Origin of the sequence: Rhodococcus sp. FH8, assembly GCF_019266085.1 — a bacterium.
GTDB lineage: Bacteria > Actinomycetota > Actinomycetes > Mycobacteriales > Mycobacteriaceae > Rhodococcus_F > Rhodococcus_F qingshengii.
In genome coordinates this window covers 1-57,671 of sequence record NZ_LPNQ01000055.1, presented here as the reverse complement: position 1 = coordinate 57,671, position 57,671 = coordinate 1, and the positions used below count along the sequence as shown (strand labels likewise).

The 57,671-nt window shown below is 61.8% G+C and carries 52 protein-coding genes and 2 pseudogenes (1 of these 54 running past the window's edge); 32 read left to right on the top strand and 22 right to left on the bottom strand.

The window, feature by feature from the left end; translation table 11 throughout:
• A protein-coding gene (locus tag ATN38_RS02265) for an MFS transporter (protein ID WP_218747525.1) crosses the window boundary here: on the bottom strand, window positions 1–967 show its 5' portion. The gene continues 203 nt to the left of window position 1, outside the view; only the first 967 of its 1,170 coding nucleotides appear in the window; the start codon lies at window positions 965–967; the stop codon falls past the left edge of the window.
• Between the two features lie 162 nt (window positions 968–1,129).
• Here ATN38_RS02265 and ATN38_RS02260 point away from each other — a divergent pair, with 162 nt between their 5' ends.
• A complete protein-coding gene (locus ATN38_RS02260) occupies window positions 1,130–1,825 on the top strand; it encodes a FadR/GntR family transcriptional regulator (RefSeq protein WP_030537479.1) in 696 nt (231 codons plus the stop codon).
• On the opposite strand, the gene ATN38_RS02255 is transcribed toward ATN38_RS02260, so the two are convergent.
• Together ATN38_RS02255 and ATN38_RS02250 are read right to left on the bottom strand one after the other, a co-directional pair.
• Complete coding sequence (locus ATN38_RS02255; protein WP_233272407.1) at window positions 1,794–2,753, bottom strand: DUF1648 domain-containing protein; 960 nt, start codon at window positions 2,751–2,753, stop codon at window positions 1,794–1,796. The two genes, ATN38_RS02260 and ATN38_RS02255, sit on opposite strands and share 32 nt — an antisense overlap.
• 5 nt (window positions 2,754–2,758) lie before the next feature.
• Window positions 2,759–3,253, bottom strand: coding sequence for an SdpI family protein (locus tag ATN38_RS02250; protein ID WP_024487923.1), 495 nt, complete (start codon window positions 3,251–3,253; stop codon window positions 2,759–2,761).
• 101 nt (window positions 3,254–3,354) lie between these two features.
• Between ATN38_RS02250 and leuS the strand changes: the two genes are divergently transcribed.
• The 3 genes from leuS (at window position 3,355) to ATN38_RS02235 (ending at window position 8,554) form a co-directional block, all read left to right on the top strand.
• Window positions 3,355–6,201, top strand: coding sequence for a leucine--tRNA ligase (gene leuS, locus ATN38_RS02245; RefSeq protein ID WP_218747523.1), 2,847 nt, complete (start codon window positions 3,355–3,357; stop codon window positions 6,199–6,201).
• Between the two features lie 424 nt (window positions 6,202–6,625).
• Window positions 6,626–8,131, top strand: coding sequence for an MFS transporter (locus ATN38_RS02240; protein WP_256931535.1), 1,506 nt, complete (start codon window positions 6,626–6,628; stop codon window positions 8,129–8,131).
• Window positions 8,132–8,194: 63 nt separating this feature from the next.
• Window positions 8,195–8,554, top strand: coding sequence for a hypothetical protein (locus ATN38_RS02235; RefSeq protein WP_256931533.1), 360 nt, complete (start codon window positions 8,195–8,197; stop codon window positions 8,552–8,554).
• Window positions 8,555–9,302: 748 nt separating this feature from the next.
• Here ATN38_RS02235 and ATN38_RS02230 read toward each other — a convergent pair.
• Window positions 9,303–9,488 carry a hypothetical protein gene (locus ATN38_RS02230; protein WP_042451762.1) on the bottom strand — a complete coding sequence of 62 codons (186 nt, stop codon included), beginning with the start codon at window positions 9,486–9,488 and terminating at the stop codon, window positions 9,303–9,305.
• A complete protein-coding gene (locus ATN38_RS02225) occupies window positions 9,485–9,703 on the bottom strand; it encodes an antitoxin VbhA family protein (RefSeq protein ID WP_042451760.1) in 219 nt (72 codons plus the stop codon). The genes ATN38_RS02230 and ATN38_RS02225 overlap by 4 nt, the downstream gene beginning before the upstream one ends.
• Window positions 9,704–9,935: 232 nt before the next feature.
• On the opposite strand from ATN38_RS02225, the gene ATN38_RS02220 reads away from it, so the two are divergent.
• Complete coding sequence (locus ATN38_RS02220; protein ID WP_218747522.1) at window positions 9,936–11,069, top strand: hypothetical protein; 1,134 nt, start codon at window positions 9,936–9,938, stop codon at window positions 11,067–11,069.
• A 923-nt stretch (window positions 11,070–11,992) separates the two neighbouring features.
• Here ATN38_RS02220 and ATN38_RS33340 read toward each other — a convergent pair.
• On the bottom strand, window positions 11,993–12,163 hold the full coding sequence (locus ATN38_RS33340) for a helix-turn-helix domain-containing protein (protein ID WP_372454400.1): 171 nt from the start codon (window positions 12,161–12,163) through the stop codon (window positions 11,993–11,995).
• Window positions 12,164–12,208: 45 nt separating this feature from the next.
• Window positions 12,209–12,414 (bottom strand): annotated as a pseudogene (locus tag ATN38_RS33335) (recombinase family protein); the annotation flags it as partial.
• Between the two features lie 455 nt (window positions 12,415–12,869).
• Between ATN38_RS33335 and ATN38_RS02210 the strand changes: the two are divergent.
• From ATN38_RS02210 to ATN38_RS02190, 5 genes are all read left to right on the top strand, one after another.
• Entirely contained in the window at window positions 12,870–13,529 is a 660-nt protein-coding gene (locus ATN38_RS02210) for a DNA-binding response regulator (RefSeq protein WP_283377601.1), read from the top strand.
• Complete coding sequence (locus ATN38_RS02205) at window positions 13,526–14,728, top strand: sensor histidine kinase (RefSeq protein WP_042451752.1); 1,203 nt, start codon at window positions 13,526–13,528, stop codon at window positions 14,726–14,728. Before ATN38_RS02210 ends, ATN38_RS02205 begins: the two co-directional genes overlap by 4 nt.
• Window positions 14,725–15,759, top strand: coding sequence for a hypothetical protein (locus ATN38_RS02200; protein ID WP_218747521.1), 1,035 nt, complete (start codon window positions 14,725–14,727; stop codon window positions 15,757–15,759). The genes ATN38_RS02205 and ATN38_RS02200 overlap by 4 nt, the downstream gene beginning before the upstream one ends.
• 219 nt (window positions 15,760–15,978) lie before the next feature.
• Window positions 15,979–16,548: a hypothetical protein gene (locus tag ATN38_RS02195; protein ID WP_042451748.1), complete on the top strand. Its 570-nt coding sequence runs from the start codon at window positions 15,979–15,981 to the stop codon at window positions 16,546–16,548.
• 174 nt (window positions 16,549–16,722) lie between these two features.
• The gene (locus ATN38_RS02190) at window positions 16,723–19,224 is read left to right on the top strand and encodes a cutinase family protein (protein WP_218747520.1); all 2,502 of its coding nucleotides are present in this window, start codon (window positions 16,723–16,725) and stop codon (window positions 19,222–19,224) included.
• A 405-nt stretch (window positions 19,225–19,629) separates the two neighbouring features.
• On the opposite strand, the gene ATN38_RS32575 is transcribed toward ATN38_RS02190, so the two are convergent.
• The 4 genes from ATN38_RS32575 to ATN38_RS33330 all read right to left on the bottom strand — a co-directional run bounded on the left by ATN38_RS32575 (window position 19,630) and on the right by ATN38_RS33330 (window position 21,894).
• The gene (locus tag ATN38_RS32575; protein ID WP_230793346.1) at window positions 19,630–19,902 is read right to left on the bottom strand and encodes a transposase; all 273 of its coding nucleotides are present in this window, start codon (window positions 19,900–19,902) and stop codon (window positions 19,630–19,632) included.
• A 54-nt stretch (window positions 19,903–19,956) separates the two neighbouring features.
• Window positions 19,957–20,598 (bottom strand): hypothetical protein, encoded by a 642-nt coding sequence (locus ATN38_RS32570; protein ID WP_256931549.1) that lies wholly within the window; start codon window positions 20,596–20,598, stop codon window positions 19,957–19,959.
• Entirely contained in the window at window positions 20,484–20,930 is a 447-nt protein-coding gene (locus tag ATN38_RS32565) for a transposase family protein (RefSeq protein ID WP_230793347.1), read from the bottom strand. Before ATN38_RS32565 ends, ATN38_RS32570 begins: the two co-directional genes overlap by 115 nt.
• A gap of 301 nt (window positions 20,931–21,231) precedes the next feature.
• A complete protein-coding gene (locus ATN38_RS33330; RefSeq protein WP_372454398.1) occupies window positions 21,232–21,894 on the bottom strand; it encodes a Pycsar system effector family protein in 663 nt (220 codons plus the stop codon).
• Between ATN38_RS33330 and ATN38_RS33325 the strand changes: the two are divergent.
• The 9 genes and pseudogenes from ATN38_RS33325 (at window position 21,783) to ATN38_RS02140 (ending at window position 31,293) form a co-directional block, all read left to right on the top strand.
• Window positions 21,783–22,129 (top strand): annotated as a pseudogene (locus ATN38_RS33325) (DUF3024 domain-containing protein). The gene ATN38_RS33330 and the pseudogene ATN38_RS33325 sit on opposite strands and share 112 nt — an antisense overlap.
• Before the next feature lie 833 nt (window positions 22,130–22,962).
• Window positions 22,963–24,000: a hypothetical protein gene (locus tag ATN38_RS02175; RefSeq protein WP_161121361.1), complete on the top strand. Its 1,038-nt coding sequence runs from the start codon at window positions 22,963–22,965 to the stop codon at window positions 23,998–24,000.
• A 1,466-nt stretch (window positions 24,001–25,466) separates the two neighbouring features.
• Window positions 25,467–25,706: a recombinase family protein gene (locus ATN38_RS02170; protein ID WP_052417017.1), complete on the top strand. Its 240-nt coding sequence runs from the start codon at window positions 25,467–25,469 to the stop codon at window positions 25,704–25,706.
• A 600-nt stretch (window positions 25,707–26,306) separates the two neighbouring features.
• Window positions 26,307–26,987: a hypothetical protein gene (locus tag ATN38_RS02165; protein WP_161121360.1), complete on the top strand. Its 681-nt coding sequence runs from the start codon at window positions 26,307–26,309 to the stop codon at window positions 26,985–26,987.
• A gap of 65 nt (window positions 26,988–27,052) precedes the next feature.
• Entirely contained in the window at window positions 27,053–27,427 is a 375-nt protein-coding gene (locus tag ATN38_RS02160) for a nuclear transport factor 2 family protein (RefSeq protein ID WP_003942502.1), read from the top strand.
• Window position 27,428: 1 nt separating this feature from the next.
• A complete protein-coding gene (locus ATN38_RS02155) occupies window positions 27,429–28,385 on the top strand; it encodes an alpha/beta fold hydrolase (RefSeq protein ID WP_058037570.1) in 957 nt (318 codons plus the stop codon).
• Between the two features lie 33 nt (window positions 28,386–28,418).
• Entirely contained in the window at window positions 28,419–29,375 is a 957-nt protein-coding gene (locus ATN38_RS02150) for an SMP-30/gluconolactonase/LRE family protein (RefSeq protein ID WP_007729077.1), read from the top strand.
• Between the two features lie 68 nt (window positions 29,376–29,443).
• Window positions 29,444–30,502 carry a Dyp-type peroxidase gene (locus ATN38_RS02145; RefSeq protein WP_042447536.1) on the top strand — a complete coding sequence of 353 codons (1,059 nt, stop codon included), beginning with the start codon at window positions 29,444–29,446 and terminating at the stop codon, window positions 30,500–30,502.
• The gene (locus tag ATN38_RS02140) at window positions 30,499–31,293 is read left to right on the top strand and encodes a family 1 encapsulin nanocompartment shell protein (protein WP_003942478.1); all 795 of its coding nucleotides are present in this window, start codon (window positions 30,499–30,501) and stop codon (window positions 31,291–31,293) included. Before ATN38_RS02145 ends, ATN38_RS02140 begins: the two co-directional genes overlap by 4 nt.
• Here the strand turns inward: ATN38_RS02140 and ATN38_RS02135 are convergent.
• From ATN38_RS02135 to ATN38_RS02125, 3 genes are read right to left on the bottom strand one after another with little or no spacing between them, the layout of a single operon-like run.
• Entirely contained in the window at window positions 31,282–31,608 is a 327-nt protein-coding gene (locus tag ATN38_RS02135; RefSeq protein WP_030537467.1) for a hypothetical protein, read from the bottom strand. The genes ATN38_RS02140 and ATN38_RS02135 overlap by 12 nt on opposite strands.
• Window positions 31,605–32,429: a DUF692 domain-containing protein gene (locus tag ATN38_RS02130; protein WP_003942544.1), complete on the bottom strand. Its 825-nt coding sequence runs from the start codon at window positions 32,427–32,429 to the stop codon at window positions 31,605–31,607. The genes ATN38_RS02135 and ATN38_RS02130 overlap by 4 nt, the downstream gene beginning before the upstream one ends.
• A gap of 46 nt (window positions 32,430–32,475) precedes the next feature.
• Window positions 32,476–32,946, bottom strand: coding sequence for an Lrp/AsnC family transcriptional regulator (locus tag ATN38_RS02125; RefSeq protein WP_020971454.1), 471 nt, complete (start codon window positions 32,944–32,946; stop codon window positions 32,476–32,478).
• Between the two features lie 154 nt (window positions 32,947–33,100).
• Between ATN38_RS02125 and pdhA the strand changes: the two genes are divergently transcribed.
• Genes pdhA through ATN38_RS02100 form a run of 5 tightly spaced genes read left to right on the top strand, consistent with a single transcriptional unit; the run spans window position 33,101 to window position 38,965 of the window.
• Complete coding sequence (gene pdhA / locus ATN38_RS02120) at window positions 33,101–34,228, top strand: pyruvate dehydrogenase (acetyl-transferring) E1 component subunit alpha (protein WP_047272646.1); 1,128 nt, start codon at window positions 33,101–33,103, stop codon at window positions 34,226–34,228.
• A gap of 2 nt (window positions 34,229–34,230) precedes the next feature.
• The gene (locus ATN38_RS02115) at window positions 34,231–35,235 is read left to right on the top strand and encodes an alpha-ketoacid dehydrogenase subunit beta (RefSeq protein ID WP_218747519.1); all 1,005 of its coding nucleotides are present in this window, start codon (window positions 34,231–34,233) and stop codon (window positions 35,233–35,235) included.
• The gene (locus tag ATN38_RS02110) at window positions 35,232–36,455 is read left to right on the top strand and encodes a dihydrolipoamide acetyltransferase family protein (protein ID WP_218747518.1); all 1,224 of its coding nucleotides are present in this window, start codon (window positions 35,232–35,234) and stop codon (window positions 36,453–36,455) included. The genes ATN38_RS02115 and ATN38_RS02110 overlap by 4 nt, the downstream gene beginning before the upstream one ends.
• Window positions 36,455–37,834 (top strand): dihydrolipoyl dehydrogenase, encoded by a 1,380-nt coding sequence (gene lpdA, locus ATN38_RS02105; protein ID WP_042924318.1) that lies wholly within the window; start codon window positions 36,455–36,457, stop codon window positions 37,832–37,834. Before ATN38_RS02110 ends, lpdA begins: the two co-directional genes overlap by 1 nt.
• A 24-nt stretch (window positions 37,835–37,858) precedes the next feature.
• A complete protein-coding gene (locus tag ATN38_RS02100) occupies window positions 37,859–38,965 on the top strand; it encodes a Glu/Leu/Phe/Val dehydrogenase dimerization domain-containing protein (RefSeq protein WP_218747517.1) in 1,107 nt (368 codons plus the stop codon).
• Here ATN38_RS02100 and ATN38_RS02095 read toward each other — a convergent pair.
• From ATN38_RS02095 to ATN38_RS02085, 3 genes are all read right to left on the bottom strand, one after another.
• Window positions 38,894–39,802, bottom strand: coding sequence for a TIGR04222 domain-containing membrane protein (locus ATN38_RS02095; protein WP_151098516.1), 909 nt, complete (start codon window positions 39,800–39,802; stop codon window positions 38,894–38,896). The genes ATN38_RS02100 and ATN38_RS02095 overlap by 72 nt on opposite strands.
• The gene (locus ATN38_RS02090) at window positions 39,799–40,707 is read right to left on the bottom strand and encodes a TIGR04222 domain-containing membrane protein (protein ID WP_218747516.1); all 909 of its coding nucleotides are present in this window, start codon (window positions 40,705–40,707) and stop codon (window positions 39,799–39,801) included. Before ATN38_RS02090 ends, ATN38_RS02095 begins: the two co-directional genes overlap by 4 nt.
• A gap of 138 nt (window positions 40,708–40,845) precedes the next feature.
• A complete protein-coding gene (locus ATN38_RS02085) occupies window positions 40,846–41,523 on the bottom strand; it encodes an SDR family oxidoreductase (protein WP_007729052.1) in 678 nt (225 codons plus the stop codon).
• Between the two features lie 77 nt (window positions 41,524–41,600).
• On the opposite strand from ATN38_RS02085, the gene ATN38_RS02080 reads away from it, so the two are divergent.
• The 4 genes from ATN38_RS02080 (at window position 41,601) to ATN38_RS02065 (ending at window position 45,843) form a co-directional block, all read left to right on the top strand.
• Window positions 41,601–42,527: a metal ABC transporter substrate-binding protein gene (locus ATN38_RS02080; RefSeq protein WP_218747515.1), complete on the top strand. Its 927-nt coding sequence runs from the start codon at window positions 41,601–41,603 to the stop codon at window positions 42,525–42,527.
• Window positions 42,524–43,255, top strand: coding sequence for a metal ABC transporter ATP-binding protein (locus ATN38_RS02075; protein ID WP_003942501.1), 732 nt, complete (start codon window positions 42,524–42,526; stop codon window positions 43,253–43,255). Before ATN38_RS02080 ends, ATN38_RS02075 begins: the two co-directional genes overlap by 4 nt.
• 3 nt (window positions 43,256–43,258) lie before the next feature.
• Window positions 43,259–44,167, top strand: a complete 909-nt coding sequence (locus ATN38_RS02070) for a metal ABC transporter permease (protein WP_218747513.1) — start codon at window positions 43,259–43,261, stop codon at window positions 44,165–44,167.
• A gap of 119 nt (window positions 44,168–44,286) precedes the next feature.
• Window positions 44,287–45,843 carry a GGDEF domain-containing protein gene (locus ATN38_RS02065; RefSeq protein WP_063315366.1) on the top strand — a complete coding sequence of 519 codons (1,557 nt, stop codon included), beginning with the start codon at window positions 44,287–44,289 and terminating at the stop codon, window positions 45,841–45,843.
• Here ATN38_RS02065 and ATN38_RS02060 read toward each other — a convergent pair.
• Both ATN38_RS02060 and ATN38_RS02055 read right to left on the bottom strand, forming a co-directional pair.
• A complete protein-coding gene (locus ATN38_RS02060; RefSeq protein ID WP_172403480.1) occupies window positions 45,832–46,584 on the bottom strand; it encodes a cyclase family protein in 753 nt (250 codons plus the stop codon). The genes ATN38_RS02065 and ATN38_RS02060 overlap by 12 nt on opposite strands.
• A 144-nt stretch (window positions 46,585–46,728) precedes the next feature.
• Window positions 46,729–47,139 (bottom strand): TIGR03668 family PPOX class F420-dependent oxidoreductase, encoded by a 411-nt coding sequence (locus tag ATN38_RS02055; RefSeq protein WP_230359309.1) that lies wholly within the window; start codon window positions 47,137–47,139, stop codon window positions 46,729–46,731.
• Window positions 47,140–47,199: 60 nt separating this feature from the next.
• Between ATN38_RS02055 and ATN38_RS02050 the strand changes: the two genes are divergently transcribed.
• Window positions 47,200–48,201 carry a PHP domain-containing protein gene (locus ATN38_RS02050; RefSeq protein ID WP_003942580.1) on the top strand — a complete coding sequence of 334 codons (1,002 nt, stop codon included), beginning with the start codon at window positions 47,200–47,202 and terminating at the stop codon, window positions 48,199–48,201.
• 49 nt (window positions 48,202–48,250) lie between these two features.
• On the opposite strand, the gene ATN38_RS02045 is transcribed toward ATN38_RS02050, so the two are convergent.
• The 3 genes from ATN38_RS02045 to ATN38_RS02035 form a co-directional block, all read right to left on the bottom strand.
• Window positions 48,251–49,612, bottom strand: coding sequence for an HNH endonuclease signature motif containing protein (locus ATN38_RS02045; protein ID WP_218747512.1), 1,362 nt, complete (start codon window positions 49,610–49,612; stop codon window positions 48,251–48,253).
• Window positions 49,613–49,731: 119 nt separating this feature from the next.
• On the bottom strand, window positions 49,732–50,643 hold the full coding sequence (locus ATN38_RS02040; protein WP_046379693.1) for a cation transporter: 912 nt from the start codon (window positions 50,641–50,643) through the stop codon (window positions 49,732–49,734).
• 72 nt (window positions 50,644–50,715) lie between these two features.
• Window positions 50,716–51,414 (bottom strand): haloacid dehalogenase type II, encoded by a 699-nt coding sequence (locus tag ATN38_RS02035; protein WP_069146768.1) that lies wholly within the window; start codon window positions 51,412–51,414, stop codon window positions 50,716–50,718.
• Between the two features lie 110 nt (window positions 51,415–51,524).
• Between ATN38_RS02035 and ATN38_RS02030 the strand changes: the two genes are divergently transcribed.
• The 3 genes from ATN38_RS02030 to ATN38_RS02020 form a co-directional block, all read left to right on the top strand.
• On the top strand, window positions 51,525–52,862 hold the full coding sequence (locus tag ATN38_RS02030; protein ID WP_019746148.1) for an amylo-alpha-1,6-glucosidase: 1,338 nt from the start codon (window positions 51,525–51,527) through the stop codon (window positions 52,860–52,862).
• Window positions 52,863–52,969: 107 nt separating this feature from the next.
• Entirely contained in the window at window positions 52,970–53,665 is a 696-nt protein-coding gene (locus tag ATN38_RS02025; protein ID WP_372588554.1) for a glycoside hydrolase family 25 protein, read from the top strand.
• A 978-nt stretch (window positions 53,666–54,643) separates the two neighbouring features.
• Window positions 54,644–57,671: isopeptide-forming domain-containing fimbrial protein (locus tag ATN38_RS02020; protein ID WP_256931531.1), on the top strand; the 3,028-nt coding region annotated here is incomplete at its 3' end.

The following is a 57,671-nucleotide window of genomic DNA, read 5'->3' as shown; positions in this document are numbered from 1 at the left end:
CGTGGCTCTCGCGGGCGTGGATTCGGGCGGCGGCGTTGACGCGCTTCATGCCGCCGGCAAACGCCAGACCGTGCCCGGCGCCGACCACGACGGTGATGACGCCAAGCAGTGCCAGGCTCGGGACGAGGTCGACCACGAGGAGGCCGATCATTCCCAGAGCGAGGATTCCCAGGCCGGCGGTGACGGACGTGCGCGGGTCCATGCGGCTTCCGCCGAGTTGCGCGACCACCGAGCAGATCATCACCAGTGCGGCCGCCCCGCCGCCGAGTAGAAGGTTGTCGATGTTCAGCAGGCTGGTCATCCACGACGGGACCACCGACTGGAAGAGCCCGACCGCGCCCCACGACAGCGCGACGGCGAGCGAGCTGAGCCAGAAAGTCTCGCGAATAGTGGCGGGAACATGTGGCATTTGGAAGAACCGCTTCGGGCGTGTGACGTCCCCGATCCGCGGAAGTAGCAGCAACACGATCAGTGCCGGGATGAACGCGACGAGGAAGATCAGATACGGCAACCGCAGCGGTTGTGGAAGGTACTGGGCGATTGCACCGGACACGAGTGGTCCGAGCGCACCGCCCAACGCGCCCGTCACCGTCGATACGAGCGCTGCTCGTCGGTGATCGAACTTCGGTTCCTGCTCCACCAATGCGGCGCTGCCCGCCGCACTGGCCGCGCCCACCGCGATTCCCTGGGCAATCCGGCCGACGAACAACCACACCGTCGCGTCGGCAAATGCCAGAACGAGCGTGCCGACGACGCTCAGAGCGAGTGCAGTAAGGAGCACGGTGCGTCGGCCGAGGGCGTCGGACAGCGGTCCGAAGAACAGCAATGCCGGAACGAGGCCGGCGACGTAGACGCCGTAGATCAGCGTCTGGATGGTGGGCGTGAATCCGAACTCGGTCCGGTACAGCCCGTAGACGGAGGTGGGCATGTTCGCGCCCAAGAGGATCACGGTGAGGACGTAGCCCACGCCGTAGAAGTGTCGATTGGTGCGGCGTGTGCGTTCTTCGGTGGCGACAGCTGTGGCGGACGTGGGAAGCCCCTCCTGAAGACAGAGTGCGAAAATACATGGGTCGTCCTACGTATCGTAGGTGAGTGGAATGATCGCCGCTAATGCTGTGAGGATGAGCTGATGACCGTTGTTCGCAAAGAGTCCGCGTACGAGCAATCCCTCGACTGGATGCGCACGCAGATCTCCGACGGCGTCTGGACAGTGGGCAATCGTGTTCCGACCGAGCCGGAGCTGATGAGTGTTCTCGGCGTCGGCCGGAACACCGTGCGCGAAGCGATCAAGACATTGACCTCGACGGGAGTTCTCGAGATCCGTCGCGGATCAGGGACCTTCGTGCGCGCTCGGACCGACATCGGCGGACTGCTCGGCAAACACGCGTCCGTCGACGAGATGAAATACGTCTTCGAAGTGCGTCGTGCGCTCGAGATGGAAGCGGTCCGGTTGGCGTGTGAGCGTCGCAGCGACGACGACGTTCGGATACTTCGTGAACTGGCCGCCAAGCGTGATGTCCCAGCGGAGAACTTCGTCGACGTCGATCTCGCGTTTCACATTGCCGTTGTCGATGCCGCCCACAATCCCGTGCTGAAAGATCTGTTTGCCGGAATCCTCGAAACAGTTCGAGCCACCTACGAGGTGACCGAAGGGGTGCATCCGCCGTCGCTGACGTCTTCGCATCATCAGGGAGTTGCCGAAGCCATCGCCGAACGCGATGTCACCAAAGCCAGGGCTGCGGCGTGTGGGTATCTCGAGAAGACTCAGGAAGCGATCGGTTCAGGCTCGGCGGTTACCGAGTCCGGGCGTCGGCCAATCGATTGAGTGACCCCGCGATGTCTTCGGCTTCGGGTGTCGTGATCGTGAGTCGGTCGCCACAAGCGAACGTGATGACCACCGCTGGTCCGGTGCGGGTGACGACGCCGTAGTTACGACGACCCTTGGTCTTGAGTCCCCAGCCGCCGAAGTCCGCGAACGGTTTGATCTCCGCGACGTCGGCTCCGACAACTTCCTCGATGCCGTAGGTCATCGCAGCCATCCCCATGTTGATCACCCGGATTTCCCGTTCGTCGACGATCACCCGGAAGCGAACCAGGCTGACGACGAGCAGTCCGAGTGCCCCGAAGATGAACAACGGCCAGAGTGACCGCATCGCCAACGCCATGATGACTCCGGGCGCCAGAGTGATCGCAGTGAGGATCACCGACCCCTTGGTGCTGAATCCGACGTCGTCGGAGATGGGGAGAGCGCAGCGGCTTCGCGGCAACCCGGCCGAGGGTTCGATCGTGGCAAGAGTGCGGACGCGGTAGTCACGCAGGAAGGAGGCGCCGATCCACCCCAGCACCCCGCCGACTGCAAAGCCGACACCGAGAGACCACAGCGGGAGTGACGTCGTGGACGGATCGGCGACATCGAGTTGGGTGTAGAGCAAAGCGAAGTTCACTGTCGTGACGAGCCCGACCATGCTCAGCCCGACAACCAACATGAAGCGACGCATCATCAACATCGCGGGAGCAAGAGCAGCAATCGCGCTGAGACCGCCACCGAAGAGCAGTGTCAAAAGTGCAATGGTCCATGCGTTGGCCGACGGGGTGGAGAAGCCGTCCGGCGAGGTGGTGGTCCAGTGAGTCGCGATCTGCTCCGGGAGGCGAGGCTCCCAAATTTTTGTCAGGACGAAGCCGAAGACCGCACACAACAGCGGAACGACTAGCCCGAATACGACCCCGGCCGGGTCGACCACGCGATGTTTCACGTGAATCAATGAGCCGGCTGGCAAGCATCCTTGAGCGCGCAGGCACCGCAGGAAGCGGTGCCGCAAGCGGCAGCGTTCGCCTTAGCCTCGGGGGTCTCCGCCACCGGCTCGTCGGCGGCAGGCTCGGAGTGGCCGCCGCAGTTGCAGTCGTTACCGCATCCGCTCTGTTGTGGGAGTGCGGCGGCTGCGCGGGTGCCGATGCCTCCACCGAAACCGGCAGTGAGGACGGCGACGACGACGGCGATGATCGCGACCGCGACGCCGAAGACTCCGCCGATGGTCAGTGCTGCGACTCCGCCGATGACCAACATTCCAGCGGCCGCGAGCATGGTCGGACCGGCCACCTTGTTGGCGAGGGCGAACGACTCCTCGCTCCGCAGGGAATCCTCGGTGCGGACACCGGCCCAGCGGTTGCGCGGGAGTTTGCCGATCAGACCGGCGACACCAACTCCACCGACGGCGACAGCGAGCACGAATAGCACCACAGCGACAACGATCACCCATACAGGATAGGCGCGAGTGGAGTTGATGGTATGCCCGGGTCGTGCAGGCTCTACCCTGGTTATCGGTATTTCCGTCAGCCAAGTAGATAGCGACCACAGTGACCGAGTCTCCGCAGTCCCCCGATTCACCAGCCGACGCAACTCCGCAGCACCGCTACACCGCGGAGCTCGCCGGCCAGATCGAGCAGCACTGGCAGGACCGCTGGAGTGAGGAAGGCACGTTCAACGCGCCCAATCCGGTCGGTCCGCTCTCCTCGCCCGACGGTGTTCCCGCCGACAAGCTCTTTGTTCAGGACATGTTCCCGTACCCCTCGGGTTCGGGCCTGCATGTCGGTCACCCGCTCGGATACATCGCTACGGACGTCTTCGCGCGCTTCCATCGCATGCAGGGCCGCAATGTCCTGCACACCCTCGGTTACGACGCCTTCGGTCTCCCGGCCGAGCAGTACGCCGTGCAGACGGGTACCCACCCACGGACCACCACCGAGTCCAACATCGCCAACATGAAGCGCCAGCTGCGACGCCTGGGTCTGGGCCACGACGAGCGTCGTAGTCTCGCGACGACGGATGTCGACTTCTACCACTGGACGCAGTGGATCTTCCTGCAGATCCATGGCGCCTGGTACGACAAGGAAGCCGGCAAGGCGCGTCGTATCTCCGAGTTGGAAGCCGAGTTCGATTCCGGTGAGCGCGCTCTGGAAGACGGACGCGAGTGGGCTTCGTTGGACGTGGCCGCGAAGGCCAAGGTTCTGGACTCGTACCGCCTTGTCTACCAGTCGGATTCGATGGTCAACTGGTGCCCCGGTTTGGGTACCGTCCTGGCCAACGAGGAAGTCACCGCCGACGGTCGTAGTGACCGCGGAAACTTCCCAGTCTTCCGTAAGCATCTCCAGCAGTGGATGATGCGCATCACCGCGTACTCCGATCGCCTGGTCGACGACCTCGAGTACCTGGATTGGCCGGACAAGGTCAAGGCCATGCAGCGCAACTGGATCGGACGCTCGTACGGTGCCGAAGTTACCTTTGCTGCAGGCGAGTACGGCGTCGATGTGTTCACTACCCGTCCGGACACGCTGTTCGGCGCCACCTACGTGACGCTGGCTCCTGAGCACGACTTGGTGGACAAGCTCGTCGCGGACGAGTGGCCCGAAGGTGTCGACGCGCGCTGGACTGGCGGTGCCACGACTCCAGCGGAAGCTGTTGCTGCATACCGTAAGTCGATTGCCGCCAAGACCGACCTGGAGCGCCAGGAAAACAAGGAGAAGACGGGCGTCTTCCTCGGTTCCTACGCCGTCAATCCGGTCAACGGACACAAGGTTCCGATCTTCATCGCCGACTACGTTCTGACGGGTTACGGCACCGGTGCGATCATGGCAGTTCCGGGACACGATCACCGTGACTGGGAGTTCGCGAACGCGTTCGGTCTGGATATTCTCGAAGTTATTGCCGGTGGCAATGTTTCGGAGGCTGCGTACTCCGGTGACGGCCCGCTGGTGAACTCCGACTACCTCGACGGGCTGGACGTTGCCGAGGCCAAGGCGACCGTCATCAGTCGCCTCGAGGAGAGCGGGCAGGGCAAGGGCACCATCCAGTACAAGCTGCGCGACTGGCTTTTCGCGCGTCAGCGTTACTGGGGCGAGCCCTTCCCGATCGTCTACGACGCGGACGGCAACGCACACGCTCTGCCGGATTCGGCTCTGCCCGTGGTGCTTCCGGAGGTCGAGGACTACGCACCCGTGTCCTTCGATCCGGACGACGCCAGCTCCGAGCCCTCTCCCCCGCTGAACAAGGCGACCGACTGGGTCAACGTCGAGCTCGATCTCGGTGACGGTCTGCAGACCTACCACCGCGACACCAACGTCATGCCGCAGTGGGCAGGTAGCTCGTGGTACCAGCTGCGCTACATCGATCCCACCAACCAGGACGCCTTCTGCGATCCGCAGAACGAGGCGTACTGGACGGGTCCGCGTCCGGAACTGCACGGCCCCAACGATCCCGGTGGAGTCGACCTGTACGTCGGCGGCGTCGAGCATGCGGTGCTGCACCTGCTGTACTCGCGCTTCTGGCACAAGGTTCTGTTCGACCTGGGCTACGTGTCCTCGAGCGAGCCGTACCGTCGCCTCTACAACCAGGGCTACATCCAGGCATTCGCGTACACCGATGCCCGCGGCGTCTACGTGCCGGCAGAAGAGGTCGTCGAGCGTGACGGCAAGTTCTTCTTCGAGGGCGCCGAGGTCAACCGCGAGTACGGCAAGATGGGCAAGAGCCTGAAGAATGCCGTTGCGCCGGACGAGATCTGCGCCGAGTTCGGTGCAGACACCCTGCGTGTGTACGAGATGTCGATGGGTCCGCTGGACACCTCGCGTCCGTGGGCTACCAAGGACGTCGTCGGTGCTGCGCGATTCCTGCAGCGAGTGTGGCGCGTCGTCATCGACGAGGAGACCGGCAAGCCCCGTGTCACCGACGAAGCGCCCGGTGAGGAGACTTTGCGTGCGCTCAACAAGGCGATTTCCGGTGTCATCGAGGATTACACGGCGCTGCGCGACAACACGGCCGCCGCGAAGCTGATCGAGTACAACAACCACCTCACCAAGGCGTTCCCGGGCGGTGCGCCGCGTGCTGCTGTCGAGCCGCTGGTGCTGATGCTCGCTCCCCTGGCGCCGCACCTCGCGGAAGAGCTGTGGTCGCGTCTGGGTCACACGGAATCCCTTGCGCACGGACCCTTCCCCGCTGTCGAGGAGAAGTGGCTCGTCGAGGATACCGTCGAGTACCCGATCCAGGTCAACGGCAAGGTTCGTAGCCGCATCAGCGTCCCGGCGGATGCCGATCGCAAGGCTGTCGAAGAGATTGCGCTGGCCGATGAGAAGATCGTCGCTCTGGTCGAGGGCAACGCACCCCGCAAGGTGATCGTTGTGCCGGGCAAGATGGTCAACATAGTTCTGTAGGGCCTTCGGCCCCTGTGCGCCGTTTTGGTAGTAACCGCTACCGAAACGGCGCACAGTCGTTTCTGGGGATGATTCCCGACGTTGACACCGAGGGGGGAACCTCAAAGGCGGGATCGTCAAGTACGGGGTGGTCGGTATTTCGTAATGGGAATGGCTCCACGTTCAAGTTCGAACCGAAAATCGTTGCCGTTGCTCATAATCCAAGGCCAGGTTCGAGTTTGTGACGCCAATCAGTCGTTGTCCTGAATGTCCCGCTCCACGGAACATTTGGTAGCGCGTGTTCGATGTGAGGGCTGTGATGCACGTAACACGTTGCCGAGAGCGGTAGCTGTCGTTCCACTGCACTTCCCCGCAAGGCCCCCGTCGGCGGTATTCGACAGGGGGTCAATCGAATTTGTAGGTGTCCCGAAAGGATCTTCCAGCCATGGCGTCTCACGTCCACAGCTCCGGTTCGTCTCCTAGTGCGCCCGAACCGACATCGATACCGGAGCGTTGGACTCCGCGACTGGTGTTCTCTCTGGCGTCGATCGTTCTACTTCTCGAGATGCTCGCGGTGAGCTACATGATGATTTCCACTGCGCTGCCGGCCATCTCGGCGCATTATCAAACGCCGCAGGGAGCTTGGCTGCTCACGTCGTTCTTGCTGCTGGGGGCGGTCGCGTCTCCTCTGCTCGGAAAGCTCGCCGACATGTACGGCAAGCGAAAAGTCCTGCTCTTGGCGGTCGCCGGCGCAGCGGTCGGATCCTTCATTTCGGCGGTTGCGCCGAGCTATGCCGTCCTGATTCTGGGCCGGTCATTGACGGGTCTTCTCGTTCCCTGCCTCTTCCTGAGCTACTCCCTCATTCGAGATGTCTTCCCGCCGAAAACTGTTGCGCTGGCAGTCAGTATCGCGACTTCCGGTATGGGTCTGATCGCGATTCCGGCCCCGTTCGTCTCCGGTTGGTTGATCGACAACCACGGGTTCCGGAGCATCTTCTGGTTCTTTGTCGTCGGGCTGGTTCTCCTCGGCGGCATGATCTTCGCTTCGACGGCGGAATCGACTGTCCGACTTCGCTCTTCGCTGGACCTGATCGGCGCGGTACTGCTCGGATCGGGCATCGCCGGAATTCTGATCGGCGTCAGCTTCGGACCGACCTGGGGCTGGAAGAACGGTTCGACACTGGCCTACCTGATCGGCGGCGTCGCACTGTTGGTGGCTTGGGTTGCCTCCGCCCGAGCCATCCGAGAGCCCCTGATCGACCTGCGCTACTTCGGCAAGCGTTCGGTGATGCTCACTGCCGTCGGTGCCGGGTTCTGCTACGGCGCGTCGGGAGTCTTCACGATTTTGCTGCCGATGATGGTGATGACCCCCGCAGTTCTCGGCCTGGGATACGGATTCGGCGTGACGGCAGAGGGATTCGCGATCTTCCAGGCGCCCCTTGGCGGCATGGTGGTGGTCGGTGGTTTGATCGTGGGCTTCCTCGTGGGGCGCAACATCCGGCCCCGTCTGCTGATGATCATCGGAATGATCCTCATGGCAGTCGGATTCACGTTGACGGCAACCATTCACGACAACAAGCCTCTGCTCATCATCTTTGCCGGAATCTTCGGTGTCGGTATGGGTATGGGCTACGCCTCCATCCCGAACCTGCTCATCGAGGCAGTGCCGCCGCAGTTGCAGGCAACCACGGCGAGCATGGTTGCGGTCTTCCAGAGCATCTTCCCCGCAGTGCTTCCCGTCATCGCCTTCACGGTCTTGAACTCGCACATCGCGATGGCGATGGAGGGCGCTGTCTTCTACACCGACGAGGGCATGCGTATCGCGTTCCTGATCGGTGCTGCTGCAGCAGTTCTCGGCGCGATCGCAGCCGTGTTCCTGCCGCGAAACATCGTCCAGATCGGCGCAGAAGACGGTGTGCAGCAGGAGACGTCCCTTCTCCCTGCTCACTGATCGGAAATGCTGCGCGTGTAGATCCGGGCTGACAGGATTGGGTGTACCGACGAAAGGACTCCCATGACGTTCGCGGATCTGGACGGCGATGAACTGTGGAGTTACCTGACGGAGCGTTCAGGATTGCCCGGCCCGCGCGCGAACCTTGGGCTCATGCTCGAGTTCGCGCGCGGCGCCGATGACGACGACATCCTGCTGGCGGCGGAGTCCGAGGACGAATACATCCGCTGCTGTGGGATCGTCGGGCTCGGATTCATTCTTGTTCGTTCACGCGACAAGGCTGTTCTGAACAGTCTGACGGAGGCAACCACCAGTGCGTCGTGGCGTGCACGTGAAGCTGCCGCGATGGCCGTTCACGCGATAGGTGACACGGATCCGGAATTATCGGCGGTGCAGGGAAAGCCAGGCGAGCGGTACGCGTGAAGTCGCCGAGTTCACCGCCTTCGGCGGACTCCGCCGAAACCTGCGGCCGGGTGTCGGTGAGCGCTTTGTCCAGCAATACTTCCAGGCGGTCTGCTCGGGTGGTGGATTACTTGTAGAAGCGTGCGTGAACGAATTTTGTTCGCAGTGACCGGTTTTCGGTGAACTGCGTGACGTCGAGTTCGTACCCGGCGTGGCGGGCGAGTTCGGAGAAGAACACGAATTGTGTTCTGGTGTTCCTTCTCTGAAGCTGTGGATGGTGTTGATTTCTCCCCAGTGTTCGGCGAGGCCGGATAGGGATTCTTCGCGGTCTCGGCCGCGCAGGCGATCGTGTTGGCGAGTCGACGAAATTGGAGGTTGGCGGCATCGGCAATGGCCGGGGCTGGGTAGTAGCCGTAGTTCACCATGGGCGCGAGGATCGCTGGCGGGTAATAGACGAAGGCGGGTCCGGCCTTTTGCGCATCTCGCTGAGCGGGCCCGTGCGTTCTTATACGGCCCAGCCGTACACGTCCTGAAAGAGTGCTCGGTGGATGGCTTTGAGTTAGTTGTGTCGAATGAACCGCGAATGGGGTCGAGTTTGCGGCGACCAGGCGCACAGACGCGGCGCGCTCTTCGAACAGTCTGAGTTTGTCGGGATCGGTGGTTCCGTAAGGTCGGTTGCGCCGGTCAGATTGTTGCGTAGAACAGTTGTTCCGGCGATGTAATAGTCATCCCAGGAACGAAACCATGGAGTTTTCCGCGGGAAGGGACGTCAGTACCCCAGTTCGCGGCGAAACGCGGCGACTTCTCCTTCCGGGGTGCGAGTTTTGGAAGCGACCCGGCGAGCGGCCGCTTCATCGGCCGGGGTGAAAGTTCCGCCGGCCAGGCGAATTCCCGCTGCGGCGAACTTGACGGAATCTTCGATGTCGCGAGAGGCGGATTTGCGTGCTGCGGTCATGGGCGCTGCTCCTTGCGTTCGTTCAATGCTGCGGCGAGGGCAAGTTCGACGGCTTCGTCGCCGGTGATTTCTCCGCGTAGTTGTCGGCGTCCGATGGCGATGTCCGCGGCGGTGGGCTCCATGTCCGCCATGCGGTGACCGGCTGTGGCGGCGGCGATCGCGCGGTCGATCTGGGCTTCCGTCAGGCGTGGTTGCGGGTTGGATGCGGTGCTCACCGGTGCTCCTTCGCCGTCGCAGGGGACAGTGCGGTCACACAGAAGGGATCTATTCCCTATATAACCTGATCATTGCTATTTTCCTGCGGCATCCGGGACTCACGGAGGCAGTCGGAACCGGTTCCCTGGCTGTTCTGGCGGAGCTCGTACGGGCGATGTCAGTGGAGCAAGGCAGAATGCCATGAGAAGAACGTGAATATGCATTCGCATGGGCGGGTGGAAGGAGTCGCACGTGGGTGACCTGTCGCCGATCGAGCCGGACGGGCTGGGCATCGAGGACTCGATGGAGCTGATGGTCATCGACGACGAGCTCGGTACCGCGCTTGTCGGTACCGAAGATGCCATTGCGGCCTTTGCGCTCGAGTGGGACACAGCGCTCTCACCTGTCCCGATCGACTCCGGCACAATGTTGCCGAAGATGGCCAGTCAGGCATTTGGGGGCCGCGCGGTCGGAGCCGCATACGCGGTTGGCAAGCGATACCACGAGCTGTTCGCTCGGCCGAAATCCGGGGCAACCGTCACTTATCACAAGATGGTGCGTAATCCACAAAGCGGCAAGATCATCTCCAACGCGCGGATCGCGAACCCTGGCGCGATGGTGGCGGGGGTAGGACCGCAGATGGTTGCGATCGCCGCGTTAGAAGCGGCGATCAGCGCCCAGTTCGACCAGGTCCATGAGCACCTGGACGTGATCGAAGACAAGGTGGACGAGCTACTCCGATTGGCCGAGGCTCATCGGATCGGGGACGTGTACGGACAGCACCGTCTCCTCTCGGCCAAAGTGCGGGACTTGGCGTCGGGGCATGCATTGACCAACACAGATTGGTCATCGATCGCCTCGCTGGGGGCAGATTTGGAAGTCGGGATTGAGAGACTTCGGGTCCATGCCGTCAAACAGTTGGAAACGCTGGACGGACGCGCTGGCCCAGGCAAGCGATCCGAGCAGCTTGAGCAGCTGTTGAACAAGAACAGACTCGGAGAGACCCTGCAACTGCTGGTCGTAGCCCAAAAATCACTGTTTCAGTGGCACAAGCTCAGGCTGGAACAGGTGCGAAACACTGAGCCGCAGCACGTGGACCAAACCATCACCAGCGCGCGCACAACCCTCCGCGAGCAGCATGAGGCCGACATACAGCTAGTTGCGCGGATGCGAGAGGTCTTGGAAATTAATGCCGTGCTGCGCCTGAACGAAGCGCATCACAAGATTGCCGCCGCGGTCTTGGCCGGCACCGCGACGCGTTGCGCGAAATTCTGGATCACTTCATCCAGGCTCGGAACCTGCAGATTACGCAGTGGGACAGCCCGGAACACGCGCGGATCGCCGATGTATTGGTCGCGGCAAAGGACCGGACGTCTGAAGTATTGACGTCCGGGCGACGGCAGTTGGCACGAGGTGCCGCCAACGTCGCCGCGTGGGCCGAGCCCGAACCCAAGGAACCCAAGGACTCCTGACAGCGACCATGCGAAACGTACGGGAAGAGCTCAGCTCCTCGATCTAGCTACGTAGGAGTTCCGTGCGGCGAGTCCGCCGGGACAGTCTCATGAACGTCCCGCTCGATGTTCAGGCACGTACTTCCAGCCCAGTTGGCCATCGACCGACGAACATCGATCGTCGCCGGAATCGGAGTCGCGCTGCTCTTCGGAGCACAACCTGCCGTTGCTTATCGCGATCGACGTGGTATTAACGGGGGCCTTACGAGATCCTGTCAGGCCGGCCCGTTTTTTCAGTAGCGCGTTCGGCACGGCCGTCGAGGTAGCTGGGTAGAGTAGCCAGACTTGGTGTTTCACAAGCCGTTTCCGCTGGCCCGGGCGATCCCTAAGGCGCCTTCGAAGGGGCGCGGAACCGGAGCCGTCCCGCGGAGTAGCGGCGTGTCGCCCCCGGAAGCGTAGAGATTTCCCCGACGATTTATCGGCCATCCCAGACCCCAGCCGCTTCCCGCCTCTCGAGCGCACTGCTCCTGTGCGCAGCGCCTGCACCGTAACGCGCCACTATCAGGCGCGATGAACGAAGTAAGCCAGGGAAGGAAATATGCATGATCGGACGCCTACCTGATTTTCCCGAAGAAGTTCTGTTCTGGTACGCATTCTTGCTGCCACTGGCCGCCTGGTGGAATCCACTCTGAGGAGACGAAACGATGATCGGATACTTACCTGACCTGTTTGTCATGCCTCCCGTCTGGGGGTGGACCAGCACAGCCTGGAACGCATTTGCCACATGGTGGAATCAGTTCTGACTTCGCTTAATCACCATCGACTCCGGCGAATTATCGACGTCGAACATGCCATGAATCAAACCATCCGTTGGTTTTCACTGTGATACCAAGGGACAGTAGTGCGGGGAACAATCAACATCGCCGCGATCTGCGCGTCCGTCTTCTCCCCCGCGTCGTAGAGTCGCTGGGCGAGTGCGATTTGATCGTCGTTGAGCTTCGACGGACGGCCGCCCCATCTGCCGCGCACCCGCGCAACGGCCAAGCCGTCCCGAGTGTTGGCCACGATCAATTCACGGTGGAGTTCCTCAAGGACGGACAGCATTCCGAACATCGCTCGCCCTTCCGCTGTGGCGGTGTCGATGCCCTGCTCGAGACTTTCAATCCGATCTCGCGCTCGCGTAACTCGGCGCCGAGAGTGATCAGATGTAACGCCGATCGCCCCAACCGATCCAGTCGGGTGATCACCAACGTGTCACCGCTACATAGTCGGGTCAGCACCGCATCAAGTTGCGGACGTGAGGCTTTCGCGCCGCCCGCGTGACCGGTGTGAATGTTCACGGCTGTGAATTTTCACGGCGTCGACATCCGCCCGAGTCAGGGCATCGACCTGTGGAGCAGGGTTCTAATCTGCGCTTGGAACCCTTGCGTAACCGAACCGCATCTGTCGGGAACTGCACTAATTTAAAGTTTTCCGACAGATATGGAGTCGTCGGCATCTACCAGAATCAGGCCGGGGAGAGCACATTCGGAGTCTCCCCGTGTATGTGCCGATCAGGGCACTGGACGTTCGCTTGTCTTCTCGCACGCTGCTTTGTACAGACCTCGATGACGATCCGCAAGGATCATGTATCCGGTGATCGAACACTAACGCAGTACCGATGTGCTGAAATATCGATGATGCACAGGGGTAGCTGGGATCGGTTCAGCGCCCTCGACAGAGGACGGCTGATGTGGTGAGAGATTCCGATGTGAAGCAGATCGGCGTGGTCGAAGATCACTCCGCAGTGGTCCTGGGGTTGCAGGCTATGTTGGCCGAACATCCCGATCTGGAAATCGCGGCGTCGGCCCCCACAGTCACAGAGCTGCTGGATCAACAGATTTCGTTGGATTTCGTGCTGCTAGATCTGAGGTTGGCGGATGGTTCCTCCCCGACTGCGAATATCGACCGACTGCGGGCTGCGAATTTGGAAGCGTTGGTGTTCACCGGCGCGGAAAATCCCTACCTGGTCAGATTGGCTGCGAAGGCGGGTGTGCTGGGTGTTATCCGTAAGTCAGCGCCGACCGAGCAGGTTGTTGACGCCATCGCTGCCGCCGCCGCCGGCCACCCTGTGGCGACCACCGAATGGGCCGCCGCGATCGACGGCGATCCCGACCTACCCGCCGTCGGGCTCAGCTCGCGACAACGAGACGTCCTCACCTTGTACGCGTCCGGAGAGAAAGCCGATCGCGTAGCGCGGATGACCGGGCTGACTCCGAATACAGTCAACGACTACCTCGCACGGATCCGCACAAAATACGCCGACGCCGGCCGGCCGGCGCGAACGAAAACAGACCTCTACAAGCGCGCCGTCGAAGACGGCTGGCTACCTGTGCCGGAGCATCCGATCCGATGACCCATCAGTCGCTTCGCCCTGAACAGAAGGCCGTACGGACGGAAGACACCGACCGGATCTTGCGAATGTTCGCCAGGTTCACCAGCATCGGATACATCGCATACCTGGTGATCTTGTCGCCATCGATCACCGAACTCGCTCCGCGAATGGCTCCGTGGTGGACGCCGATCATGGTCGTTGCCGTGTTCGGGTCCGGACTCATCCCCGGCGCGCTGTCGTTTCGAACCGAGACGCAGGCGATGCGCGCCGCCGCTGCCTTAGCGGCGACGGTGTTTCTTATCGCGGTGGCCACCTGGCCGGCAGCATGGAACGGACCGGACCTCCCCGCCAATGATGGCGTGTGGCTGGCCGCGTTCCCCGGTCTGGCAAGCCTCGCCGCTGTACTTGTCTGGTCGACACCGGCCGCATTCGTTCACCTGGCGATCGGGTGCACGGGTGTACAGCTGATCAACCTCGTAGCCCGCGACGGCGCGCAATCAGGGATGTTGGTCCCGGAGATCGCCTTCGCGATCATGTTCTGCACCTTGTTCGTCGGCGGCGCCGCGATGGCACTACGCACCGGGCGGGTACTCGATGCCACCACCGACGAGACATACGCCGCGGCAGCTGACGCTGCCGCCCAACGTGCTCGTATCGTCGAGCGTGAACGTTTCGACGCGCTCATCCATGACAGCGTGCTCTCAACGCTTCTGGCTGCCTCACATGGGCAGCCGCATTCACTTCTCCGCGACCTCTCCGAAACAACGCTGGCGGAACTCGACGATCTCCGTATCGGAAGCGAACCAGCACAACCGTTCTCACTCGAACACGCACTTGTCCATCTGAGGACCGCGGCCACCGACGCCGACGCCCAGGCCAGGTTCGAAGTCATTGACACCGATACCGAGCCGCTGCCGTTCCTGCCTGCCGAGTGTGTTCGCGCGCTGGGGTCGGCATTGTCCGAGGCCCTGCGCAACTCTCGCCTGCACGCCGGACCTGATGCACTGCGAACGGTCACCACGGCAGTGACCAGGACCGGCGTCCGAATCGAGGTCGCTGACAACGGGTCCGGCTTCGTTGCTTCCGACGTCGCGCCGCACCGACTCGGCATCACCGTCAGCATCCTCGGCCGCATGCGCGCCGTCCCCGGCGGATCGGCACACGTGGATACCAGCCCCGGCGTCGGCACGACAGTACATCTAGGGTGGGAATCCGAATGACTCACCACTACAACGATGTTCACGATGTTCGAGAGTTGCTCGGTCTGCGCACCATCGCAGCGAAAACCGTCCTCACCGCGTTCGTGGCGACGTTCGCTCTGGTCGCCTGGTCCACGAATCCACCCGGAGGTGGATGGTTCGAGTTCGCAGCCTGGATCGTCGTCAGTATCGGCGCAGTGGGCCTCATCGGGGTTCCGGGCGATCCGCTTGCGGCTCCGGCTACCGCATACCTGACGCTGTCCGGGCCGATCGCTGTCAATCTGATCTTTGTCGTCGTCCCCGTTCCGATCGACGGGCTCCTGCAGTTGTGGCCCCTGGCGGCGTCGACGGCGATCTACACCTACATGTGTGTCCGAGGCCGCACCGTGTGGGCGTGGATCGGTATGGCTGCCGTCCTTGCCAGCTGCATGCTCTGGGCGGAGCGGACCGGTCAAAGCGCCGCTTACGGGCTGTCGATGTCGGCGATCAACCTCGCACCGCTATTGATGGCGACCTTCTTCGCCTGGACCATCCGGCCCGCCGCCCGCGAGATCTTTGCCCTCCGCCGACAAGCGACGTTGCGCATCGCCGCCGAAGCAGCCGACACCGCCGTTCTCGACGAACGCGACGCCCAACTCACACGCCTGGACGACCTTGCCCGACCCCTCCTCGAACGCATCACCGACGCCGACCCACTGACCGGCCAGGAACGCCTCGACTGCCAGCTCCTCGAAGCGCACCTACGCGACACCTTGCGAGCTCCGACCCTCGCCGTCCCCCACATCGCCGTCGAGGCGCGCGCGGCCCGTACACGCGGAGTCGAGGTCATCCTGCTCGACGACCACGCCCTCGACACCGCATCCGAAGAAGTACGAGACCGCGTCATCGCCGCCGCCGCAGACGCACTCATCACCGCGCATTCCGGCTCACTGACGATCCGGATACTTCCGCCCGATCGTGACGTTCTCGCCACCATTCTCCACAGCACCCGCGACGACATCGTCCGAGTCGAATACGACCCGGACGGTCAACCGCTCGCCCCACGTATCTGATCAGGTCTGCTTGCTTATAGAGGCTGTGCCACCATTTTTGGGGTCTGTGCGCCATCGATCCATTCGACTACTTTTGACCCATTCCAGGTGGATCGACTGGTCGGTTTCAGCTGGTGCAAATGATATGCCGCTCCCTCACACGCTGACACCTAGCTCCCGCTGACAAACACACCTCGAGAAGCGCACGTCGGCCAACACTCCTCCCGAAAGGACTTCCCCATGCGCAAAGTTTGCGCTGTCGCAGGATTCACCGCTCTACTCGTCGCCGCAGGAACCGGGGCCGCAGCAGCGGATCCCTTCCTCACCGGACCCGAATCCGATATTTACACCATCACCACCACCGAAAACGCAGCGACCATCACGCTCACCGCACCCGCCTACCAGGTGTGCAACGCAGGTCTGATCCTCCCCGGCACACCCGAAGACCTGAATGCGCAGGCCGAAGGCAACTTGCCTGTAAACCCGACATCAGGTCCGGGATGGACTGGAGCGTACGAGTTCCTCGCACATGACCCGGCACTGTTCGAGACCCCGAGATTCGCGGGAGTACGCGACCTGGGATTCACCAGCCCAAGAGTCAACACGATCCCGCTGTCCACCGGCACGTACACGATCATCGGACAGTGCACGCCCTACGACGAGAACGGCAACTATGCCGGCGACGACGTCACCCACTTCAAGTCGTTCACCATCGGCGGCACCGAAGAACCTGGGGGGCCTACCGACCCGGGAAATCCCCCCACCGGCGGCGGAAACTCCGGCTCCCTCGGATCCTTGTTCGGCTCGTGACCCAACGGATCGACTAGACCGGATCACATCCACGCAGTATGTCTCGAGCCAGTCGATGCGTGTCGATCACTGGACTTCCGTTGTCTTGCACATAGTTCAACGGTTCTGAGGCGCTGACCGGTACGAACGAATTCTTCAGTTTCACGAACGACACCCGACCCGAAGGTACCTTTCATGTTGCGTCGCACAGTTTTCGATCATCGGTTGTCGCGGTTGGTTGCGGCGGTGATTGCGATTCTCGTGGTATCCGGGATCGTGATGCTGTCGGGAGTTGCGGCGCAGGCGGGTGCAGATCCGGTGACCACCACCTCAGCGGAGTCGGCAGGCGCCACCGCCCTCGCTTTAGGAAACTCTCACACATGCGCCCTTACACCAAGTGCCACCGTTAAATGCTGGGGAGACAACCAGTACGGCCAATTGGGCGATGACACTCCTTCGAACCGGAGCACCCCAGCGCAGGTTGCCGGGGTCTCCGGCGCCACAGCCATCACCGCCGGTGACAGTCACACTTGCGCCTTGATGCCTGCCGGCACCGCCAAATGCTGGGGTGGGAACACGAACGGAGCTCTCGGCGCCAACACGGAATGGAACTTTTCAAGTACACCGGTACAGGTTGTAGGGATCTCCGGCGCGACGGCCATCACCGCCGGTAAGTATCACACGTGTGCGCTCACCGCCGGCGGTACCGTCCATTGCTGGGGAGACAACCAGTACGGCAGGTTGGGAGATGGCACTACCGAGAACCGGAGCACCCCAGTGCAAGTTGCCGGGATCTCCGGCGCCACAGCCATCACCGCCGGTGGCCGTCACACTTGCGCCTTGATGTCCGCCGGAACCGCCAAATGCTGGGGCAACAACCAATACGGCCAGGTAGGAGATGGCACCGCCATTGATCGGTGGACGCCGATCAATGTGACAGACATTTCCACAGCCACCTCGATCTATGCAGGCTTCGACAGCACATGCGCACTCGTCGATAGCGGCACCGCGAAATGCTGGGGATACAACGGGACCGGGCAGGTTGGTGATTTCACGACGCAGAATCGGTTGACACCGGTTCAGGTTTTTGGAATTGCAGACGCCACCGCCATCGTCGTCGCCGCTACACATACATGTGCGCTCACCTTCGCCGCCACTGTAAAATGCTGGGGATACAATGATTACGGCCAATTAGGGGACGGCACTTACCAGGACAGCTTCCGTCCACAAACGGTTAATAACATCGCCGGCGCCACCTCGATCGCCACATACAACAGGCATACTTGTGCGCTGATGGCTGCCGGCGCCGCCAAATGCTGGGGATACAACGGGACCGGGCAGGTGGGCGACGGCACCACTACCAATCGACCCGCACCGGTCGACGTGGTCGGCCTGACAGGCATCATCGATCCGGGTGGTCCGCAGGATCCGGAGGAGCCCACTAACTGCAAGAAGTTCCATTTCGTCGGAGTGCGCGGGTCCGGGGAGGACCCGCAGGACAAGTCGATCGACGATTACGAACGGGCCTCGGCGGCGAATTCACCGTTGCCTATAACGAATCCGACCGGTACCGGTCTCGGCTCAACGATCTACTCGACCGAACGGGATGTGACGGATCAACTACGGAAGATGCCCTACATTTCTGCGGATCCTACTGAGGCCAGTTCTATTGCCTACCCTGCCATTCCTGTCAGCCAGTACGTCACCAACTTCGGTAACTACAAGCGTTCGATCGTCATCGGTGCGAATAACTTGCGTGCCAAACTCAAGAACATCGAAACGGAGTGCCCGGGAACGGAAGTTGTGATCGCCGGGTATTCCCAAGGCGCCGATGTCATCAACGCAGCGATGGGCCTCGAGCATCAAGCGAATTCAGCGGGCAAGGTGATGAGTAAGGTCAAGAAGATTGTCATATTCGGCGATCCCTCGCATCTGCCCAACCGCGCCGAGAACATCGGTTCCGGGAACGGGAGCGGAGCTTCCATCGCCTTCGGCCTTTCAGTTTCCGACGCGGTGGCCTACAAGGACTCTCATCCTGGCTTGGTGACCTCGATCTGCACTATCGGTGACGTGGTGTGTGATACCAGCACCGGCAACCTCGCCGATGCTCTACAGCCTGTTACAGGATTGTCGGGCAACCACACCTTGTACCAGTACACAAAGATGAAGTGCCCTGCAATGGGTAATGCGTGGCAGTTGGCAACCGATTGCGCCGCACAGACCGTCGTCTCCGCACTCGGGTACACGCCGATAGCCAATCCTTTCGTCTCGGATCCGCTTCTCGGTAATTTCTCCGTCAACCCGGGCAGTCATATCGTGGCCGCCATCGCCTATGTTCCGGTAACTGCCGGTACCGCTGTCGTGGGCGTCGGGAACAAGATTCGCGGCTGGTTCAAATCCGACCCGATGGACCTCGGGGAGTTCGAACTCGACGATCAAGGCCGCGGCGTCATCTCCTTCCAGGTTCCCGATGTACCTGTCGGGCAGCATCACCTCGAGTTGGTTGCCAGCGATGGCAGCACCTACGTCGTCCCGATCACCGTCACCGACGAGCCCGTCGATCGGCCAGTGACCGTGTTCGACATCGACGGCCACACCCCCGACAGGCCCGCACCCACAAACCCCGGCGGAAACCCCGACAATGGTGGTTCGGGCAGCGCCGGTAGTTCGGGATCGGGCAGCCTCTTCGGAAGCTGACGCACCCACCTGCAGAAGAGCACAACTCACCAGCCCGACACGTAACACTCCTGTGGCCCCGAGATCCGATGACATCTCGGGGCCACACCCTCGCCACGCACCTTTGTGTCGATGCACCATCACCGGCCGCCGCGACCAGCCATAACCATGTTCCCCTCTGCCATCTCCCTGCCCCCACCCGCACTCCGAAGCGCTGGTGTAATCGAGGTGCCGAGGAGCGAAGATATTATCCTTGACGTACTGTGATGACACGTCCCAGTGGTGAATTCGGTGGTCGGCACCTCGAGTCCGGTTTAGCGCAGCGAGCCGATCCAATAGTGGGGCGTGTCAACCAACTGCGGGGCATGACGGCGCTCGCTGAAATTGGATCTGGCACACTTTCCGTGATTATGTTGTGCTGCTTGGCTATACGGCATGAAACGCACGTTTGCGGAGCAGGTCGAGATTGGCCCGCCCGTACATTTGTCGTTTGAGCATTTTGATCCGATTTACGTGACCTTCTACAGCCCCGGAGTTGTACGGCAGTGTCAGTCCCGCAGTGACGGCATCGAGGTCTCGGCGCAGTCCTGCGACGAACGATCGCAGCGCCGGTTCTTCGCTGGTGTCGACTGCCCGCATCCAGTCGGAGAGATTATGGCCGCGGCGGTTGGTCATGATCTTGGCGAACTCGTGGACCAACTCTCGGATGGCGGCCAGGGCAGGGCTGCGTCCCAGGAGTGCATCGAACCGCGTTCAGTCGTCATTGGTGAGTCTGTCCGGGTGGCGGGTCAGCCAGCCGGTGACCTGCCGGACCGTGGGAGCAACAGGTGGCGACGGCAGCTCCGCGTGCGCGTCCCGCAGAGGTTGCAGGTAGCGGCGGACGGTGTTGTCACTGCCGCGATAACCCAATTTCACAATTTCCCGGGTGAGTCGGGCGGCGTCGGTACACCCGGCATGGAAGCGTTGATGGAGATAAGGTTTGAACTCGTCGAGCAGGCTGGTGCGGGACTCCGCCGCGGTCAGGAGCTCCTCGACCTCGGGGGCACGGGCGAAGCGTCGCACTGTTCTGCGGTCGAGTGAGAGTTTTCGGCTGATCGCTGACAGGGACGTGCCTTGCGAGACCAATTGCTGTACAGCGAAATAACGTTCGCGGATCCGCACCGCCAGTCGCTGGTCCGATTCCGTCTCGGGTGCGGGTGGATCCACGACAGCGGTGGGGCCGCTGCCGTCGACTGCGGAGGGTAGACACAGGTCGGCGCGGTGACGTATCACCGTCTTCTCTACCGCCTCGGCAAGGTTGTGCCACAGATGCCAGCGATCTGCCACCTGCACCGCATCCGGCGCGCCGGTCCGAATGCCTTCGGCGTAGGCACCGGCCCGGCACACCACCTCCACACCCGGATGCTCAAGAAGCCAGTTCGCGACGGTGCCCGCGGTGCGGTCGGCTGCGTCAGATTTGGGATCTGTTCGGCGAAAGTCTGTGCCGTGCAGTCGATCGTGTCGCAGAAGAAGCGGCGGACCTTGATATAGATCACGACTGGGTGTCCGCCGGTTGCGGTGTCGGAGAGTTGTCGTCGGTACCGGGAATGGGTCCGGGTGGATTTACCTCCGCAGCGCGGACACCGTCCTCGCTCGCCTCGGGATTCGGCGGCGATGCGGATGGTGGAACCGATCCGCCTGACACCGGAGACAACGACATCGGCGAGATGGGGCAGCAGTATCTTCACACTTTCGAAATCACACGCTGATGATCATCCCTGCCTGGGTCAGCGCATGCCGACGACACGCCCACAGTCCTCACGGAAAGTGTGCCAGATCCAATTATCTTGAGCCTCGTCACGCGCTTAATGCCGTCGAAAACCCCCGGTACTCGGAACGATTCGACATTGATTGTCGACACGGGTTTTCGACAGATCTGACCTGCACAAATTTAATCGCCGACAGGGTGACGTAAACAGATCGGTTTTCGACAATTGGTAGTGGGATCGGCGTTCCCTATCCAACCGCGCACCTTCAAAGACGGAAGACTTATTTCCGCAGCGGGAGCTGGCGTACGTACAGCCCGCGACTTCGGTAGCGCCAGAGAACCGCGAGAGCTAGAAACAGAGCTGCGCCTCCAGAGACGTAGAGAGTCCACTGCAGTAGGCGGTGCTTCCACCAATTAGGACGACTCATATTGAGTAAGTGTTCGGCGAGCTGCTCATTTTCATCGTCAGAGGACCACGCACGGAATCGGGCTGCCAGAGCGCTCGTTTGGCTATTCCAGTGCCTCAGGTGACCAAAGTAAATCAAGTGATCTCGGTAGTCCTTCTTGTGTTCTCGGCTCAAGCCGAGAGATGGTCGTGGCAACGCGGGACGAACGAGAATACGTACGGCTTGCTGCGTCAGTACCTGTGCAAGAACGCTGACCTGCGCAGTTTCAGTCAAGATGACTTGGACACGATCTCGGCCAGGCTCAACGATCGACCTTGTCGTGTGCTCGATTGGGACAGTCCACGCCGGCGATAGGAACGGGTACTCGGTTCCTGCGCAACCGGATAGCGAAGCCGGCCGCCGATGACGGTTAGCATGATGGGGGCATGACTGCCACCGGACTTCCCGAACTCGATGTCGCGCGGGTCGTGAAGTATTGCGCAAGTAGGGTTCCCGACCGTCTGTGTCATGAGATTCGGGTCGAAGGCGACATTGCACCCCGTCATCTGACGATCTGCGAATGCCAGCCGCCGTGGCGAGAGGACCTCGGCCCTGAGTGGACGCGTTTCCCGATCGCCCGGCTGCATTTCACGAAGAAAACCGGGTTGTGGAGTTTGTATTGGAGGGACCGGACCTCAAGTTTCATCGCTACCAGTTCTTGGAGCCGAGTCCGCATGTTCAGGATCTGCTCGATCACACTGACAGCGGTGGGGACCCGATCTTCTGGGGCTGATCGGTTATCGTGGGTGATGCGTTGACCTGTTGAGACCAAGATCCATTTCGGAAAGATGTGAAAGATTCTTGGTGAGCCGGCACTACGAATGTTCCGAAACTCATGTCCAATATCGATGGTTCACTGTGTGGATTCCAAAAAGTTGTGGAACATAGCTACTTTCCGGATACGCGAAGATCTCGACTCCGCATCTTCGACCGAGCAGGCCTTCCCTTCACTTCAAGAATCACCTCGATCGCTTCGAACCGTCTTTTTTTGGGAGCTCCACCGACTTCAATAACTAGGTGGAGCGCTTGGCGATGGCAAGCTCGGTCTCGACTTCTGCGATACGACGGCGAGTTCAGCGCCTTCGATCGAGCTCAGCCCCCGACTTCTGGCCGGTATCGATGAGCCCTTGGTTCCGCCTGTAGGCGGTCCGCTCGGTGACATCGAGAAATGAGGCGACTTCGGCGACCGTGCGACCTGACTTCAACAGGGCGAGGACTTTTCGGGCGGAATTCGGATGGATAGCGTCGGGGCATGGTGGACCTCTCTCGAGTGCATCAACGCCTGAAGTAAACAAACGAACTCCCGGAAAACTCGGGGAACATCAAAGTCTCCGGAAACTCCGGTGCGATTCAAAATGAGCCAGCGGTCCAGGATAAGTTGGAAGAGCCGAAAAAGATCCAGCTTTGTGTCATCTAATCGAATGAATTTAGTCTTAAAACCTTCCGCGTCGCGTAAGCCTTCATGTATCAATTGATCACATCTGTCGAACGAGGATATTGCACCCGCCCGGACTGGCGATCCCTGGTCCGCGTTCGCCCTCCAACACGAACGAAGGAAGCCGCCGCATGCCTACCCCATTGCTCGAACACCCCACGCGTGTCGGAGGTCGGTCCCGTCTCCTACGCGCTGTCCTGGCCGGTCTCACCGCCACCGGCATCGCTGTTGCCGTTGTCGCCCCCGCCGCTGCTGCCCCGGTCGGGGTCCCGGTCTCACCCGGCGGCCAGGCCATCGGGTGGGGATACAACGACCTCGGGCAGAGCGCGGTGCCCACCGCGCCCGCCGGGCAGACCCACACCGCTATCGCCGCCGGCTACTCCCATTCCCTTATTCTGACCGCTGACGGCCACATCAAATCTTGGGGGTACAACGGCTTCGGGCAGGTCAGCAGCACACCGACCGGCAGCGGCTACACCGCCATAGCCGCCGGTGATGATCATTCCCTCGCGCTGACCGCCGACGGCGACATCAAATCCTGGGGAAGCCTCGATAACGGGCAGGTCAGCAGCACACCGACCGACGGCGGCTACACCGCCATCGCCGCCGGCGCCTTACATGCCCTTGCACTGACCGCCGACGGCCACATCAAATCCTGGGGAGACAACGGCTTCGGGCAGCTCAACGGCACACCGACCGACGGCGGCTACACCGCCATCGCAACAGGCGTCGGTGCCTTACATTCCCTTGCGCTGACCGCCGACGGCCACATCAAATCCTGGGGAAACAACGATTACGGGCAGGTCAGCGGCACACCGACCGACGGCGGCTACACCGCCATCGCCGCTAGCGGCGACTATTCCTTCGCGCTGACCGCCGACGGCCACATCAAATCCTGGGGAAACAACAAATACGAGCAGGTCAGCGGCACACCGACCGACGGCGGCTACACCGCTATCGCCAGCGGCAACGGCCATGCACTTGCACTGACCGCCGACGGCCACATCAAATCCTGGGGAAACAACGATTACGGGCAGCTCAACGGCACACCGACCGACGGCGGCTACACCGCCATCGCCGCCGGCGCCTTACACTCGCTCGCCGTGGGTGCGCTGACAACACCGCCGTCGACCAGCCCTCTCGGATCATTCGAGGGCTTCGGGTCCTGACTTCGATACCCTGACCCACCGGGTCTCACCGCACCACCGAAACGTGGCCGCTCACCCACAGGGGTGAGCGGCCACCCTCGTTTACTCGCCGACGAAACACCTGGCAATGGCGAGAAGGTTTCCGGTAGTCCGGTTTTTCGATGGTCAAACGCATACCGAAACCCGCAGCAAGTCATTCTGCAGGTGACTCCGTGCCACATAGTTCTGTAAGAAACGTGCCGATGATTCCGAGAGCCACAGGTATTGATTTTTGGTGATCTGGAACGAAGTATGTCCCGAGCATTGTGTCCGGAAGTGATCAGTGACCTTATGGATTATCGTCAAGTTGCGGAGCGTCGCTACTTTTAGCTACGCACGGGTCTCTGCCTGCGCCGTCGGGCGCAAGGACCTCTTCGCTCAGGGCTCCTGTGCGTTTTCGCTCTCCCGATCCACAGTCCCCCAGGTCTCGGAGACGACACACCGAGGGTGTCTATGCGTCGGACTTCGGTTTCGCGATCCACAACTTCGAAAGTTCGCTGAGTGGCTTCCTGCGGGTTTCGGTGCACGTTTTGACCATCGCCGAGACGGACGATTCCCATCCCAACGACGGAGACTCGCCTACTCTGCTGCCGCCGACTTCAATACCTGCAACAAATAGCTTTCCGGAATCGACGAATTCACATCGTTTCGATTCGCTAGCCGGCCACGGATAGAAACCCGCATGGTGTACGTACCCGGACCGTCAGAGGTGATGGGTTGTTCGACACCGCTCGTGTACGAAAACGAATTCATGTCATACACGTACATCGGACCGTCGGCGGTCGAGAATTCGAGATCGAACGACTCATCCCAACCCTCTTCGTCAACTGGTGGCGATTGCACCTAACTGACGGTGACCTCCACGTGGGTTCCGTACTGATTTCCGAGTGAATTATGACAACGCCGTCATCGGCGGATGCACCTATGCGCAAGTCGTCGGCCGAGAATACTGAGTATGGCAATTGCGGCATGCCCGTAGGGCCTTCCGGCCAAGTCGCGATCGGCCCGGCGATCATCAGGGGTTTCAACAGAACCCGACTGGGTGTAACGGTTATCAGACGACTCGATTTCGTTTTCACGAGGCGAACAGGCCGTCAGTGCTCCGGCCAACATCAAGATCGTCCAGGCAGTACCCAACGAGATTCTCATGCTTTCGAGCTTGCCGTGTCGGAGCACACAAGAAATCCGATAATCCTTCAATAGACGAGCATCTCTCAGATCGCCCCTGCGAGTGCGGGTGTGCGATTTGACCATCGTCATACCGGACGATTGCAAACACACTCCTGCATGCGATTCACCTGGGGAAATTTCGGCGCGTTCCGTTCATTTCTACCGTCCGTTAAAAGAATCCTGTATGGCATCGAAGGACCTTCACGAAACGCGGGCGACTGGCGGATAAGCATGTTGCGCAGTCGATCGACGGGAAGATCTACGAACCCGCCGATCCGATGGGCACGATGTTCATCGGCGTCCTCGGATTGATGGTCGAATTCGAGTCAGACCTGATCCGGTCGAGGACGCGGGATGCGGCGGCGGTTGCCGGAAAGATGAAGGGCCGTCAGCACAAGCTCACGCCGGAAGAGTGCGCGTACCTGTTGCAGACTTACGGGACTGGACAGTTCAAGATCGAAACACTCTGCAGAAACACGGTCTCTCGAATTCCATTGTGGTTTCGCATTCTGGCATGAAATGCGGTCGACCGGGTGTGCGTGCAGGTGCGATACGACGAGGTCCTCGATGCGGGAGGTGATGTCGATGTCTTCGTGCAGTGCAGCGGCGCCGTGAGCGGCTCCGATGATGCTCGCCACAGGGGCCGGGCGAGTCGGCGCACAGTGGGAGTGTCATTGAATTCGGATGAGGTGATGACATTTTCGGCGATGCCAGTGATGGCTGGGTTTTGCGCGCTCAGCACTTCCGCGTATCCGGTCCTTGGCGTTACTCATGCCGCATCCTCGGTTCCGATTTCCGAAAGCTCTTCTACTGCATCGCCGTAGAGGGTGGTCGCTGCGTTTCGATCGGGAGGCTGAATGCCTGAGCGAACTGCTCGCGCCGGCCGACTGTCGGCTTGAGGATGTGATCGCCTGGCTCAGTGATCATTTCGCGGAACACTTCGGCGGAACTGGCGTTTCGGTGCGATCGCAGCCGTGTTCCTGCCGCGAAACATCGTCCAGATCGGCGCAGAAGACGGTGTGCAGCAGGAGACGTCCCTTCTCCCTGCTCACTGATCGGAAATGCTGCGCGTGTAGATCCGGGCTGACAGGATTGGGTGTACCGACGAAAGGACTCCCATGACGTTCGCGGATCTGGACGGCGATGAACTGTGGAGTTACCTGACGGAGCGTTCAGGACTGCCCGGCCCGCGCGCGAACCTTGGGCTCATGCTCGAGTTCGCGCGCGGCGCCGATGACGACGACATCCTGCTGGCGGCGGAGTCCGAGGACGAATACATCCGCTGCTGTGGGATCGTCGGGCTCGGATTCATCCTTGTTCGTTCACGCGACAAGGCTGTTCTGAACAGTCTCACGGAGGCGACCACCAGTGCGTCGTGGCGTGCACGTGAAGCTGCCGCGATGGCCGTTCAAGCGATAGGCGACACGGATCCGGAATTGTTCCGGGCGATCATCGAGCAGTGGGCGCGCTCCACCCATCCATTGACGCTGCGCGCAGCGCCTGCCGGTATCTGCGAGCCACGGTTGCTGAAGGACAAGACCAACGCTGCGCTGGCCGTTCAGGTGTGCCGAGACGCTACCGAGTGGATCGTCTCGCAACCGGATGACGCCCGTCGTGACGCCGATACACGGACTCTCCGGCAGGCGCTTGGATACTGCTGGAGTGTCGCGGTTGCGGCGGATCCGGAGAATGCACTGCCGGCATTCCTCTCCCTGGAGGCGTCGGACGACACCGATGTTGTTTGGATCGTGCGGGAGAACCGGAAGAAGGCTCGCTTGCGCAAGGTGCTCGAAACCTGACCCGCGGACGGGAGACGTGGGTTATCCTCAGAATTAGAACCTGTTCTAACTACGAGGGGTAGACCATGGCACCGTCCGCAGAGGTAATCCGCAAGACCGTCGACGCCTACATCGAGACCGTTGCGACGGGCACTGCTGCCCAGGTTGTGGCCCTGTACGCAGAGGGTGCAACGGTCGAAGACCCGGTTGGTACCGACGTGCGCACCACCCGCGAGTCCATTCTCGAGTTCTACTCCGTGATCGAGAATTTCGACCAGGAAGCTCATCTTCAGACCCTCCGCATCGCCGGAAACGAAGCGGCATTCCACTTCTCGCTGATCACCAAGCTCGGCGAGCAGACCCTGACCATCGCACCCATCGACGTCATGACCTTCGACGACGACGGAAAGATCCTGTCGATGCGCGCATTCTGGAACCAGGAAGACATGATCACCGCCTGACATGACGGTCAAGACGATCGACGTCGACGGATTCTGTTGGCAGATCGACGATTCCGGTTCCGGGACAGCTGTGGTCATGTGCCACGGCTTTCCCGGCCTCGGATACAGCTATCGCCATCAGTCGGCAGCGTTGGCGGAAGCGGGTTTTCGGTCGATTGCACTCGACATGCCCGGTTACGGCGGCACTACCCGCCCCGACGCGATCGAGGACTACACCAACGACGCCGTCGCGAACCGGCTGATCGACCTACTCGACGCTCTCGGAATCGACAAAGCGGTGTTCGTCGGACACGATTTCGGCGCTCCGGTTGCGTGGACGACAGCGCTTCGTCACCCCGATCGCGTTGCGGGACTGGTCTCCTTGGCGGTTCCCTATGCGCCGGACAGATTCCCGGCCAAGCCCTCGGCCATCTACGCCGCCTTGGCGCGCAAGCACTTTCTGCACATTCACTATTTTCAGGAACCGGGTGTCGCGGAGCGCGAACTCGACGCCCGTCCACGTGAATTCCTTCAGCGGCTCTTCCACGCCTTGTCCGGGGCTTACCGGTACCTCGATGTGTGGAAGAACCCCTCCGAAGGAAACGGCTATCTCGACGTACTTCCCGAGGCGCCGGCGTTGCCGTGGTCGTGGCTCACCGAGGATGATTTGGATGTCTATGTAAAGGCCTTTACTGCAACAGGTTTCACCGGTGGCTTGAACTGGTACCGAGCGTATGACGCCAATTGGGAACGCAGCGCGGATCTGGACGGCGCGCACGTCGAGGTCCCGACGCTCTTCGTTGCGGGCGCGGAAGACCCGGTCATCGCGATGAGCGGTCCCAAGGCACTGGACCGAATGAAGGACACTGTCCCCGACCTGCGGGGTGTACATCTCCTCGGCGGTGCGGGGCACTTCGTACAACAAGAACGCGCCGTCGAGGTCAATGAACTTTTGATCTCTTTCCTTCGGAGTCTCTAGGCGAAATCGGACAGAGGGTCTAGCGTTGCGCAGATGCGCACCAGGATCTTCGATCGCGGTATTCGTGTTGGTATCACCGGTGCTCTTGTTGCCGGTTCGCTTCTGGCTCTGGGCGTGTCCGGTGCCGCCGCCGCTCCGCCTTGCCCTGGATCGTCACCCGCCATACTCAGCGCCCAGATTCCGGGTGCGGCCCTCGAGGGTGTCACGGTGGACGGGCAAGGGCGCCTGTATACGACCGACCTGGTGAGTGGGCGGATCTTCCGCGTCGACGGGCCTGGTCAGGCCGCAGTTCCGATCGCGACGGTTCCCGGCGGTGCGGGCGCACTCGCGTGGAGCCCGGACGGTTCACTGCTGGTGGGTACCGGAGCAAACGCCGGCGTGCTGATCGGCGATCTGACGCGTGCTGCGTCGGTCGCGCGGGTGGACGTGAACTCGGGCGCCGTGACGCCGATAGCCGGTGGTCTGAGCGCTGCAAACGGCCTTGCCGTCGCGCACGACGGGACAATCTACGCCACCAACGATTTCGGTTCGCTGATCGGAAAGGTCAGCCCGAATGGTTCCGTCGACCCGGCGTGGGCAACCTTCCCGAGTGCAAACGGCGCTGCCCTGAGCGCCGATAATCGCTGGCTCTACGTTTCGCGCACGTTCGCAAACCCGGGTGTCAGCCGCATCTCCGTGGACAATCCGGGATATTCGGAGTCGTTGGTCGATCTCGGTGGTTTCGAAACCTTTTCTGCTCCAGATGGTTTGACCTTGGACTCGCGAGATCGCGCAATTGTTCCCACGGACATCAGTGGTGAGGTGTGGCGGATCGACGGACCCGGCCAGTACTGCTCGCTCACCAGCGGACTGCAAGCGTCGAGTGTGTTGACCTACGGGCGTGGCAATTCCGGTTTCGCGGCCGGGCATCTCTACCGCGCCGGGTTCGACGGAAAGATCTTCGAGATTCCGGCCGGCTTCGACGCGGGCGCCCAGGCCGCAACACCCTGACGCGACACCCTGACGCGACTTACCCACTACTGATGCCGGGACTGCCGGAATCGTCCATACTGGTCTGCATGGCGGAAACGAGTGAGATCGACGAGGCCGAAGTGGCCCTTCCCGCGATACCGCAGCCGTTGCTGACCCCGCTCACGGAAGCTGCGATCTTCCTGGTTTTCACCATCGACGAGGGTGGTGAGCAGGCAGTTCACGACGTTCTGGCGGATATTTCCGGGCTGCAACGCTCGATCGGATTCCGGGTTCCCGCCGGTGGCTTGGCTGCCGTCGTCGGCATCGGTTCGGATGCGTGGGACCGACTTTTCGACGGTCCACGGCCGGCGGAATTGCATCCGTTCGTCGAGTTGACCGGTGACAAACACCACGCCCCGCGCACGCCGGGCGATCTGTTGTTTCACATCCGGGCCCGTCAGATGGACCTGTGCTTCGAGTTCGCCACGGTCGTGACCAACAGGTTGGCAGGGGCCGCGTCGGTGATCGACGAGGTCCACGGGTTCAAGTATTTCGAGCAACGCGACCTCATGGGTTTTGTCGACGGTACCGAGAACCCGTCCGGGCAGGCCGCTTACGTCGCGGTCACCGTCGGTGACGAGGATCCGGATTTCGCAGGCAGCAGTTACGTCATCGTCCAGAAGTACCTCCACGACATGTCGGAGTGGAACTCCCTGCCCGTCGAGGAGCAGGAGAACGTCATCGGACGCTCCAAGCTCGAAGATCTCGAGATGGACGACGACACCAAGCCGGCCAACTCCCACACCGCACTCACCGTCATCGAAGACGAATCCGGTGAGCAGATCCAGATTCTGCGGGACAACATGCCGTTCGGCCACGTCGGCTCCGCTGAGATGGGTACCTATTTCATCGGTTACTCGGCGTCGCCGACGGTCACCGAGCAGATGCTCACCAACATGTTCATCGGGAATCCCGTCGGCAATTACGACCGCATTCTCGATTTCTCCACCGCCGTCACCGGAATCAATTTCTTCGTTCCGACGGCGGACTTTCTCGACGATCCCCCGGACTTGCCGACCAGGCTCGTTCCCGAAGCGACGTTCACAGCGCCCATCTCTGACGGTTCTCTCGGAATCGGCAGCCTCAAAAGGAGTGCCCAGCAATGACAAACCTGCACCGCGACCTAGCACCCATTTCGGCAGCAGCCTGGGCCGAGATCGAAGAAGAGGCGAGCCGTACATTCAAGCGTCACGTCGCCGGTCGTCGTGTCGTGGATGTGGAGGGACCGTCGGGTGACGATCTCGCGGCCATCCCACTCGGGCATCAGGTGCCGATCAATCCCTTGGCCGACGGCGTCATCGCACATGCTCGTCAGTCCCAGCCGATCATCGAACTGCGGGTCCCGTTCACCGTCAGCCGTCAGGCCATCGACGACGTCGAACGCGGCGCCAAGGACTCCGACTGGCAGCCCGTCAAGGACGCGGCCAAGCAGATCGCGTTCGCCGAGGACCGCGCTATCTTCGAGGGATACCCCGCAGCCAGCATCACCGGCGTGCGGGCCAGCGGTTCCAACCCGGAACTGAAGCTCCCCATCGACGCCAAGGACTACCCGGAAGCCATCAGCCAGGCGATCACGTCGCTGCGCTTGGCCGGTGTCAACGGACCGTACTCACTGCTCCTGAATGCAGATGCGTTCACCGCGATCAACGAGACCTCCGATCACGGCTACCCCATCCGCGAGCACCTGCGACGCGTACTCGACGGCGAGATCATCTGGGCCCCGGCCATCGACGGCGCTTTCCTGCTGTCGACGCGTGGCGGTGACTACGAACTGCATCTGGGCCAGGACCTGTCCATCGGCTATCTCTCGCACGATGCGAACTCCGTCGAGCTGTACTTCCAGGAATCGATGACGTTCCTCATGTACACCAGCGAAGCTGTTGTCTCACTTGCGTGAGAGCTTTCGAAACCTCTGATACCAGGGCGGGCGAGGCAGTTCGCCGATGTCCTGGAGATGGGCGACAAAGGCCTGGGCATCCGAACGCGAAGACGTCTTCGGCCGTCCGCCCGCCCACGCTGTGAACAACTGAAGATAACGATCGCCGAGAGTGTGGCGCACGACCGGAAGGTGGTGCGCCACTTCTCCTGCGCGCTTTCGGAGCAGTGCCGCCGAGACAACGGCGGCTTCGTCTTTGTCGAAGCCTTCGGGCAGTTCGCCACCCGCCACCAGTGCGCGAATCAGCGCCTCTTGACGCTCACCGAGCGTGCTCATGTGCGTGACCAATCGGTGCCCGCGGTGATGCGATCCAGACCAGCTGCGTCGGCGATGGCATCGAGCTCGTCGAGCAATTCCAGTGCCGGCGGATAGTTTCCGTCGCGCTCGAGCATGATGGCGGGATGGTGACCGGCGGCGGTGAACTGCGCAAGGAGTTCCAGCACGGCTTCGGGTACCGGATCGGTGTGCGTGTCGTGGTATTTGCCGTCGCTGATGCTGCCACCGGCGATGTGGCAGTATGCGATTCGCTCGAGTGGTAGCCGGCTCAGCTCGGCCCAGGGATCACGCCCTCGGTTGAGGGCATTGGCATAGACGTTCGCGATGTCGAGAACCAGCAGGGCTCCGGTGCGCTCGACGATTTCCGCGAGAAACTCCCCTTCGGTCAACTCGTCGTCCGGCCAGTCGAACAGGGCGGCAACGTTTTCGACGGCGAACGGCACCGGTAGACCGTCCTGAGTCCGGGTGATGTTGCGTACCAGGGCGTCGACGGCTTCGTAGGTGCGCGGAAGTGGGAGCAGGTGGCCGGCCTCGATGCCGCCTGCACGCACGAATGCGATGTGCTCGCTCGCCAAGGGAGCGCCCAGTAGCTGGGATGCACGCGCAAGGTGATCGATCCGTGCCTGATCTACCGCCTCGGCCCCGCCAAGTGAGAGCGAGATTCCGTGCGGGATCACCGGAACTCCCAGCGAGCCGAGGTGCGGCGGTATCTCGTTTCCGACGGATTCGGCAATGACTTCGCAGAATGCCAGGCCGTCGAGTTGCGCGATGATTCCGGAGACCTCGGGGCGCCAACCGATTCCCAGGCCGTACAGGGTCATTCGAGTCACCTCCCGTGTGCAACTGCTAACGGCGACTATAGACGGATCAGCCGGGCAACCAGTTGGGTCCCGGACCGTTGCCTTCTTCGAAGATCAGCCACGTTTTGGTCGAGAGAACCCCGTCGAGTCCCTGGAGTTCTTCGAGAACGGTGTGGCGTAGTTCCTGGTTGTCCGGGGCTCGAACCAGCACCAGAACGTCGAAGTCGCCGCCGAGGAGGGAGAAGTGCTCGACAAACGGCAGGGCCTTCAAGGACGCCGCCAGACCTCGCCACGAGTGCTGCCTGATCGAGAGTGCCACGTATGCCGAGGAGCCGAGTCCGGCCTTCTCGTGGGCGATCCGCGTCGTGAATCCGGTGATGATTCCGGCGTCCTCGAGCCTTTCGATGCGGACGTAGGCGTGAGCGCGGGATATGTGCGCCTTCTCGGCCAGTGCACGCATGGAGATGCGACTGTCTGCGACCAGCTCGGCGATGATGCGACGGTCGATCGCATCGAGAGCGTGCGGTTCGGTGGCCATCTGTCCATTCCTGGTTCGGTAGTCGAGTCGGTTGATGGACATATTGCTGCCCGAATCCTCATGATAGGCCGTTTGTCTTGAATCCTCGACGCTTGCTGCCATTACGTCGCCGAAGTGCGAATACTGATGGACACAACGTCTTCTGGAGGTAGAAGTGACACTTGTCGAACCCTTGGGGGAACTGCGGTATCAGAAGTTCCTGCCGGCCGATTCTGCGGTGCAGTACCTCGACCCTGCCGGAGAACTGACGCGCAGCGAGGCCCGCTACGCAAAACCGAGCGACGATCGCCTGATCGCGATGTATCGAAAGATGTTCCTGGGCAGGCGTTTCGACCAGCAGGCGACGGCGCTGACCAAACAGGGGCGCCTGGCCGTGTATCCGTCCTCGCGAGGGCAGGAGGCATGTCAGATCGCGGCAGCGATGAGTCTGGAGCCGAGTGACTGGCTCTTCCCCACCTACCGGGATTCGATGGCGTTGGCCGCCCGGGGTGTCGATCCGGTGCAGATTCTGAGCATGCTCGCCGGCGACTGGCACTGCGGATACGACCCGGTCGCACTGCGCAGTGCGCCGCAGTGCACCCCGCTGGCAACGCAATTGCTGCATGCAGCGGGGGTGGCCTACGGGGAGTCTCGACGGGGCTTGAACACCGTCGCCTTGGCGCTCTGTGGTGACGGCGCCACCAGTGAGGGCGATTTCCACGAGGCGCTGAACTTCGCCGCCGTCTTCAAGGCGCCGGTGATCTTTCTGGTGCAGAACAACGGATTTGCGATCAGCGTGCCACTGTCGCGCCAAAGCGCAGCACCGACGTTGGCGCACAAGGGCGTCGGCTACGGGATCGGCAGCGAGCAGGTCGACGGCAACGATCCCGTTGCGATGCTGGCCGTCATGGACGAGGCGGCACGCTTCGTCCGCAGCGGAAACGGACCGGTGATCGTCGAGGCACACACTTATCGCATCGACGCACACACCAATGCCGACGACGCCACCCGCTACCGCGACAGCGCCGAGGTGGAAGCCTGGCTCGGGCGAGATCCGTTGCCGCGTCTCGAAAAGTATCTGCGCGCACACGATCTGATCGACGACGCCTTCGTGGAATCACTGACCGCGGAGGCCGAGGCAGAGGCCGCCACACTGCGCGCCGGCATGAACGTCGACCGCCCGCACGATCCGCTCGATCTGTTCCGGTACGTCTTCGCCGAGCAGACACCGCAATTGCGTGAGCAACAAGCCCAACTCGAAACCGAACTTGCTGCCGAAGCCGCTGACACAGGGGGACACTGACCATGCCCATGCTCACGATGGCTCAGGCCCTCAACACCGCGCTACGCGACTCTCTGGCTGCGGACGACAACGTTGTCGTCTTCGGTGAGGACGTCGGCACCCTGGGCGGCGTTTTCCGCGTCACCGACGGCCTCACCCGCGACTTCGGCGACGACCGATGCTTCGACACTCCCCTCGCCGAGTCCGGCATCATCGGATTCGCAATCGGCATGGCCATGACCGGTTTTCGTCCGGTCGTGGAAATGCAGTTCGACGCGTTTGCCTATCCGGCATTCGAGCAGATCGCCTCCCATGTCGCGAAGATCCGCAACCGCACCAAGGGCGCGCTGTCGATTCCGATAGTCATTCGTGTTCCTTTTGCCGGCGGTATCGGCGGGGTGGAGCATCACTGTGATTCCAGTGAGGGCTACTACGCGCACACACCCGGACTGAAGGTTGTGGCGCCGTCCACGGTGGAAGATGCGTACTCGCTGCTACGTTCGGCAATCGAGGACCCCGACCCCGTGATCTTCCTCGAGCCCAAGAAGCTGTACTTCGCGCGAGCAGATGTCGAACTGACCGCACGTGAGCCGATCGGTCGCGCCGTCGTCCGTCGCCCCGGTCGTGACGCGACGCTCATCGCCTACGGTCCGTCCGTGGACGTTGCACTGAGGTCCGCCGAGGCCGCTGCAGCCGAGGGCCGGGACATCGAGGTGATCGACATCCGCTCGATAGTGCCGTTCGACGACGAGACGGTCACCGCATCGGTGCGAAAGACCGGACGCTGCATCGTTATCCAGGAAGCGCAAGGTTTTGCCGGTGTGGGTGCAGAAATTTCTGCCCGCGTGCAGGAACGGTGCTTCCACCATCTCCATGCCCCGGTGCTCCGGGTCAGCGGCTTCGACATCCCCTACCCCGCTCCCAAGCTCGAGCGTCACCACCTGCCCAGCATCGACCGGGTCCTGGACGCCGTCGACCGTCTGCAGTGGAACGACGCCCCGGACACCCGTTGGGCGGTGACGGCATGAGCAATCAGGTTTTCATGCTCCCCGACCTCGGCGAAGGACTGGCGGAGGCCGACATCGCGGAGTGGCACGTCAAGCTAGGCGACGTGGTCACCATCGATCAGATCGTCGTCGAGGTGGAAACTGCGAAAGCTGCTGTGGATGTGCCCATCCCGTTCGCCGGGACCGTGATCGAACTACACGGTAAAGACGGAGACACCCTGAAGGTGGGCACACCGCTGATCACTGTGAGTGGTGGCGAGAGTGTCGACGCGGTCGTTTCGGCCAACCACGAGCGCTACCGCGAAGAGGAACGCGCCGGTTCGGGCAACGTCCTGATCGGCTACGGCACCAGCGAGGATGCACCGAGACGCCGTCGCAGAGCGGCTCCGTCGGTACGCGTGATCTCACCAATCGTTCGTAAACTGGCCTTTGACAACGATATCGACCTGTCCTTGCTCTCCGGGTCGGGTGCCGGCGGGGTGATAACGCGTGCTGACGTCGAGGCCGGGTCGAACACCGGCCCGGAGACGGAAACGTCGCACGTGAGCGACCAACGCATCCCGATCAAGGGACTACGCAAGGTGGTGGCCGACAAGCTGTCCACCAGCCGCCGTGAGATCCCGGACGCAACAACCTGGGTTGACGTCGACGCCACCGAACTGTTGGCGGCGCGAGCCGAGATCAACAAGTCACTGCCCGATTCCGACAAGATCAGCCTGATGGCGCTCCTGGCTCGGCTGACCATCGCGGCGTTGGCGCAGTACCCCGAACTGAACTCGTCGGTCGATACTGCTCGAGGCGAGATCGTCCGACACGCCCGCACCCACCTGGGGATCGCCGCGCAGACACCGAAGGGATTGATGGTACCGGTCATTCGAAATGCGGACGCCCTGAGCACCGTCGAACTCGCACAAGCACTTCGGGTGACCACCGACCTTGCGCGCGACGGCAAACTCGAACCCGCCCGCCTGACCGGCGGCACGTTCACGCTCAACAACTACGGGGTATTCGGGGTCGACGGATCGACTCCGATCATCAATCACCCCGAGGCGGCAATTCTGGGGATCGGACGCATCATCGACAAGCCGTGGGTCGTGAACGGCGAGTTGACCGTTCGTAAGGTCACTCAGATCTCGTTGAGCTTCGACCACCGCGTCTGTGACGGAGGCGAAGCCGGCGGATTCCTCAGGCTGTTCGGTGACTACATCGAGAACCCGATCCGCGTCCTGGGAAGGCTCTGATGACAACTGCAGAACCCCACAGCGACGTCGTGATCCTCGGTGGAGGATCGGGCGGCTATGCCTGCGCCATCCGCGCCGCCCAACTCGGATTGTCGGTCACGCTGATCGAGGCGGACAAGGTCGGCGGAACGTGCCTGCACCGCGGATGCATCCCGACCAAGGCGCTGCTGCATTCCGCCGAGGTGGCCGACTCGGCACGCACCAGTGAGCAATTCGGAGTCCGGGCATCTTTTGACGGCATCGACATCGCGCAGGTGCACGACTACAAGAACGGGACAGTCGAGCGGCTGTACAGCGGTCTGCAAGGTTTGTTGGCGCAACACAAGATCACTATCGTCAACGGATACGGAACGTACGTCGGTGGGCGAAGCATCGACGTCGACGGAACCCGCTACACCGGAACATCACTCGTTCTGGCCACCGGCTCGTATCCGCGGGAACTCCCCGGCATCGAACTCGGCCGACGGATCGTCACCAGCGACCAGGCACTCGAACTCGACCGGGTGCCCACCAGCGCAACGGTACTCGGTGGCGGTGTCATCGGCGTCGAGTTCGCAAGCCTCTGGCGCTCGTTCGGCGCCCAAGTCACGATCGTCGAGGCACTCCCCCGACTGATCGCCGCCGAGGACCCGTGGTCGTCGAAGCAGCTCGAACGGGCCTATCGTAAACGCGGAATCGTGTGCAAGACAGGTACGAAGATGGTTTCCGCGAAAGAAGCAGCCGATTCGGTCCGCGTCGAACTGGGCGACGGAACGATATTCGACACCGACCTACTGTTGGTCGCCGTCGGCCGCGGACCCCGCACGGACGGTAGCGGTTTCGCAGAAAACGGAATCAACCTCGACAAGGGGTTTGTCGTCACCGACGAACGCCTCCGTGCGTCCGTGGACGGTGTGTACGCGGTCGGTGACATCGTGCCCGGTCTTGCATTGGCGCACCGAGGCTTCCAGCAGGGAATCTTTGTGGCCGAACAGATTGCCGGCAAGGATCCGATACCGGTCGCCGAACATCTGATTCCTCGCGTGACGTACTCACATCCCGAAGTTGCATCGGTCGGGCTCGGCGAAGAGGTGGCGCGCACGCAGTACGCCGACGTCTCCACCGTCATCTACGACCTGGCAGGTAACGGCAAGAGTCAGATCCTGCGAACTACCGGCGGAATCAAAGTGATTCGAAGCGGAACGAAAGGCCCTGTTGTCGGAGTTCACCTGGTGGGAGACCGCGTCGGCGAACTGATCGGTGAGGCGCAGTTGGCCGTTGCCTGGGAAGCACTTCCCGATGAAGTGGGGCGTTTCATCCACGCGCACCCCAGTCAGAACGAAGCGTTGGGCGAGGCCATGCTCGCACTCGCGGGAACACCACTGCACGCCCACAACTGACCCGGAGACAGAAAAGGAGATTCAATGAGTATCGACGACGAACTGCGCTGGGACGGTGAACTGACCGTCACTCGCCATGATCGGGAGACCGGCACGACTTTCGTGATTCGAATCGACTCCACCCGTCTGGGACCGGCGTCGGGTGGCACGCGGGCCGCTCACTATCCCTCGATCGGCCACGCTCTGGCGGACGCCGGGAAGCTCGCCGGTGCAATGACTTTGAAGATGGCTGTCTCCGACCTGCCGATGGGTGGCGGGAAGTCGGTGATCGCACTGCCAGCACCGCGCAATCAGATCGACGCCGCAACCTGGTCTCGTATCCTCGGCATCCACGCCGAGAACATCGACAAGCTCGAAGGAAACTACTGGACCGGTCCCGACGTCAACACCAACTCTTCCGACATGGGTCAGCTCAGTCGCACCACCAGATACGTCTTCGGGCGTTCGGTTGACAACGGTGGCGCCGGTTCCAGCGCGCACGCCACCGCTCTGGGTGTGTTCGAAGCGATGAAGGCCACGGCGCGTCGCCGAGGACTCGGAACACTCGACGGCCGAACGGTACTGGTACAGGGGCTCGGCGCCGTCGGCGGCGACGTCGTCCGTCTCGCAGCGCAGGCTGGCGCACGTCTGCTGGTTGCCGATACGGACCCGCAGCGCCTCGAGGCGGCTTCTCTCGCGGGGCACACGGTCGTTCCTGCCGGCGAGGTCCTCCGAACACCGTGTGACCTCTTTGCCCCCTGCGCGATGGGAGGCATCATCGATTTCGCTGCGGCTGCGTCGATTCCGACTCTGGCCGTGGCGGGCGCAGCAAACAACATCTTGACCGATGCCGCTGCCGGTGAGGTTCTGCGAGACCGCGGGGTTCTCTGTGCCCCTGATTTCGTCGCGAACGCAGGCGGAGCCTTTCACCTCGTGGGGCGAGAAGTCCTGGGGTGGAACGAAGACGACGTCGTCGAACGAACCCGAGGCATCGGTCGAACCTTGGACGAGGTGTACTCGTTGAGCGAGGAACGTGGCATCACTACCGAGGCCGCAGCGCTTATGCTCGCCCGGGCGCGGCTATCCCCCGCATCCACCGCCGCCGCCGCCACATCCGCCGCCCCCGCTGCAGCTGCTGCCTCCCCCGCCTGAACCGCCACCGTCCGAACCCCCGCTACTTCCGCTGCCGTCGGCACCGATTCCGGCGGCGGAGGCCAAGGCGGGATTGATCATCAGCATCGCCGAACTGGCGAAGAGAGCAGCGGACATTCCCGCCAAACGCGGTCCGTAGGCGGAGAAGGCAGGCTTGTTGCGCGGGGACAGGTAGGCGTGTGCCGTGGTCAGTTCCGAACGTGCCGCCTTGCCAGAGGTGGTTCGATCGAAGTTGAGCCCGAGCAGCGGGATGCTGAACCCGGTGACGAGTACGGCGAGAATCAGAAACTCGACGGGCTTGTCGTTGTGCAGTCCGAAAGCAATGCGGACGATACCCACGGCCACCAGGATCTTCAGCGGAACTGTGGAGAGAAAGATTGAACGCCTGGCGCTGTCGGAGGTCAGGTATCCCCGGTCCGCCAAAGAGTTTCGTAGGCGAGCTGTTTCCACCGTCATACGCTCGGCGAGTTGCCGCCGACGATGGGGTAGAGCCTGCTGGGCCAGGCGCTGGTACACGGTGAGGGTGTACCAGTCCAGGGTCTCGTCGCCAGGGCCCAACGGGCGCAGGACAGCGCCGTCGGTGGTGATCAGGTCAGCGCTACGCAGGATTGCCAATGATGCTGCGATGGCGCGTGACTCGCCGGTGAGCATTCCGACTTCCGGAGGCGTCAGTTGCTCGGCGGAATACCCGTGCTCGGTTGAGTACCCGTGCCGGCGTGCCCGGATCATCAGACGCCACCCCAGAGTGAGAACCATGAGCGTGGCCGCAACGGCTATGTAGCCGTAGAGGAAATCCTCGCTGGGGATCCCCCACGTGTCGGCTGCATGCGTGCTCATCCCCCACACCCCCCGCCGCCGCAACTGCTCCCACTGCCGCCACCGCCGTCCGAGCCGGATGATCCGGATGAGGAGCCACAACTGTAGTAGCTCGAACTTCCGCCGCCCGGGCTGTACGCGGCGCCCGCAGCTACCGCTCCCGCCAGCGCCGGATCGATCAGAACCAGAGCGCCCGCACCGAAGAGCGCCGCCGACAGCCCGGCGAGCGAGGGACCGTAGCTCGTGTACGCGGGCCGCAGTTTCGGTGAGAGGTAAGAGTTTTCGTGCTTGAGGCGTCGAAGCTCGCTGTCTCCCAAAGCTGTCCGACGACGCTTGATGCGAAGAAGTGGAATCATCAGAGCGAGAACGATGATGGTGAGGAGCAGGAACCCGACCGGCTTACCGCCGGCGATTCCGGCGACGAGACGGACCAAGCCGAGAGCAATTACCGCCACGATCGGAACGGTCCGAAGGGCAGCGGTCAGACCGTCCTGCTGGCGTTGCAAATATCCCTCGTCGATCAACGTCGTACGTAGTTGTGCGAGTGCGACGTTCAGCCGTCCCATCAGACGCACCTGCCGCAGCGGGACCTTTCCGTTGCCGAGCCGCTTGTGCACCGTACGGGTGAACCAGTCGAGACGATTCTTGTCCTCCGCAGTGAGTGCCAGCTTGGTTTTGCCTTCGGTGCTGATCAGCTCGGCGCTACGCAGAATAGCCATCGACGCCAGCACCGCTTGGTAGTCACTGGTCAAGGCACCGATCTCGGGAGGAGTGAGCGGCCGACGGACCGAGTCGACGACCACCGGTGACCGGCGCGCAGTCATTCGGCTGTACAGCGAGAGTCCGATCGCGACGGCAGCCGCCACCAGGTACCACTGAAGGAAAGTCTGGCTGGGGATCCCCCATGTATCCGTATGATCATGCATCGCACACCACCTCTCGATGAACTCCTGAGACAAGTCCAGTCTCTTTGTCCGACAACTGATGTCAGTATCGGGCCAGTGCCCGGAAAAGCGATATCCGGATGGCCATCGTCACCATTCCGTTACCGCCGAACTGGGGATTTACCGGCCGGTAGGTCGAAGCACGATCTCCGTGGGGTGTGCGTCGGACGGTGTTTCGACGGCAGTGAGTACGGCACGCGCCACAGTGGAGGCTTTCAGGAAGCGCTCAGGGTCGTACTCGTCGCCCTCACCCGCGACGATGTCGCGCTGCATGTCGGTGTCGATCCGTCCGGGGTGAATGGAGGTGACCCGCAGTGCCGGCTCTTCCAGGCGCAACGCATCTCCGAAAGCGCGCAGGGCGAACTTGCTGGCCGCATACGAGCCCCAACCGGCGTTGGCGCGCAGTCCGGCACCCGAATTGATCAGCACGACGTGACCTCCAGCCGCACGAAGCGCGGGCAGGAGAACCCGCGTGAGTTCGGCGACGGCGATGACGTTTGCCTCGAGGGTGCGTCGCCACTGATCGACCGAGGATTCCTCGATGGTTCCGATGTCGGCCACGCCGGCGTTGTGTACCAGCACGTCGAGCGTCGTGATGGACGAGGCGGCGGCGGCGACGGCGTCGTAGTCCGTGAGGTCGAGGGGTAGGGGCGTCGATCCGGGCAGTTCGGCGCAGATCGGCTCGAGGGCCTGTGCGGATCGTGCACCGAGCAGCAGGTCGTGTGTCGGCGCCAGTTCGCGTGCGATGGCAGCTCCGAGGCCGCGACTGGAACCGGTGATCAAGGCAGTAGGACGCATGGTGCGAGCCTATCGAGTGAGGATTGTTCGGCCAGACGAACTTGTGTATTTGTTTACCCACATATTAGAGTTCGACCATGACGACACGCGACGCGAAGAACTTCCGCCGCCTGGGAATTGCCGCCCTCGCCGCCCTGCTTCTGTCCAGCTGTTCTGCGGTGAGTTCTGGCTCCGGCGACGACCGCCCGGTGGTGCTCACCACGTTCACCGTGCTGTCGGACATCGCCCAGAACGTTGCCGGCGATCATCTTCGCGTCGAGTCGATCACCAAGGCGGGGGCCGAAATTCACGGCTACGAGCCGACGCCCGGAGACATTCGGCGGGCGAGCGAAGCCGATCTGATCCTCGACAACGGCATGAACCTCGAGGCGTGGTTCGCGAAATTCGTCAACGGACTGGACGTGCCACACGTTGTGGTCAGCGACGGCGTCGAAGGCATTCCGATCGCCGGCGACGCGTATGCGGGCAAGCCCAATCCGCATGCATGGATGTCTCCGTTGAATACGCAGATCTACGTCGACAACATGGTGACTGCTTTCAGCGACCTCGACCCGGACAACGCCTCGGCATTTGCGGAGAACGGCGCGAAGTACAAGGCGGAACTGCAAGCAGTTCAGGACGGCCTGGTCAGTGGGCTGGCGGCATTGCCCGCAGGTCAGCGTGCACTCGTCAGTTGCGAGGGTGCGTTCTCCTATCTGGCCAGGGACGCGGGACTCAGCGAGGCGTACATCTGGCCGGTCAATGCCGAGCAGCAGGCGACGCCGCAGCAGATCATCGCCGCGATCGACTTCGTCCGAGCCAATTCCGTTCCCGCCGTCTTCTGCGAGTCGACGGTCTCGGATGCCCCCATGCAGCAGGTTGTCGGGGCGACCGGCGCGAAGTTCGGCGGAACGCTGTACGTCGATTCGCTGTCCGAAGCCGACGGTCCCGTGCCCACCTATCTGGACATGATTCGCCACGACACCGACGTCATCCTCGGCGGTCTGACCGGCGGTAAATCATGAACGAAGCCATTCGCGTCGAAAACGTCAGCGTTCACTACGGCGAGGTCCACGCACTGGACCACGTCGATCTGACGTTGAACTCGGGTAGCGTCTGCGGACTGATCGGCATGAACGGTTCAGGAAAGTCGACTCTGTTCAAAGTGATCATGGGGATGATCAAGCCGGACAACGGTTCTGTCAGAATCGCCGGTCTCGACGCAGCCACTGCGCGCAAGAGCGGCCGCGTCGGATACGTGCCGCAGAGTGAAGACGTCGACTGGACCTTCCCGATCAGCGTCCGTGACGTCGTGATGATGGGCAGGTACGGTCACCTCGGATTCTTGCGACGTCCGCGGCGTGCAGATCGCGAGGCGGTGGCAGAGGCCCTCGAGCGGGTGGAACTCACCGAATTTGCGGATCGTCAGATCGGTCAGCTCTCGGGTGGTCAGAAGAAGCGCGCGTTCGTCGCACGCGGCATCGCGCAGGACGCGTCGATACTGCTGCTGGACGAGCCGTTTGCGGGCGTCGACAAGCGTTCCGAGGCAACGATTTCTACGCTGCTACGAGAGTTGGCTTCCGACGGCCGGTCGATCTTGGTCTCGACCCACGATCTCCACGCTGTGCCGAAACTTTGCGACGAGGCGGTACTGCTCATGCGCAAGGTCCTGGTGCATTCCGACCCGGACACCGTGCTGCAACCGGAAAACCTCGCCCTGGCTTTCGGTCTCGACGTGATGGACAGGACCTGATCGATGAACCTCGTAGAACTCCTACTTGATCCTCTCCAGTACGGATTCATGGTGCGCGCGTTGGCCGTTGCGGTTGTGGCAGCGGTTGTCTGCGCGGTGCTCAGTTGTTGGTTGGTGCTCATCGGGTGGTCGTTGATGGGCGACGCCGTCTCGCACGCCGTGCTGCCGGGTGTTGTCCTCGCTTACGTCGTTGGCGCTCCATTTGCTATCGGGGCCTTGATCTTCGGGTTGATCGCCGTAGCGCTGATCGGACTGATCCGTAACACCAGTCGCGTCAAGGAAGACGCCGCGATCGGTATCGTCTTCACGACTCTCTTTGCGTTCGGTTTGGTTCTCATCTCGGTGACCCCCAGCCAGACCGATCTCAACCACATCATTTTCGGCAACCTGCTGGGGGTGAGCTCGTCAGATCTTCTGCAGGTCGCGATACTTGGCGCGTTGGCGTTGAGCATTCTGTTGATCAAGCGTCGTGATCTGACGTTGTTCGCCTTCGACCCGATCCATGCGAACGCGATAGGTCTTTCGCCCAAGCGCCTGGGTGCGCTGCTACTCGGCGTCCTCGCACTCACGTCCGTTGTGGCGTTGCAAGCCGTCGGCGTCGTGCTGGTGGTGGCGATGCTGATCATCCCCGGCGCGACGGCCTACCTCCTCACCGACAAGTTTTCGCGGATGCTGGTGATAGCTCCCGTCGTTTCCGCAGTCTGCGCGATTGCCGGTATCTACGTCAGCTACTACCTCGACACGGCTTCCGGTGGCATGGTCGTCATGACGCAGGGCATCGTGTTCGCTCTGGTGTACCTGTTCAGCCCCTCGCAAGGGGTGATCGCGAAATGGACTTCGCAGCAGCGTAGGACCCGAGCGGAATACAGCGCCGCGGGGCGTACGAGCCTTCCTGATCGTTCGTCCAGTTAACAATCCGCTACCAAATCGGGTAGGTTCGTACGGGCATTCGTCACCACAACATTCCGGCCGCAACGATGCCGGCTGCAAGACGATCGGTGGTGACGCCTTGAACACCGATGGGTTCTTCGATGACGCAGTTCCGAGCGCGACGCACGTGGCTGGTTCTCGGCGTCGTTGTCGCGGTCATCGCTCTCGCCGGATCCGGGCTGCTCAGCCCACGAACTTCGGTTCTGGTGGACGATATCGCCCAGCTCGTCGGCGGAGCCACCGCAACTGCGGTCTGTTGGTGGACATCGCGGCGCTATCACGGCGTCGAGCGTCGTTGGCGAACTCTGATGGCTCTGGGTATGGCCGGCTGGACTCTCGGGATGTTCTTCTGGGCGTTCTACCGCTCGGTTCTCCACGTTCCACTTCCGTCGCCGTCGATCGCGGATATCGGTTTCTTCATGTTCCCGGTGTTCGCCGTGCCGGCGCTTCTGTCGTTGGTGCGTCAGTCGCCCCGGCGTGAGGCGATCGGTCCGATCCATCTCTGGCTCGTGCTGACGCTCGACGGCCTTGTCGTTGTCGGTGGATTGTTCATCCTCACGTGGACGACGGCCCTGGGCGCCGTCGTTCATACCGGTCCGACGGGATCTCTCGGGTTTCTTGTCGCGGTGATGTATCCGATCACCGACTTCGTTCTGATCGCCATGGTCTTGCTGATGGTCATCGGACCGAAGGCCGTTGCCGAGATCCGCGAACCGCTGACGTTCCTCGGGTGCGGGTTGGTGATGCTCTCCCTTTCGGACAGTCTTTACGCGTACTTGGTGGCGATCGGCGCCGAGAGTATGCCGACCATCGCCGATGCCGGGTTCATCGCGGGGCCGCCGTTGATCGCCTTGGCGGCGCTGACGAAGCGAACCGAGCCTCGGAACCGCAACGCGCCGCAGCAGTGGCGAAGCGATCGGACTCAGTTGCTGCTGCCGTATCTGTTGATCGCGGTGATCGCGACGATCGTGACTGTTCAGGCGCTGATCGTCGGCAACCTCGATGCCGTGGTCGTGATACTCGGCGTCGGCGTGTTGGTTCTCGCGCTGGTGCGCCAAATACTCACGCTCCTCGAGAACGACGCGCTCCTTCAACAGATCTCCGCTGCCCAGGACGAGCTGAGGTACCGAGCACATCACGACCCACTCACCGAGCTTGCAAACCGGGCCGCGTTCGACGAACACTTTGCGAGCGCCATCGACGACTATCGCCAGACGAACTCCGATTGGGTGCTGATGCTTGTCGATCTGGACGACTTCAAACAGATCAACGATCGATACGGGCACCCGGCCGGCGACCGGTTACTGGTTGCTCTCACAGCACGTCTGCGCGAAGCGGTTCCCGAGGGTGCGTTTGTCGCCCGATTCGGTGGCGACGAGTTCACAGTGCTCCTGCAGGGCACGATCGACGACGCCGTCGTCGTGGCTCGCCGGATCGTCGACGCGCTCAGGTCCGATCAGACTGCAGACACATCGGTGTCGGTGGGTGCGAGCGTTGGTGTCGCGCATTTCGAGTCCGCGCAGTTCGAGTTCGGGGACGAACCGCTCAGCGCGCACACTCTTCTTCGCCAGGCCGATGCGGCGATGTACGAGGCGAAGAGAAGTGGGAAGGGCGCGGTCGTTGTCTACGGCGACCGTCGCAAATGGTTATCGCCGTAGGAGTGCGAAAATCGTTGCCGGTGAACCCGATCCGGCCTTGTTGATCGCACCACCGACAAGGATGCTAGCCCCGGTGGTTGGCAGGGCGGCAAGATTGTTCAAGTTCTCCAGGCTGATTCGATGCTTGTCGTACAGGATTGTCGAGACGGGGTAGGTTTCGTCGTTTCCGAGGTCGGGACCGAACGTGTCGGTTCCCAATGCTCCGCGGGTGCCCAAACGGCCGGTGTCTATCAGCCACCGCGCCGCGTCCACCGAGAAGCCGGGCTGGTGGGTGACGCCCTCGGCATCGGAGTTGGCATATTCTTCGCTACCCCAGCGCGATTCCCACCCGGTCCAGAGAACTACGGCCGCTCCATCGGGGATCTTGCCGTTGCGCGTTTCCCATTCCTGCAGGTCCGCGACCGTGAGCGCATAGTCCGAATCGGCGGCAGCCTTGTCCCGGATGTCGATCTTCACTGCGGGGAGGAAGAGGTCCGCCGGATCGAGTTGGTCGGCTGTGAGGCCGCCTTCCTGGAAGTGTGCGGGTGCGCCCCAATGCGTGCCCGTGTGCTCACCTTCCTTGACGTACTGGAGGTAGTAGCCGTCGTTTGCGATGGTGGCCGCTGTGTCGAGAGTGAACTCGGGGTCGCCTGGAAAAACCGGCGTCGTCGCCGGGTCGTTCACGTGTGAGAGCGAAACAACCGACAACTGTTCGTTCAACGGGCTTGTTGCGTCTTGACTGCTTCCGGAACTGCTACCCATGTCGATCACCTGAGGTCCCGCTACCAGCGCCAGACCTGTGGCTGCGCGCTGAAGTAACTGCCGTCGTTTCATCGATCCCCCGCCAATTTGTCCGAATTGAGAGTGTTGCAATCACTTTCGTTCCTTGAACACTAGGACAGAACCTTAGGCTGCTGCGGACCACGACGACCACTCCACATCGCGGACAGCTATCACCTGTCCGTGCGGTCGGTGATCTACGTACTGCGGATACTTTGCGGCCAAAGCATCGATCGCGCTCTCGGACTCCTTGGTGCCCGGGTTGAGAACCTCCGCATGTCCGTCGACGCGGACCCACCAGAGCGCGGACCAGTCGTCGTCGTAATGATCGACCAGCAGGCTTGCGCGCCCCGTCTCGGTGATGTTCCGGAGCCTGCGAAGAGCGGTCGTGGTTTTCGGTTTGTGGTCGACACAGGAATAGACGGTGCCGCCGACCAAGACGAATACCAGCGGCACGATGTGCGGAACGCCGGCCGCATCTGCCGTTGCCAGGTGAGCCACCCGCGCAGCTTCAAATCGTGCTCTCGGGTCGTCCATATTCACAGCGTAAGGGGATCAAGGGTTGCCGCGAGCCGCTGCTGACGGAACAGTGGTCTCATGGAACCGGATGAAGCGCTTCGGGAGATCGCCTACTGGCTCGAACGATCACGCGCTGAAACGCACCGCGTCAAGGCCTATCGCCGAGCTGCGGAGGTCTTTTCAGGATTGTCCGACGAGCAGAAGGAGTCTCGCCGGAAAGCCGACAGTTGGAAGGCCCTCACCGGCATCGGGCCGAAGACTGCCACGATTATCGCTCAGTCGTACGACGGCATCCCCGAGTATCTCGAGGAACTGCGGGGGCAGGCTGAGCCCATCGGCGACAGCCCATTGCGACAAGCCCTCCGCGGCGACCTCCACACCCACTCCGACTGGTCCGATGGTGGAAGCCCCATCGAAGAAATGATGCGACGCGCAGCAGCACTCGGCCATGACTACTGCGCCCTCACCGACCATTCGCCTCGCCTCACAGTTGCCAACGGGCTGTCCGCGGAGCGCCTACGGTCTCAACTCGACGTGATAGCCGGGTTGAATGCCGAATTGGCTCCCTTCCGCATTCTCACGGGAATCGAGGTGGACATCCTCGAGGACGGTTCACTCGACCAGGATCCCGATCTGCTCGACGAACTCGACATCGTGGTGGCGAGCGTCCACTCCAAGCTGCGGTCCGAACGTGAGGCGATGACCCGCAGAATGCTTGCTGCAGTGCGAAACCCGCGTGTCGATATTCTCGGACACTGCACCGGGCGTCTTGTCGAGGGTGCTCGCGGAACCCGGCCCGAGTCGCAGTTCGACGCGGAGAAAGTGTTCGAGGCCTGCCGCGAATCAGGCACAGCCGTTGAGATCAATTCCCGACCGGAGCGTCGTGACCCGCCTTCGCGTTTGATCGAGTTGGCCCGCGATCTCGATTGTCTTTTCTCCATCGATACCGACGCCCATGCCCCCGGTCAGTTGGCTTGGCAGGGCTACGGCTGTGACCGGGCCGAAAAGTGCGGCGTCGAAGCGGATCGGGTGATCAATACTTGGACCGCCGAAGATCTTTTGGAGTGGGCAGGCAATTGAGAGCACGCCGGAATGGGTCACCGAGGCGTTTGCTCGGTGACCTCCGGGTTCAGAGTCGTGTGGTGGAGCGGCGGGGTTTCCGGTCGGGGTCGATGCCCGGTGGTGGGATGAACCAGGGCAGGTGATCGGTGCCCATTCGGATTTCCCATTGTCCGGTGAATCCGGGTTTTCGGTGCATCAGGGTGTGGTGGGTTCGGCAGAGTAGGACCAGGTTGTCCATGACGGTTGGTCCTCCTTTGGCCCAGTGTTTGATGTGGTGGGCGTCGGTCCAGGCGGGGACGCAGTCGCAACCGGGGAAGGCGCAGCCTTTGTCGCGGGCGATCAGGGCGGTGCGTTGTGCTGCGGTGACAAGCCTTTTGAGTGGGGTGACGTCGAGTGGGGCACCGTTTTCGTCGAGGAGGACGCTGGAGAGCATGCAGTCGCAGGCGATCATGCGGGTGCGGCCGACGCTCAGTGGTCCCATCCAGGGCATGTGGCCGACATCGAGATCTTGTTTGTCGAGATCGTGAAAGTCGAGATCGAGCATGCCGGGATCGTCGTCCTCGGAGGGGACAGGTGTTGAGCCATCACCCGTTGTGGCGCATTCACGGTGGTAGGCCAGGTCTTTGGCGTTGATGTGCACGTTCAGGTGTGGGCGTTGGCCGCCGTCGATACCGGTGGCAGCGTTGTCGAGGTAGCGCCGGATGAGTTCTGCCATGGCGTCTGCGTTGCGTGTGGCGGCGGGTCGTTTGTCGGGTGTGCCGTCCTTGGCGGGGGTGGGCATGGAGAGGCTGGAGAGGGCGGAGAGAAGCATCTCGCCGGTCACTCCGTCGAAATCGCCTCGGACGGCGACTCTTCCGTTAAGGGTCGGGGAGATGCGCAGTTCGTTCCGATCGGTGTCTTCGCTTGGCGGTATGTCGTCGGATTCGAACATGTGCTCGAGGACGCTGATGGCGTAGCGCAGTTTGACGGTGGTCGCTTCGACGCCGGATGCTGCGGCGAGGAGTGTGTCGCGGCAGTACGGTAGCGCGGCGTCGGGCATTGTTTTGGGTGGGGATTCGCAGAACGCCACGATCAGTGCTGCGTGCTCGAAAGTGAGGTCGCCGGCATCGAATTGGTCTTCGATCTCGGGAAACGACCGTAGGGCTTTGCCTAGGGTTGCGATTCTTCTGCCGGTGGAGATTTGCAGCATGGTGTGGTTCGCGAGCCATTGTCCGGTGCCGCGGTAGCAGAGTACTTGTTCGTCCGGGTTCAACGTCAGGGTGTCGACGGCGGCCACTCGAATGGCTTCCAGGCGAAGGATTTCCGCTGACGCGGTGATGGCGATCTCGCGGACGTCGCTGGGGTGCAGCCGCCACAATCGTCCGCGCACACCCACGGCGGAGTTGTTGACCACGTCGGTGACGGCATCGTCGGTGATGTTGATCGTCATGAGAACCCCCCGTTCCATCTCCCATCGTACTCGAACATACTTTCGAGTCAAGGACGTTTTCGAGAAGGTGCGGTGGGCCCGGCCGTCGTGATTCTGTTGTTCGAGAGCATATTCCGTCGCTAGAGCATCAGCGCCGGATCTGTAGTCAGTTCGATGTTCAGCCACGGTTCGTAGGGGAGATCGGCGAGGCTGGTGGCGAACGAGCGTCGAACTGCGTCTTCACCGTCGATGTCCCAGCTGTGTGGCGCGACCATGAACGTCGCTTCGATATACAGCTTGCGACCCACCTTGCTCATGGTGAGAGTCGGTTCGTCCAAGCCGAATTCGTCGCGGACGGCGGTGATGGCCTCGTGCACGCGGGCCTGAACGATTTCGCCGGGAGCACCTTCGAGGAGTTCGATCAGTGCGGTTCGCAGAAGTGCGTACGGTTGCGGGACCAACAACGCGCAGCCGAGGAGGACCAAGACGGAGTCGACATATCGGTCGGCGTCGGAGAAATCGGTGCGGCCCAGGATCATTGCGACGACAGCACCGACTGCGACCAGCGCGCTGAAGGCAGCCGACGCTCCCCATTGCCTGGCTTCGGCGACGAGCAGATCAGATGTGCGGTCGACTTGTCCGACGTAGCGCCAGATGATGATCGACACCACTGCGCTGACAGCGCCGTATGCCACCAGCGATCCCGCGGTGACGTCGGCCCCGCCCGCGAGGATGACACGAACTGCCTCGACTGCGGCGTAGGCGAGCGTCGCCAGTAGCGCCATGCCCTGGACAGCGATGACTACCGGGATCAATGCCTCCTTACCGAAGGGGAAGCGTGCGGTGGGGCCCGAGTCGGCTATCCGCGAGACCCGCAGCGACAGCGCCGTCAACACCATTCCGATGAGGGCGTACACACCGTCGAGCAGGATCACCTGGGACTGCGAGATCCAGCCCCAGAATGCGGCGAGCACAGCCAACGCCGTTGCGACCACGAGGGAGTACCGCAGGGCCTTGCGTTCGCGGGTAGCGCTGTCTTCCTTGGTGCCCATGAAATCCAAACCGCCTGTCCGTTTCGATATTCCTTCACGTAGGAATACCAGCAACGACGCGCAGGCACGGCATCAGTGGACCAATTGCGCTGCCAGATCCAGAAAGTCCTCGGCGTTGATGTCGAACTCGTCGGAGAATGACACATCGGGATTGCCCCTGGCTCCGAATTCGAGTGGTCGAGCTATGAAGGCTGTGCGGAACCCGAGAGCTTTGGCCGCCCGGATGTCATATTTGTGGCTGGCAACCATCATGATCTCGGCCGGGTCGAACCCGAGATATCGAGCAGCCAGGTGGTAGATCTTCGGATCTGGTTTGAAGACACCGGCCATTTCGGCGGTGAAGACGGCATGCCATGGCAGATTTCCGTGCCGGGAGATGCTGACTGCGGCATTCACATCGGCGTTGGACAAGGCAGCGATTGTGTACTGCTGGCGCAGGGTTGTCAGGCCGGCGACGGTGTCCGGCCACGGGTCCAGGAATTTCCAGGCGGTGGTGAGTTCTTCCTGTTCGGCATCGGAAAGTTCGATGCTCTCGCGGGCCAACAGCTTGCGCAGAGCCTCGCGGTACACCGAATGTACTGTCACCCATTCGCCTGTGGAGTCGTCGGCCTCGGAGGTGTTCGCGAAGTACTCAGCGCGCCAGAGATTGACGAATCTTGGCCAGTCGACGTCGGCGTCGGTGATCCGACGGGCCTCGCGGCACAGGGTGCTGTGAAAATCGGTCGCTGTGCCCTGGACGTCGAACAGCAGTGCTTTGATCTTCTCGCGCACAAGCCCTCCACTTCGAGATCGCCTGACGGTGTTGCCACATTATCGCGGTTACGGCGCCCGATTCGTGCTCGATGAGCGCAAAGGCGCCGCGCGTCGCAAAATAGACATCTATGGCCGACCGCGGATTTACCCCGACTCAGCTCGCCGCCCGAGCTGCCTACCTGCTGCGCGGAAACGACCTGGGCACGATGACCAGCGCTGCCCCGAAGCTGTATCCCCACATGTGGAGCTGGGACGCCGCGTTCGTCGCGGTAGGTTTGGCGCCGCTCAGCGTCGAACGGGCGGTAGTAGAGCTCGATACCTTGCTCTCGGCTCAGTGGAAGAACGGAATGATTCCGCACATCGTGTTCGCGAACGGTGTCGACGGCTACTTCCCCGGCCCGACGCGTTGGGATGTCAATGCGTTGGCAGCGCATGCTCCTTTGGGTACAGCTACATCGGGAATCACCCAACCCCCCGTTCACGCGATTGCGGTGCAGCGGATTCTCGATCATTCGCGTCGGCACGGACGTACGACGCGTGCGGTCGCGGAAGAGTTCCTCGACCGGCGCTGGAGCGATCTGGTTCGGTGGCACCGCTGGTTGGCGGAGGCCCGCGATCTCGACGGCAACGGCCGCATCGCGCTCTATCACGGGTGGGAATCGGGAATGGACAATTCTCCGCGATGGGATCTGGCGTACGCGAATGTTGTTGCGGGACAAGTGCCTGCGTATCAGCGCGCTGATCTCGCTGTGGTGACCGACTTGTCTCAGCGACCCACGGATCACGAATACGACCGCTACCTTTGGCTTCTCGAAGAGATGAAGGCCGTGAGGTACGAGGATTCTCAACTCGCCACTGCCATGAGTTTTGCCGTGGAGGACGTGTTTGTCAGTGCGGTTTTCTCGATGGCATGTGACGTTTTGGCAACTATCGGTGAGGAGCATTCGCGACCAAACTCCGACGTCCGTGATCTGCGCGGTTGGGCAGATCGATTCCGGCAGGGCGTAATTGCCACCACCGATGAACGATCGGGTGCAGCAAAGGATTTCGATCTTCGCACCGGACGATGGGTTCATACCGAGACCATCGCGATGTTTGCGCCGTTGCTGTGTGGCGGCCTGAGCCGCGATGCCGAGCGCGCTCTGTTGCGCACTTTCGAGGGGCCCAAATTCTGTGGCCACCCGGACATGCGATTTGCCGTCCCACCGTCGACGTCTCCGGTTTCCGGCGATTTCCGTCCTCGGGAGTATTGGCGCGGCCCGGTGTGGCCGGTGATCACGTGGTTGTTCTCGTGGGCGTTCGCGCGTCGGGGGTGGGCCGAGCGATCGCACGTCTTGCGTTCGGAGGGGTTGCGGCAGGCCAGTGATGGCAGTTTTGCCGAGTACTACGAGCCTTTCACCGGTGAGCCGCTGGGCAGCATGCAACAGTCGTGGACCGCGGCGGCTGTTCTCGATTGGCTCGGTTGAGTGAACATTCCCTGAATTAGCGGACAAAACGGACTAGTCGACCTTACTCTCGGGAAATGGTCGAGCGACGGATCGTCAGGACACTGGGCAAGCTCACCCCGATCGCGATGGCAGTTGCCATCGCGATCACGGCACCTGGCCTCGCCGCTGCCGACGCTCCCCGCGGCCCGGACGTCTCGTCGTGGCAGCACGTGGACGGAACCGGAATCGACTGGTTCCAGGTCAAGGCGTCAGGGCACGAGTTCGCGATGGTCAAGGCCACCGAGTCGCTCAACTACGTCAATCCGTACTTCATCCAGGATTGCCTGGTCATGCGGGCTGCCGGCGTCTCGCGCGGGGCCTACCACTACGCAGATGTTCGCCAGTCCCCCGAAGCCCAGGCCGCCTTCTATTCGGCGATCGTCCTGGGTATCAACGGACCTGGTGACCTCCCGCCCGTTCTGGATCTCGAGGACGCGAAGGGACTTCCCGCCGGTCAGGTCATCGACTGGACTCATCGCTACCTGAATACAGTCCAGGCACTCACCGGGCGGCAGCCAATCATTTACACGTACCCCAACTTCTGGCGTACCCAGATGGCCAACACCACCGAGTTCAACCACTACCCGCTGTGGATCGCCGATTACAACGGGCAGAACGCACCGGGCCCGCTGCCCGGTGGTTGGTCCAACTGGACCTTCTGGCAGTACACCAGCACCGGACGCATCCCCGGGATCACCGGAAATACCGATATCAACGTTTACAGCGGGGCGCAGGGCGATTTCGATCGCTACGCCAACAGTGTGGGGTTCGGCAGCAGCTAGCTTGCGGCGGGGCCCTTGGCTCCGTGGTGCCCGGTTCGGGCCCTTTCGCCCTCGAGGCATTTGTCTCGAGGCACGCGGAAGGGCCCTTTTTGGCACTCTTGTGACGCTTGGCTGGTTAGTCCGGTTGTTGCTCGTCAGTTACGAGAATTCTGCCGAGTGGTAGCCACGGTCGCTGAACTTTCGACTAGCTGAGCAGGATCAGAAAATAGCTATGGCAGAAAATGAGCAGGACTGCTCCAACCGAAAAGCTACAAAACGGACTTGAAGTTGGGTCTGGATCGAAGGCGCCGACCCGGTTTCGGTCGAAGATGGCGCCTCGCAACCCAATTATCGGAGCGCCGGAGTGCTTCGTTACCGGCAGCCGTCGCCGGGTGCGGTCTGGACCAATTCGATAAATTTCTACGTGCTTGCACGGGCGATTGGACTCCATTCAGTACGGAGTTTCCGTTCATGGTTCGAGGGGCTGTGGCGCATCCAACAGGCCTTATCCATATTGGGCATTTGTCCAGATTCCTGGTCGCCTCGAAGTTGGTCGTCACCCGATCTGGTCAGCGGAAACGCTGAATGCCATCGCGTCCGGCGCAGTGCCGTGCGCCGAGGGCTGAATTGTTCGCTTGAACAACGCTGCTCCTCGAAGCTTGTCCGATCTACGAACAAAAACGTCGATCGGTCTGCTTTGTCTGACTTTCGATGGGCAAGCTCCCGGTTATCTGTTATCTTGAACCAGATAACTGGAAGGTTGCTCTCGATTTGCACGGATTTCGAGGGCCAAGGTCCTGTTCAGGGCGGCTCTTCCAACACGCAGGTGTTTCCGAAGAGGAGCTCGAATGACAGGACCGGCAACAGCGTCCGGTGTGAGGTCGATCAGCCGAAAACAGGCGGATCGACCCGAACCAACCGATCAATCGGGAGTTCGCGCCAGCGCTCTCGCATCTCCGTCCACCGAACATCGATCAGGCACATCCTGGGGAGTAAGAAATGCCTAACGACATACCGCCGACAAGGTCGGCCTTATTCACCGCAGGGCTCCCGCCCTGGGTGCGAGCGTGGACGGTGGTGTGGACCGCCATCGCGATGATTCTCGGCCTCTCCGGCGCGACGGCAGTAGCTGCATCAGCGCAGCCGGCCGCGACGCTCGGCGGTCCCGTTCAGGCTCAGACGCCGGCTCGTGCTGCTGTCCTGCCGGACGAACAGCCCGCAAAGGGCTGTGCCTTCAGCGCCCCTAACACTGGCCCTTTCTCGCAGAACATCTGTTGGATCGACATGTCGGCGCTCAACGAAGCCGCGGCCACATCCGCGGCCGGGCAGTCGATGGAAATCCAGCTCACCGAGGGCTACAAGATCAACTTCAAGGCTTTCCTCACCGACTCGGTAGCAGGAAAGACGCATCAGGGGGTCGAAGCGAAGGCACTCCCCACGTTGAGTTACTCAGCGCTGGGAACGTCCGCCTACACGGGTGTGCCGTCGACGATCAAGCCCGCGATCTACCAGAAGTCCTCCGTGAATGGACAATCCGGCGGGACGGTGTCGCTCAAGAACATCGTGATGACCGGGCCCAATGGCACGGTGTACAACTACGGTCTCGTAGCAGCCGATGCCGAGTCGACTGACGCAAACACATCAACCGACAAAGAGTTCCTCACCTTCAATTCGGACAAGCCGCTGCGACAAATCGCGCGCACAGTTGGTGTTGACGAACCTGGCTATCCCGGAATTCGCGCTTGTGACGGTGGGCTGACGGCTATGCCCGCCACCACCGTCCGATGCGATTCTTGGAACCTGGTCAACAACCAGGAGTATTCGCCGGGCACTTTGGTTGTTGCATCGACCGCTCCAACCAACTTCGCGGCGACGTTCGGTAATACCGTTCTGGCGACCTCTCGTCAGGGTCTGGCTTTCGGTGTCCTGCTCTCGAAGGTCAAGATCGACAAGGACCTCACGCGCGTCACCCCCGGTGACGATTTCACTATCGGCATGAGCACCGGCCACCACGCAAACGCGGGTGCTGCTGCAGCGACCGAGATCAAGAGCACCACGACCGGCGCTACAGATACGACGGCATCGACTGGCTGGCGTACGCTCCTCGCAGATACGACACCTACTCCTGTCACGTTCTGGGAGAAGCCAACTACCTCGGCGACCAAGACCGCGAACTATGCGACGTCATGGGATTGCCAGGTAAACGGTGTGACCCAGGCGCTCAGGGTCGGGGACGTTGCGCAGGCAGCACTCACACCGGGCGACAACGTGTACTGCAAGGTCAAGAACACTCCGGTTCTCGTGAAGAAGTCGTCGTCACCACCTACCGGTGAGACGGTCAATATCGGCCAAACAATCACCTACACTCTGAATTTCGAGAATCCCGGCACTGCGCCGGCAACGATCGACTACACGGACTTCCTTGCCGACGTCATTGATGACGGAACGGTTGCGGTCGGTGCTGCTACAGGCGGACTCACCGCTGCATTGGACGGCGCCGACAAAATCAAAGTCGGCGGCACATTGCCAGCCGGCGGCAAAGGGACTGTCACCTACACCGTCACGGTCAAAGACGGTGGCAACAAAGTCCTGAACAACTACCTCGTTCCGGGGACAACAACTCCTCCCACAACATGCGATCCTGCAACCAATCTCTGCACGACGCATCCCATGCCCGGGTTCACGGTCGCGAAGACCGCTGTGCCCGCGACAGGTTCGACGGTTCAGGCCGGCGATACCATTACGTACACGGTCACCGGTGCTAACACCGGCAAGACGGCCCTAACTCCCGCGACGATCAAAGACGATCTGAGTGCGGTTCTCAACAATGCTGCTGTCGTTCCGGGCTCGCTGAAGGCGACCGTCGACGGTGCTGCTGTCGCTGCTCCGACCCTGTCGGGCAGCATTTTGTCGTGGTCCGCCAATCTCCAGGCTGGTAAGTCTGTTGTTCTGACCTACCAGGTGAAGGTCAATGCCGGCGTTGCCGCGGGCACGGTTCTGAACAACAAGGTCACCGGTACTGCGAAGCCACCCACCGGTCCGGACATCACTCCTCCTACGGTGGAGACGAATCACTCGGTTCCCGGCTTCAAACTGGAGAAGACTGCTGATCCGATTTCCGGTTCGACGGTTCAGGCCGGCGAGTCGATCAAGTACACCGTCACCGGAACCAACACCGGTAAGACGAAGCTCGATCCGGTAAAGATCAACGATGATCTGGGTGCGGTTCTCAATAACGCCGCTGTCGTTCCCGGTTCGCTGAAGGCGACCGTCGACGGTGCTCCTGCCGCTGATCCGACCCTGTCGGGCACCACCCTTTCGTGGACTGGTTTTCTCGAAGCCGGTAAGTCCGTCGTTCTCACCTATGAGGTGAAGGTCAACGACGGCGTTGCCGCGGGCACAGTCTTGAACAACAAGGTCACCGGTACTGCGAAGCCGCCGACCGGTCCGGAGATCACTCCTCCTTCTGTGGAGACGAATCACTTGGTTCCGGGTTTCACGGTCGCGAAGACTGCGGATCCGGTCTCAGGTACCAATGTTGCTGCTGGTCAGACGATCACGTACACGGTGACGGGTGCCAATACGGGTAAGACGACTCTTGATCCGGTGGTGTTGACCGATGATCTGTCGAAGGTTCTCGACAACGCGGCGTTGGTGGACGGTTCGCTCAAGGCGACGGTCGATGGTGCTCCTGCGACTGTTCCGACTCTGTCGGGCACCATGCTCTCGTGGACGGGTGCACTCGAGGCCGGTAAGTCGGTTGTTCTGACCTATCAGGTGAAGATCAACGACGGTGTTGCCGGCGGCGTTCTGGTCAACAACAAGGTCACCGGTACTGCGAAGCCGCCGACCGGTCCGGAGATCACTCCTCCGCCGGTGACGACTGAGCATCCGGTGGTGTCTCCGAAGATCGCTGTGGTGAAGTCCTCTGATCCGGTGTCGGGTTCGAATGTTGTTGCCGGTCAGGACATCAAGTACACACTCACGTTCACGAACACCGGTAACGGTGCGGGTGAGGTCGCGTACT

What these genes read in the sequence shown, in the direction of transcription:
- ATN38_RS02135 (WP_030537467.1), bottom strand. Translation starts at nt 31,608, where the DNA reads ATGAGCACGCTCGGTGAGCGTCAAGAGGCGCTGATTCGCGCACTGGTG.
- ATN38_RS02045 (WP_218747512.1), bottom strand. Translation starts at nt 49,612, where the DNA reads ATGACGATCAACATCACCGACGATGCCGTCACCGACGTGGTCAACAAC.
- lpdA (WP_042924318.1), top strand. Translation starts at nt 36,455, where the DNA reads ATGACAACTGCAGAACCCCACAGCGACGTCGTGATCCTCGGTGGAGGA.
- ATN38_RS02145 (WP_042447536.1), top strand. Translation starts at nt 29,444, where the DNA reads ATGGCGGAAACGAGTGAGATCGACGAGGCCGAAGTGGCCCTTCCCGCG.
- ATN38_RS02085 (WP_007729052.1), bottom strand. Translation starts at nt 41,523, where the DNA reads ATGCGTCCTACTGCCTTGATCACCGGTTCCAGTCGCGGCCTCGGAGCT.
- ATN38_RS02110 (WP_218747518.1), top strand. Translation starts at nt 35,232, where the DNA reads ATGAGCAATCAGGTTTTCATGCTCCCCGACCTCGGCGAAGGACTGGCG.
- ATN38_RS02165 (WP_161121360.1), top strand. Translation starts at nt 26,307, where the DNA reads ATGACGTTCGCGGATCTGGACGGCGATGAACTGTGGAGTTACCTGACG.
- ATN38_RS02175 (WP_161121361.1), top strand. Translation starts at nt 22,963, where the DNA reads ATGCCTACCCCATTGCTCGAACACCCCACGCGTGTCGGAGGTCGGTCC.
- ATN38_RS02160 (WP_003942502.1), top strand. Translation starts at nt 27,053, where the DNA reads ATGGCACCGTCCGCAGAGGTAATCCGCAAGACCGTCGACGCCTACATC.
- ATN38_RS02100 (WP_218747517.1), top strand. Translation starts at nt 37,859, where the DNA reads ATGAGTATCGACGACGAACTGCGCTGGGACGGTGAACTGACCGTCACT.
- ATN38_RS02115 (WP_218747519.1), top strand. Translation starts at nt 34,231, where the DNA reads ATGCCCATGCTCACGATGGCTCAGGCCCTCAACACCGCGCTACGCGAC.
- ATN38_RS02155 (WP_058037570.1), top strand. Translation starts at nt 27,429, where the DNA reads ATGACGGTCAAGACGATCGACGTCGACGGATTCTGTTGGCAGATCGAC.
- ATN38_RS02230 (WP_042451762.1), bottom strand. Translation starts at nt 9,488, where the DNA reads ATGACCGCAGCACGCAAATCCGCCTCTCGCGACATCGAAGATTCCGTC.
- ATN38_RS02150 (WP_007729077.1), top strand. Translation starts at nt 28,419, where the DNA reads ATGCGCACCAGGATCTTCGATCGCGGTATTCGTGTTGGTATCACCGGT.
- ATN38_RS02235 (WP_256931533.1), top strand. Translation starts at nt 8,195, where the DNA reads ATGACGTTCGCGGATCTGGACGGCGATGAACTGTGGAGTTACCTGACG.
- ATN38_RS02090 (WP_218747516.1), bottom strand. Translation starts at nt 40,707, where the DNA reads ATGCATGATCATACGGATACATGGGGGATCCCCAGCCAGACTTTCCTT.
- ATN38_RS02200 (WP_218747521.1), top strand. Translation starts at nt 14,725, where the DNA reads ATGACTCACCACTACAACGATGTTCACGATGTTCGAGAGTTGCTCGGT.
- ATN38_RS02040 (WP_046379693.1), bottom strand. Translation starts at nt 50,643, where the DNA reads ATGGGCACCAAGGAAGACAGCGCTACCCGCGAACGCAAGGCCCTGCGG.
- ATN38_RS02240 (WP_256931535.1), top strand. Translation starts at nt 6,626, where the DNA reads ATGGCGTCTCACGTCCACAGCTCCGGTTCGTCTCCTAGTGCGCCCGAA.
- ATN38_RS02070 (WP_218747513.1), top strand. Translation starts at nt 43,259, where the DNA reads ATGAACCTCGTAGAACTCCTACTTGATCCTCTCCAGTACGGATTCATG.
- ATN38_RS02080 (WP_218747515.1), top strand. Translation starts at nt 41,601, where the DNA reads ATGACGACACGCGACGCGAAGAACTTCCGCCGCCTGGGAATTGCCGCC.
- ATN38_RS02125 (WP_020971454.1), bottom strand. Translation starts at nt 32,946, where the DNA reads ATGGCCACCGAACCGCACGCTCTCGATGCGATCGACCGTCGCATCATC.
- ATN38_RS02205 (WP_042451752.1), top strand. Translation starts at nt 13,526, where the DNA reads ATGACCCATCAGTCGCTTCGCCCTGAACAGAAGGCCGTACGGACGGAA.
- ATN38_RS02060 (WP_172403480.1), bottom strand. Translation starts at nt 46,584, where the DNA reads ATGGGTAGCAGTTCCGGAAGCAGTCAAGACGCAACAAGCCCGTTGAAC.
- ATN38_RS02075 (WP_003942501.1), top strand. Translation starts at nt 42,524, where the DNA reads ATGAACGAAGCCATTCGCGTCGAAAACGTCAGCGTTCACTACGGCGAG.
- ATN38_RS02025 (WP_372588554.1), top strand. Translation starts at nt 52,970, where the DNA reads ATGGCAGTTGCCATCGCGATCACGGCACCTGGCCTCGCCGCTGCCGAC.
- ATN38_RS02095 (WP_151098516.1), bottom strand. Translation starts at nt 39,802, where the DNA reads ATGAGCACGCATGCAGCCGACACGTGGGGGATCCCCAGCGAGGATTTC.
- ATN38_RS02030 (WP_019746148.1), top strand. Translation starts at nt 51,525, where the DNA reads ATGGCCGACCGCGGATTTACCCCGACTCAGCTCGCCGCCCGAGCTGCC.
- ATN38_RS02195 (WP_042451748.1), top strand. Translation starts at nt 15,979, where the DNA reads ATGCGCAAAGTTTGCGCTGTCGCAGGATTCACCGCTCTACTCGTCGCC.
- ATN38_RS02130 (WP_003942544.1), bottom strand. Translation starts at nt 32,429, where the DNA reads ATGACCCTGTACGGCCTGGGAATCGGTTGGCGCCCCGAGGTCTCCGGA.
- ATN38_RS02065 (WP_063315366.1), top strand. Translation starts at nt 44,287, where the DNA reads ATGACGCAGTTCCGAGCGCGACGCACGTGGCTGGTTCTCGGCGTCGTT.
- ATN38_RS02260 (WP_030537479.1), top strand. Translation starts at nt 1,130, where the DNA reads ATGACCGTTGTTCGCAAAGAGTCCGCGTACGAGCAATCCCTCGACTGG.
- ATN38_RS02055 (WP_230359309.1), bottom strand. Translation starts at nt 47,139, where the DNA reads ATGGACGACCCGAGAGCACGATTTGAAGCTGCGCGGGTGGCTCACCTG.
- ATN38_RS02050 (WP_003942580.1), top strand. Translation starts at nt 47,200, where the DNA reads ATGGAACCGGATGAAGCGCTTCGGGAGATCGCCTACTGGCTCGAACGA.
- ATN38_RS02170 (WP_052417017.1), top strand. Translation starts at nt 25,467, where the DNA reads ATGGGCACGATGTTCATCGGCGTCCTCGGATTGATGGTCGAATTCGAG.
- ATN38_RS02140 (WP_003942478.1), top strand. Translation starts at nt 30,499, where the DNA reads ATGACAAACCTGCACCGCGACCTAGCACCCATTTCGGCAGCAGCCTGG.
- ATN38_RS02190 (WP_218747520.1), top strand. Translation starts at nt 16,723, where the DNA reads ATGTTGCGTCGCACAGTTTTCGATCATCGGTTGTCGCGGTTGGTTGCG.